General features: G+C 66.9%; 52 protein-coding genes (1 of these 52 cut by a window edge). 20 read left to right on the forward strand and 32 right to left on the reverse strand.

Annotated features, from left to right (window positions below; translation table 11 throughout):
* Together AR540_RS11025 and AR540_RS11030 are read left to right on the forward strand one after the other, a co-directional pair.
* Window positions 1-689 (forward strand): Rhs element Vgr protein (locus tag AR540_RS11025; RefSeq protein ID WP_065242530.1); only part of this gene is annotated, 689 nt, incomplete at its 5' end.
* Window positions 686-1369 (forward strand): DUF2931 family protein, encoded by a 684-nt coding sequence (locus AR540_RS11030; protein ID WP_059228852.1) that lies wholly within the window; start codon window positions 686-688, stop codon window positions 1367-1369. The genes AR540_RS11025 and AR540_RS11030, both read left to right, overlap by 4 nt.
* Window positions 1370-1477: 108 nt before the next feature.
* Here the strand turns inward: AR540_RS11030 and AR540_RS11035 are convergent, their stop codons facing one another.
* Window positions 1478-1912, reverse strand: coding sequence for a hypothetical protein (locus AR540_RS11035; protein ID WP_059228854.1), 435 nt, complete (start codon window positions 1910-1912; stop codon window positions 1478-1480).
* Window positions 1913-2179: 267 nt separating this feature from the next.
* Here AR540_RS11035 and AR540_RS11040 point away from each other — a divergent pair, with 267 nt between their 5' ends.
* The gene (locus AR540_RS11040; protein WP_059228855.1) at window positions 2180-3415 is read left to right on the forward strand and encodes an aldose 1-epimerase family protein; all 1236 of its coding nucleotides are present in this window, start codon (window positions 2180-2182) and stop codon (window positions 3413-3415) included.
* Between the two features lie 339 nt (window positions 3416-3754).
* Here AR540_RS11040 and AR540_RS11045 read toward each other — a convergent pair whose 3' ends face one another.
* Window positions 3755-4156 carry an acyl-CoA thioesterase gene (locus AR540_RS11045; protein ID WP_058761821.1) on the reverse strand — a complete coding sequence of 134 codons (402 nt, stop codon included), beginning with the start codon at window positions 4154-4156 and terminating at the stop codon, window positions 3755-3757.
* A gap of 484 nt (window positions 4157-4640) precedes the next feature.
* On the opposite strand from AR540_RS11045, the gene AR540_RS11050 reads away from it, so the two are divergent.
* The 5 genes from AR540_RS11050 (at window position 4641) to gltP (ending at window position 10503) form a co-directional block, all read left to right on the forward strand.
* Window positions 4641-5954 (forward strand): MFS transporter, encoded by a 1314-nt coding sequence (locus AR540_RS11050; protein ID WP_059228858.1) that lies wholly within the window; start codon window positions 4641-4643, stop codon window positions 5952-5954.
* Window positions 5955-6237: 283 nt separating this feature from the next.
* Complete coding sequence (gene fdhA / locus AR540_RS11055; protein WP_059228860.1) at window positions 6238-7437, forward strand: formaldehyde dehydrogenase, glutathione-independent; 1200 nt, start codon at window positions 6238-6240, stop codon at window positions 7435-7437.
* Window positions 7438-7581: 144 nt separating this feature from the next.
* Window positions 7582-7944, forward strand: coding sequence for a hypothetical protein (locus AR540_RS11060; protein ID WP_236712045.1), 363 nt, complete (start codon window positions 7582-7584; stop codon window positions 7942-7944).
* A gap of 66 nt (window positions 7945-8010) precedes the next feature.
* A complete protein-coding gene (locus tag AR540_RS11065) occupies window positions 8011-8841 on the forward strand; it encodes an aldo/keto reductase (protein WP_059228862.1) in 831 nt (276 codons plus the stop codon).
* A gap of 312 nt (window positions 8842-9153) precedes the next feature.
* Complete coding sequence (gene gltP / locus AR540_RS11070; protein WP_059228864.1) at window positions 9154-10503, forward strand: glutamate/aspartate:proton symporter GltP; 1350 nt, start codon at window positions 9154-9156, stop codon at window positions 10501-10503.
* Window positions 10504-10715: 212 nt separating this feature from the next.
* On the opposite strand, the gene AR540_RS11075 is transcribed toward gltP, so the two are convergent.
* Entirely contained in the window at window positions 10716-11561 is an 846-nt protein-coding gene (locus AR540_RS11075) for an NAD-dependent epimerase/dehydratase family protein (protein ID WP_059228867.1), read from the reverse strand.
* Window positions 11562-11914: 353 nt separating this feature from the next.
* On the opposite strand from AR540_RS11075, the gene AR540_RS11080 reads away from it, so the two are divergent.
* The 3 genes from AR540_RS11080 (at window position 11915) to AR540_RS11090 (ending at window position 16387) form a co-directional block, all read left to right on the forward strand.
* Window positions 11915-12847, forward strand: a complete 933-nt coding sequence (locus AR540_RS11080; RefSeq protein WP_059228868.1) for a hydrogen peroxide-inducible genes activator — start codon at window positions 11915-11917, stop codon at window positions 12845-12847.
* Window positions 12844-14919 (forward strand): ATP-dependent DNA helicase RecG, encoded by a 2076-nt coding sequence (recG, locus tag AR540_RS11085; RefSeq protein ID WP_059228870.1) that lies wholly within the window; start codon window positions 12844-12846, stop codon window positions 14917-14919. Before AR540_RS11080 ends, recG begins: the two co-directional genes overlap by 4 nt.
* 73 nt (window positions 14920-14992) lie before the next feature.
* Entirely contained in the window at window positions 14993-16387 is a 1395-nt protein-coding gene (locus AR540_RS11090) for an HDOD domain-containing protein (RefSeq protein WP_177339222.1), read from the forward strand.
* Between the two features lie 107 nt (window positions 16388-16494).
* Here the strand turns inward: AR540_RS11090 and rpmG are convergent, their stop codons facing one another.
* The gene (rpmG, locus tag AR540_RS11095; protein ID WP_007159904.1) at window positions 16495-16650 is read right to left on the reverse strand and encodes a 50S ribosomal protein L33; all 156 of its coding nucleotides are present in this window, start codon (window positions 16648-16650) and stop codon (window positions 16495-16497) included.
* 11 nt (window positions 16651-16661) lie between these two features.
* Complete coding sequence (gene rpmB / locus AR540_RS11100) at window positions 16662-16898, reverse strand: 50S ribosomal protein L28 (protein ID WP_059228874.1); 237 nt, start codon at window positions 16896-16898, stop codon at window positions 16662-16664.
* 517 nt (window positions 16899-17415) lie between these two features.
* Here rpmB and AR540_RS11105 point away from each other — a divergent pair.
* Window positions 17416-18993, forward strand: coding sequence for an ABC transporter substrate-binding protein (locus AR540_RS11105; protein ID WP_059228875.1), 1578 nt, complete (start codon window positions 17416-17418; stop codon window positions 18991-18993).
* A gap of 199 nt (window positions 18994-19192) precedes the next feature.
* On the opposite strand, the gene AR540_RS11110 is transcribed toward AR540_RS11105, so the two are convergent.
* From AR540_RS11110 to AR540_RS11155, 10 genes are all read right to left on the reverse strand, one after another.
* Complete coding sequence (locus tag AR540_RS11110; protein ID WP_059228877.1) at window positions 19193-19522, reverse strand: Na+/H+ antiporter subunit G; 330 nt, start codon at window positions 19520-19522, stop codon at window positions 19193-19195.
* Window positions 19523-19536: 14 nt separating this feature from the next.
* Complete coding sequence (locus AR540_RS11115) at window positions 19537-19806, reverse strand: K+/H+ antiporter subunit F (RefSeq protein WP_059228879.1); 270 nt, start codon at window positions 19804-19806, stop codon at window positions 19537-19539.
* On the reverse strand, window positions 19791-20294 hold the full coding sequence (locus tag AR540_RS11120; protein ID WP_059228881.1) for a Na+/H+ antiporter subunit E: 504 nt from the start codon (window positions 20292-20294) through the stop codon (window positions 19791-19793). Before AR540_RS11120 ends, AR540_RS11115 begins: the two co-directional genes overlap by 16 nt.
* Window positions 20291-21790 (reverse strand): monovalent cation/H+ antiporter subunit D, encoded by a 1500-nt coding sequence (locus AR540_RS11125; protein WP_059228883.1) that lies wholly within the window; start codon window positions 21788-21790, stop codon window positions 20291-20293. The genes AR540_RS11120 and AR540_RS11125 overlap by 4 nt, the downstream gene beginning before the upstream one ends.
* On the reverse strand, window positions 21787-22116 hold the full coding sequence (locus tag AR540_RS11130; RefSeq protein WP_017642337.1) for a Na+/H+ antiporter subunit C: 330 nt from the start codon (window positions 22114-22116) through the stop codon (window positions 21787-21789). The genes AR540_RS11125 and AR540_RS11130 overlap by 4 nt, the downstream gene beginning before the upstream one ends.
* 1 nt (window position 22117) lies before the next feature.
* Window positions 22118-24925, reverse strand: coding sequence for a monovalent cation/H+ antiporter subunit A (locus AR540_RS11135; RefSeq protein ID WP_059228885.1), 2808 nt, complete (start codon window positions 24923-24925; stop codon window positions 22118-22120).
* Between the two features lie 434 nt (window positions 24926-25359).
* Entirely contained in the window at window positions 25360-26793 is a 1434-nt protein-coding gene (locus AR540_RS11140; RefSeq protein WP_059228887.1) for an efflux transporter outer membrane subunit, read from the reverse strand.
* Complete coding sequence (locus AR540_RS11145; RefSeq protein ID WP_059228889.1) at window positions 26790-29966, reverse strand: efflux RND transporter permease subunit; 3177 nt, start codon at window positions 29964-29966, stop codon at window positions 26790-26792. Before AR540_RS11145 ends, AR540_RS11140 begins: the two co-directional genes overlap by 4 nt.
* 154 nt (window positions 29967-30120) lie before the next feature.
* Window positions 30121-31338, reverse strand: coding sequence for an efflux RND transporter periplasmic adaptor subunit (locus tag AR540_RS11150; protein ID WP_059228892.1), 1218 nt, complete (start codon window positions 31336-31338; stop codon window positions 30121-30123).
* 196 nt (window positions 31339-31534) lie between these two features.
* Window positions 31535-32455, reverse strand: coding sequence for a LysR family transcriptional regulator (locus AR540_RS11155; protein WP_059228894.1), 921 nt, complete (start codon window positions 32453-32455; stop codon window positions 31535-31537).
* A 149-nt stretch (window positions 32456-32604) separates the two neighbouring features.
* Between AR540_RS11155 and AR540_RS11160 the strand changes: the two genes are divergently transcribed.
* The gene (locus tag AR540_RS11160; protein ID WP_059228896.1) at window positions 32605-33621 is read left to right on the forward strand and encodes a zinc-dependent alcohol dehydrogenase family protein; all 1017 of its coding nucleotides are present in this window, start codon (window positions 32605-32607) and stop codon (window positions 33619-33621) included.
* 58 nt (window positions 33622-33679) lie between these two features.
* On the opposite strand, the gene AR540_RS11165 is transcribed toward AR540_RS11160, so the two are convergent.
* Both AR540_RS11165 and AR540_RS11170 read right to left on the reverse strand, forming a co-directional pair.
* The gene (locus AR540_RS11165; protein ID WP_059228898.1) at window positions 33680-34741 is read right to left on the reverse strand and encodes an acyltransferase family protein; all 1062 of its coding nucleotides are present in this window, start codon (window positions 34739-34741) and stop codon (window positions 33680-33682) included.
* A gap of 301 nt (window positions 34742-35042) precedes the next feature.
* On the reverse strand, window positions 35043-35339 hold the full coding sequence (locus tag AR540_RS11170) for a YciI family protein (protein ID WP_059228900.1): 297 nt from the start codon (window positions 35337-35339) through the stop codon (window positions 35043-35045).
* A 198-nt stretch (window positions 35340-35537) separates the two neighbouring features.
* Between AR540_RS11170 and AR540_RS11175 the strand changes: the two genes are divergently transcribed.
* Window positions 35538-36494 (forward strand): sulfonate ABC transporter substrate-binding protein, encoded by a 957-nt coding sequence (locus AR540_RS11175; RefSeq protein ID WP_059228902.1) that lies wholly within the window; start codon window positions 35538-35540, stop codon window positions 36492-36494.
* Here the strand turns inward: AR540_RS11175 and znuB are convergent.
* The 3 genes from znuB to AR540_RS11190 are packed head-to-tail and all read right to left on the reverse strand — an operon-like array spanning window position 36491 to window position 38521.
* Window positions 36491-37276 (reverse strand): zinc ABC transporter permease subunit ZnuB, encoded by a 786-nt coding sequence (gene znuB, locus AR540_RS11180; RefSeq protein WP_059228904.1) that lies wholly within the window; start codon window positions 37274-37276, stop codon window positions 36491-36493. The two genes, AR540_RS11175 and znuB, sit on opposite strands and share 4 nt — an antisense overlap.
* Window positions 37269-38039: a zinc ABC transporter ATP-binding protein ZnuC gene (znuC, locus tag AR540_RS11185; protein WP_059228907.1), complete on the reverse strand. Its 771-nt coding sequence runs from the start codon at window positions 38037-38039 to the stop codon at window positions 37269-37271. Before znuC ends, znuB begins: the two co-directional genes overlap by 8 nt.
* On the reverse strand, window positions 38036-38521 hold the full coding sequence (locus AR540_RS11190) for a Fur family transcriptional regulator (RefSeq protein WP_059228910.1): 486 nt from the start codon (window positions 38519-38521) through the stop codon (window positions 38036-38038). The genes znuC and AR540_RS11190 overlap by 4 nt, the downstream gene beginning before the upstream one ends.
* A gap of 65 nt (window positions 38522-38586) precedes the next feature.
* On the opposite strand from AR540_RS11190, the gene znuA reads away from it, so the two are divergent.
* The 4 genes from znuA (at window position 38587) to AR540_RS11210 (ending at window position 42647) form a co-directional block, all read left to right on the forward strand.
* Window positions 38587-39567 (forward strand): zinc ABC transporter substrate-binding protein ZnuA, encoded by a 981-nt coding sequence (gene znuA / locus AR540_RS11195; protein WP_059228913.1) that lies wholly within the window; start codon window positions 38587-38589, stop codon window positions 39565-39567.
* A 497-nt stretch (window positions 39568-40064) separates the two neighbouring features.
* Window positions 40065-40742: a response regulator transcription factor gene (locus AR540_RS11200; RefSeq protein WP_058761644.1), complete on the forward strand. Its 678-nt coding sequence runs from the start codon at window positions 40065-40067 to the stop codon at window positions 40740-40742.
* Window positions 40739-42133: an ATP-binding protein gene (locus AR540_RS11205; protein ID WP_059228914.1), complete on the forward strand. Its 1395-nt coding sequence runs from the start codon at window positions 40739-40741 to the stop codon at window positions 42131-42133. The genes AR540_RS11200 and AR540_RS11205 overlap by 4 nt, the downstream gene beginning before the upstream one ends.
* A 61-nt stretch (window positions 42134-42194) precedes the next feature.
* Window positions 42195-42647, forward strand: a complete 453-nt coding sequence (locus AR540_RS11210; protein WP_059228916.1) for a YiiD C-terminal domain-containing protein — start codon at window positions 42195-42197, stop codon at window positions 42645-42647.
* Window positions 42648-42911: 264 nt separating this feature from the next.
* Here the strand turns inward: AR540_RS11210 and AR540_RS11215 are convergent, their stop codons facing one another.
* A complete protein-coding gene (locus tag AR540_RS11215; RefSeq protein WP_059228918.1) occupies window positions 42912-44615 on the reverse strand; it encodes a peptidoglycan D,D-transpeptidase FtsI family protein in 1704 nt (567 codons plus the stop codon).
* A gap of 130 nt (window positions 44616-44745) precedes the next feature.
* Between AR540_RS11215 and AR540_RS11220 the strand changes: the two genes are divergently transcribed.
* Window positions 44746-45060, forward strand: coding sequence for a YkgJ family cysteine cluster protein (locus AR540_RS11220; protein ID WP_059229727.1), 315 nt, complete (start codon window positions 44746-44748; stop codon window positions 45058-45060).
* A 299-nt stretch (window positions 45061-45359) separates the two neighbouring features.
* Here AR540_RS11220 and AR540_RS11225 read toward each other — a convergent pair whose 3' ends face one another.
* Together AR540_RS11225 and AR540_RS11230 are read right to left on the reverse strand one after the other, a co-directional pair.
* Window positions 45360-45764 carry a YkgJ family cysteine cluster protein gene (locus AR540_RS11225; RefSeq protein WP_058761639.1) on the reverse strand — a complete coding sequence of 135 codons (405 nt, stop codon included), beginning with the start codon at window positions 45762-45764 and terminating at the stop codon, window positions 45360-45362.
* Between the two features lie 3 nt (window positions 45765-45767).
* The gene (locus AR540_RS11230) at window positions 45768-46340 is read right to left on the reverse strand and encodes a xanthine phosphoribosyltransferase (RefSeq protein ID WP_059228920.1); all 573 of its coding nucleotides are present in this window, start codon (window positions 46338-46340) and stop codon (window positions 45768-45770) included.
* 1607 nt (window positions 46341-47947) lie between these two features.
* Between AR540_RS11230 and AR540_RS26505 the strand changes: the two genes are divergently transcribed.
* Window positions 47948-48583: a methyl-accepting chemotaxis protein gene (locus tag AR540_RS26505; RefSeq protein ID WP_442963784.1), complete on the forward strand. Its 636-nt coding sequence runs from the start codon at window positions 47948-47950 to the stop codon at window positions 48581-48583.
* Window positions 48584-48629: 46 nt separating this feature from the next.
* Here AR540_RS26505 and AR540_RS11240 read toward each other — a convergent pair whose 3' ends face one another.
* From AR540_RS11240 to AR540_RS11280, 9 genes are all read right to left on the reverse strand, one after another.
* On the reverse strand, window positions 48630-48896 hold the full coding sequence (locus AR540_RS11240; protein WP_059228926.1) for a hypothetical protein: 267 nt from the start codon (window positions 48894-48896) through the stop codon (window positions 48630-48632).
* Between the two features lie 89 nt (window positions 48897-48985).
* A complete protein-coding gene (locus tag AR540_RS25725; protein WP_059228928.1) occupies window positions 48986-49198 on the reverse strand; it encodes a hypothetical protein in 213 nt (70 codons plus the stop codon).
* A 29-nt stretch (window positions 49199-49227) separates the two neighbouring features.
* Entirely contained in the window at window positions 49228-50100 is an 873-nt protein-coding gene (locus tag AR540_RS11250) for a curlin (RefSeq protein WP_059228930.1), read from the reverse strand.
* A gap of 73 nt (window positions 50101-50173) precedes the next feature.
* The gene (bioD, locus tag AR540_RS11255) at window positions 50174-50845 is read right to left on the reverse strand and encodes a dethiobiotin synthase (protein ID WP_059228931.1); all 672 of its coding nucleotides are present in this window, start codon (window positions 50843-50845) and stop codon (window positions 50174-50176) included.
* A gap of 5 nt (window positions 50846-50850) precedes the next feature.
* Entirely contained in the window at window positions 50851-51648 is a 798-nt protein-coding gene (gene bioC, locus AR540_RS11260) for a malonyl-ACP O-methyltransferase BioC (RefSeq protein ID WP_059228934.1), read from the reverse strand.
* Entirely contained in the window at window positions 51629-52354 is a 726-nt protein-coding gene (locus AR540_RS11265; RefSeq protein WP_059228936.1) for an alpha/beta fold hydrolase, read from the reverse strand. Before AR540_RS11265 ends, bioC begins: the two co-directional genes overlap by 20 nt.
* A 7-nt stretch (window positions 52355-52361) precedes the next feature.
* Window positions 52362-53537: an 8-amino-7-oxononanoate synthase gene (gene bioF, locus AR540_RS11270; protein WP_059228939.1), complete on the reverse strand. Its 1176-nt coding sequence runs from the start codon at window positions 53535-53537 to the stop codon at window positions 52362-52364.
* 145 nt (window positions 53538-53682) lie between these two features.
* A complete protein-coding gene (bioB, locus tag AR540_RS11275) occupies window positions 53683-54732 on the reverse strand; it encodes a biotin synthase BioB (RefSeq protein ID WP_027600655.1) in 1050 nt (349 codons plus the stop codon).
* 523 nt (window positions 54733-55255) lie between these two features.
* Window positions 55256-55901 carry the 3' portion of a phospholipase D family protein gene (locus tag AR540_RS11280; RefSeq protein WP_059228941.1) on the reverse strand. It continues 905 nt past the right edge of the window, so only the last 646 of its 1551 coding nucleotides appear in the window; its start codon lies off the right edge, out of view — the gene reads right to left on this strand; the stop codon is at window positions 55256-55258.

Consider the following 55901-nt stretch of genomic DNA (forward strand, 5'->3'; position numbering starts at 1 on the left):
AGCAGCGGCGCAATTTCGCCCTCACCCGCGTCGCGCCCCAGCACGAGGAAATCGTCCTGCCCGGCGCCCATGCCGACCTGGGTGGCGGCTATCCGGCCGAGATGACCGAGCGCCTGCTGCTGACCCGACCGCGCGCCTCGCGCGAACGCTATGGCACCGACAGCCATACCGCCTGGAGTTATCGCCAGGCCCAGATCGAGCTGGCGCATATCCAGCAGGAAGCCTGGTTCGATCCGGATCAGGCCAGGCTGACCCTCGATACGTGGCGCATCAGGCTGCCCGCTGCTCGCGGCGACCGGCCGGAATCCGAGGTCTTCGCCGCCGTGCGCTTGGAACGACGGGTGCGGGGCGACTTGTCCCTGGTCTATCTGCGGGTGATGCAGCGCCTGGCCAGCCTCCAAGGGGTGCCGCTGTCGGCCATCGATGACGACGATCCTGAATTACGCCTGCCGGATGAACTCCAGGCGATAGCCACCAAGCTTCAGGTCCATGCTCAGGGTGGCGAGCTAAAGCTCGACCAAGCCGAAACCCGCCTGCTGTTCGGGCACTACGTGCATCTATCCGCCCATTGGCAGGCCCAGATCGGCCGCGGCCTGGGTAACGTGGACGCGGTCTTCGTCCATGCCCCCACGCCCGACGGTCGGCGCTACGTCTATCCAAACCTTCCCCAGGCAGGTTATCCACAATGAGCCGCTGGCTGCTTTGCCTCATCCTGGTGCTGGGACTGACCGGCTGTCAGTCCAGTGCCGCGACCAACCCCAAGCTGCCCTACGCTGCCTGGTACCTGGGCTTCCTGGCACCCAACTACATGGAGGTCTGGCTGGAACGAGCCGACATCAGCGACGTCAACGGCCTCATCTTTCCCAAGGCCATGGGGGGCGTGATCGCCATGGGCCAGCCCGAGAGTCTATCGGCTACCGCCAAAGGTTGGCCCAAGCGAATCGGCTCGGGCAAAGGCCGCTCCATGACCGGCCTGGATCTGCCCTATGTGGTTTCGCTGCGTTGGCAATCCATGGTCGAGCCCCAGACCTACCATGCGGCGTTCCTTATCCCCCAGTGGGCGCGGGAGAAGATGGTCGAACGCCTTCCTGCCAAGTGTCCTAGCGGTCGTACGTTCGATTACCGCGAGTCCCTCACCATCGGCCTAGCGCCGGGTGGCGTCGTCAAGGTATGGATAAAAGGCCCCTGCCTGGACCCCATCGAAGTCCTGACCCTGCAAGCCGAGATCGAGCCCAAGGGGCCTTATGGTGGCAAGTCGGGCGGCAAGTACCGCCCGCTGTCTCCGGTGGTGAAGGCCTATGTCGCCAAGTATGGCGTGCCCTACGGCAGCTGGTGGGCGCCGATCCCCTACACCACGGTGGGACCTTGAGAGATGGACGCCTGGCTGGCTCTTGATCTCCTACAAGGTCGCCGCCGCAGGTAGCCTGGCTCCAGAAACGAGAACGCCCGGCAGTGCCGGGCGTTTTTTGTCTATCGCTCAGCGATGGCGATGATGACGATGCTTGGCATGCTTCCAGCCCTTGCCGGGATGGTCACGGTAGCGGCGGTCGTCGCGACCGTCGTCGCCCAGGTTGTTGCCCAGGGCGCTACCGGCGCCGCCACCCAGGGCCGCGCCGACCAGGCCGCCGGTGCTGCCGCCGACCCGATTGCCGATCACGTTGCCGCCCGCGGCGCCCAGGCCACCGCCGATAGCGGCCTCGGTACGATTGCGACGGTCCGCGCCCAGTACACCACCTGCTGCACCACCGACGCCGGCACCAATGGCGGCACCGGTGCTGCCGCCGACCTGCTGGCCGACCAGGGTACCGAGTACGCCACCCACGGCGCCGCCGAGTCCGGCTTCGGTATTGCCCGCATAGGCCGGGGCAACGCCCGCCAGGGCCAGCAACAAGAACAGGGCTGAAGGTTTCATGGAGTCCACTCCGTGGTAGAGACGAGCCGATCCTCGGTAAAAATCGCTGCCCTGGCAAGCACCGAACGGTCGTTTGAAAGGTAAAGGTTGTCTTTACCCATTCCTTTGATTTCGCTGAAGAAACCCTTACCTCATGGGCCGGTCTCAGCGGCTTTGCGCCCTGGCCAGCGAAGGCTTTTCACAGACGCTGCCAGGACCGTTGCGCTGGTCTAGACTGGGAGCTACCGGTGCGCAAGCGCCGGCCGTTGGCATCGGCAAGGGGACCCCATGATCCAGGCGCGTTTGCTGTTCGGCTGTCTGCTGGCGGGCGTCCTGCCCGCCGCCCAGGCCTGGGAATACACCCTCATCGCCCCCGACAAGCCGGTACAGAACTGGAGCATCAGCAGCGACCGGTTAGGCCTGCGCGATGGACTAGACTTCTCCGTCGGGGTGCATCGCCTGAGTGGCGGACGCCAGGAAGGCAGCGTGTTGATCGAGATCGATACCGGCACCCTGCAACTCACCGTGGTCGCCACCCGCGGCATGAATGTCCTGCGCGCCCAGGCCGGTACTCTACGGCTGGGCTGGGATTCGCCGGTGCGCGAGGTAGTCAATCCAGCCTTCGTCAATTTGGAGAGCCGCGGCGGCCTGGGCTGGCTGGAGGGCTTCAACGAGCTAGTGGCCCGCGCCGGCTTCGAGTGGGTCGGCCATCCGGGCATGGATCGCGGGCAACTGCTGACCCTGCATGGCCGGGCCAGCTACCTGCCGGCGAGCCAGGTGGTGCTGACCATCGACGAGCAGCCGCCCCATCGCATCAGTCTCAAGGGTGTGCTCCACGAGGAGGCCTTCAAGCAGGCCAATTTCCGCATCGATACCGAACTGGTCACCCAGGCCGGCGCCAGCAGCTTCACCCTGCACGACCGCCTGACCAATCAGGGCGATCAGGCTGCCGAGTACCAGGTGCTCTACCACAGCAACTTCGGCCCGCCGTTGCTCGGCGAGGGCAGCCGTTTCGCCGCGCCGGTGCGCGAGGTGTCACCCTTCGATGCGCGGGCACGCCAGGAGCTGGGCGAGTGGCAGACCTATCGTGCGCCCACGCCGGGTTACGGCGAGACGGTCTACAACCTCTATCCCTACAGTGACGACCAGGGGCGCAGCCTGGCGGTGCTGCATGATCGCAGCGCCCACCAGGGCGTGGCCCTGGCCTTCAACGTGCACGAGCTGCCGGTCTTCACCCTGTGGAAGAACACCGATGGCAAGGCGCAGGGCTACGTCACCGGGCTGGAACCGGGCACCAGCTTCTCCTACAACCGCAGCCTGCAGCGCGCCTTGGGGCTGGTGCCGCGTATCGAAGCCGGGGGCACCCGCGACTTCACCCTGGAGTATCGCCTGCTACCCAGCGCCGCGGCGGTCCGGCAGGCGCTCGGCCAGGTCGAGAAGATCCAGCAGGGTCGCCCCATGAGGGTGCAGGAGATGCCGCTGGCCCAGGAGCCCCGGGCCAGCGAAAACGGGGCAGCCAGGTAGCGACTAGGGCTTGTCTGAAAAGTCGCCGAGCGAAGGTCAGGCAAGGCGGAAATCAGCGAGGAAGCGAAGTTTACGAGTGGTAAATGAGCATTCCGACGGGGCCACCCTGACCGGGCTGGCGATCCAGCTGATTTTTAACGCCGCATGACCGAGCGCAGGCATTTTTCAGACAAAGCCTGGTGTGGTGTTTCAGACGTTCGCGCAAGCATTGGCGAGTGATTTTTTTGCTCGGGCCAGGCGCCGCGACGAGCCATAGCAGGGCTATGGCGAGGAGTGGCAACGCCGCCCGGGCAAAAAAAGCGCGGCTAAAATTGTGCAGTCAATTTCTGAAACACCGCACTAGCGCCGCGCCGGCACCGGGCGGGTGCGTCCGCTACCGTCGATGGCGACGAAGACGAACACCGCCTCGGTCACCTTGCGCCACTCGCTGGAAAGCGGATCGTCGCTCCAGACCTCGATGAGGATCTGGATGGAACTGCGGCCGATCTCCAGGGTGTTGGTATAGAAGGAGAGCTGTGCGCCCACGGGCACCGGCGTCATGAAGGCCATGCGGTCGATGGCCACGGTCGCGACGCGGCCAGCGGCCAGCCGGCTGGCCATGGCGCTGCCGGCCAGGTCCATCTGGGCCACCAGCCAACCGCCGTAGATATCGCCGAAACCGTTGGTCTCGCGGGGTAGGGCGGTGATCTGCATGGCCAGGTCGCCTTGGGGGATGGGATCTTCTTGTTCGAGCTCTTCGATCATGACAGGGCCCTCGGGAGCCCGGATAGGTAGGTAACGTTCAGCATCCACACGCAAGAATGCTGCCAATCCCTGCGGCGGGAATCGTTAGGAGGCTAAAGTATAACGCCTGTGGCAGAGCCGCTCGACCGCTTTCGCCGCGAGCGAGGGCGAGATATCTCGGCAGATGACGGCTGAATGCCGGCTGAATCTATAGCGGAAATTCCTTGCAGATTTGCTATCGTGGTGTCCGTGCCCGGCCAGGCAATCCAGAGGGTCGAGCACGTCCGGTGATCAGGTAACGATCGGTCAGACCTGCTGCCGCGCGGCTCCACAAGGGCACGTGCGGTGTGGTGCAGGTCCGGCGCCCATCCGGCAGCCCGCCCGATCCTCACCCCATCCGTCCCAGGCGGAACGTCACTCGGGGCCGCGTCTTGTCCGCTACACCCGGAGGGATGCCAGAGGCCGAACTTCCTTTGCGCTTCTTTTCTGTCCGGGATCTCCGATGAAACTGCAATCCGCCGCCGCGCCCCTCACGTCGCGCCCCCTGGGCCGTAGCGACTACAAGACCCTGTCGCTGTCCGCCCTGGGTGGCGCCCTGGAATTCTACGACTTCGTCATCTTCGTCTTCTTCGCCGCCGTGGTGGGGAAGCTGTTCTTCCCCACCGACATGCCCGAATGGCTGCGGCAGCTGCAGACCTTCGGCATCTTCGCCGCCGGCTACCTGGCGCGTCCCCTGGGCGGTATCGTCATGGCCCACTTCGGCGACCTGCTCGGGCGCAAGAAGATGTTCACCCTGAGCATCTTCATGATGGCCCTGCCCACCCTGGGCATGGGCCTGATGCCCACCTACGCCCAGATCGGCGTGGCCGCGCCCATCCTGCTGCTGGTGCTGCGGATCATCCAGGGCGCGGCCATCGGTGGCGAGGTGCCCGGCGCCTGGGTGTTCGTCTCCGAACACGTCCCCGGCAAGCACGTCGGCTATGCCTGCGGCACCCTCACCGCCGGCCTCACCTTCGGCATCCTGCTCGGCTCGCTGATGGCGACCCTGATCAATACCGTCTTCACCCCGTTGGAAGTGGCCGACTACGCCTGGCGCCTGCCCTTCCTGGTGGGCGGCATCTTCGGCCTGTTCTCGGTCTACCTGCGCCGCTGGCTGCACGAGACGCCGGTGTTCGCCGAGTTGGCGATCCACAAGTCCCTGGCCGAGGAAGTGCCGCTCAAGGCCGTGCTGCGCGACCACCCCGGCAGCGTGGTGCTGTCCATGCTGCTGACCTGGATGCTCACCGCCGGCATCGTCGTGGTCATCCTCATGACCCCGACCCTGCTGCAGACCCAGTACGGCTTCTCCGCCGCCCTGGCGCTCAAGGCCAACAGCCTGGCGATCGTCTTCCTGACCCTCGGCTGCATCCTCTCCGGCGCCCTGTCCGATCGCTTCGGCAGCGGCCCGGTGTTCATCGTCGGCGGGCTGATCCTGGCGGTGGCGAGCTGGGCGCTCTACGCCGGTCTCAAGACCTATCCGGAGTGGCTGTTCCCGCTCTATGCCTTCGCCGGGGCCGCGGTGGGCGTGATCGGGGGGGTACCGCGGGTGATGGTGCTGGCCTTCCCGCCCAAGGTGCGCTTCTCCGGCCTGTCGTTCTCCTACAACGTCGCCTACGCCATCTTCGGCGGCCTGACGCCCATGGTCGTCACCCTGATGCTCAAGCAGCACCCGCTGGGCCCGGCCTGGTACGTCACGGGCCTGGCGCTGCTGGGCGTGGGCATCGGTTTCTACCTGCTCGGCCGCGAGCGTCGCGCTGCCGCCCTGGCCACTGCCTGATCGCGACGCCCAGGCCGCCGGTCGTGGCGGCCTGGGCGACCTCGGCATCGCCAAAAACGTCATCCCCACAGACGTCCCGCCTCGCGAGGACTAGGCTCGAAGCGCTAAGGCTTGCTTGAAAAGTCGCCGAGCGAAGGTGAGGCAAGGCAAAAATCAGCGAGGAAGCGGAGTTTACGAGTGGTAAATGAGCATTCCGAGCTGATTTTTAACGCAGCATCGCCGAGGCGCAGGCACTTTTCGGGCAAAGCCCAGAGCCAGTCCAATAATAAGAGCGAGGTGCAACATGTCCGGTAATCGTGGCGTCGTCTATCTGGGCGCGGGCAAGGTCGAGGTGCAGACCATCCCCTATCCCAAGATGGAAACCCCGCAAGGCAAGCGTATCGACCACGGCGTCATCCTGCGCGTGGTCTCCACCAACATCTGCGGCTCCGACCAGCACATGGTGCGCGGTCGGACCACCGCGCCCGAAGGCCTGGTGCTCGGCCACGAGATCACCGGCGAGGTGATCGAGGCGGGCCGCGACGTCGAAACCCTCAAGGTCGGTGACCTGGTTTCCGTGCCCTTCAACGTCGCCTGCGGGCGCTGCCGGACCTGCAAGGAGCAGGACACCGGCGTCTGCCTGACCGTCAACCCCTCCCGCGCCGGTGGCGCCTACGGCTACGTCGACATGGGCGGCTGGGTCGGCGGCCAGGCCGAATACGTGCTGGTTCCCTACGCCGACTTCAACCTGCTGAAACTGCCGAATCGCGACGCGGCCATGGAGAAGATCCGTGACCTGACCTGCCTGTCCGACATTCTGCCCACCGGCTACCATGGCGCCGTCACCGCCGGCGTCGGTCCGGGTACCAGCGTCTACGTGGCCGGTGCCGGTCCCGTTGGCCTGGCCGCCGCGGCTTCGGCCCGCCTGCTGGGCGCCGCCGTGGTCATCGTCGGCGACGTCAATCCGGTCCGCCTGGCCCATGCCAAGGCCCAGGGCTTCGAGATCGCCGACCTGTCCCAGGACACTCCGCTGCACGAGCAGATCGCCGCGCTGTTGGGTACTCCGGAGGTGGATTGCGCCGTCGACGCCGTTGGCTTCGAGGCCCGCGGTCACGGTCACGAAGGCGCCAAGAGCGAAGCCCCGGCCACGGTGCTGAACTCGCTGATGGGCATCGTTCGCGTGGCCGGCAAGATCGGCATCCCCGGTCTCTACGTCACCGACGATCCGGGCGCCGTCGACGCCGCTGCCAAGCAGGGTGCCCTGAGCATCCGCTTCGGCCTGGGTTGGGCCAAGTCCCACAGCTTCCACACCGGCCAGACCCCGGTGATGAAGTACAACCGCCAGCTGATGCAGGCGATCATGTGGGATCGCATCAAGATCGCCGACATCGTCGGCGTGCAGGTGATCACCCTCGACGAGGCACCGCGCGGCTACAGCGAATTCGATTCGGGTGTCCCGAAGAAATTCGTCATCGATCCGCATCGGCTGTTCAGCGCCGCCTGAGTGACGGACTGAACGTTTCGCCCGGAATGCTGGCTGTTTGGCATTTCTCGGGCGAGGCGTGCAGTCGTTTGCCATGCCGGAGTGTCTACCTCGGCAGCGCCAACCCAGGTGCTGCCTTCTCCCGGTGTGTCGAACGAGGCCCGCATGATCCCGAAAGCCCTTTCCGCCGTCTCCCGTATCGTCCCCGCGCTGCTGGTAACGCTCTTTCTGCTGCTCGGTAGCACCGCTGCCCGTGCCGAAGGAGGCGTGTCCTTTCGCTTCGCCGAAGAAGGGCAGGGCTGGCTGTTGCGTGGTCCGGTGAATGTCCTCAAATGGCCCTTCGTCTACGACCGTAGCCGCGAGCGTGCGCGCAATACCCTGGTGCGTCTGGACGGCGACACCCAGGTACGGGTGATCGAGACCCGCTCCTTCCAGCGCTGGAAGCGCGTCGAGGTGCAGCAGGATGGCCATACCGTGTTGGGCTGGGTGGAAAGCTACAACGTCCCCGAGGCCATGCGGCTGGACTGATCGGGAGCAAAAGGCCATCGGCGCCAGTCACACCTCTGACATCCATCCATTCCAGAGGAGCGACGCATGTCCGCCATCACCCGTCTCCAGCTCAACGACGGCCACCATATTCCGCAATTCGGCCTGGGTGTCTGGCAGACTCCTGCCGAAGAGACCGCCCAGGTGGTCAGGACCGCCCTCGACCTGGGCTATCGCCACATCGATACCGCCGCCATCTACGGCAACGAAGAGGGGGTCGGCAAGGCCATCGCCCAGGCTGGCCTGCCGCGCGACGAGCTGTTCATCACCACCAAGTTGTGGAATGCCGACCAAGGCTACGACAGTGCCTTGCGCGCCTTCGACACCAGCCTGGCCAAGCTGGTCCTGGACCACGTCGACCTCTACCTGATCCACTGGCCGCTGCCGGAGAAAGGCCTGTTCCTCGACAGCTGGAAGGCGCTGATCGAGCTGCGCAACCAGGGCCGGGTGAAGTCCATCGGCGTGTCCAACTTCCGCCAGGCCGACATCGAGACGCTGCTGACCGAGACCGGCGTGGTGCCGGTAGTCAACCAGATCGAATGCCATCCGCTGCTGCAGCAGCAAGAGCTGCGCGACTTCAACACCTACAAGGGCATCGCCACCGAAGCCTGGAGCCCGCTGGCCCAGGGTGGCGAGCTGCTGGGCAACCCGGTGTTGCAGCGCCTGGCGGCCAAGCATGGCAAGACCCCGGCGCAGGTGGTGCTGCGCTGGCACATCCAGCTCGGCAACATCATCTTCCCCAAGTCCAAGACGCCCGCGCGCATCGAAGAGAACATGCAGATCTTCGACTTCGCCCTGGACGACGAGGACCTGCGACAGATCGCCGGGCTCAACGAGGACAAGCGCCTCGGTCCGGACCCGTCCACCTTCAACGGCTGACGTTCGCGGGGGCGCCGCGATGAGCGGCGTCTCTGTATGCCTGGCGCGCAAGGCGCCAGTGCCTGTATGCTGCGCAGCCCTTTCGGGACGCCTCATGCCGGATCGGCATAGGGCAGGCCACAGCGGCATTAGACACGTCCGGTAACGCTCTGGCAAAAGGTGTAGCGCTTTGGCGCTCCTCGTCCTTTTCGAGCGCCGTTTCCGCAGCCTGAACGCAGACCTCCCGCTGGCATCGCATGCGCCTTGCGCATCTCGTACCGGCCCGGTGACGTTCGTCCCGAACTCAAGCAACTAGAACAAAGGTGTCGGTACATGACCAAGCCCAAGCTCAGCCTCGCCTGGCAGATCCTCATCGGCCTCGTGCTGGGGATCGCCGTCGGCGCACTGCTCAACCACTTCAGCGCCGAGAAGGCCTGGTGGATCTCGAACGTCCTGAAGCCGGCGGGTGACATCTTCATCCGGCTGATCAAGATGATCGTGGTGCCCATCGTCATCGCCACCCTGGTGGTCGGCATCGCCGGCGTCGGCGACTCCAAGAAGCTGGGCCGCATCGGGCTGAAGACGATCCTCTATTTCGAGATCGTCACCACCCTGGCCATCGTCGTCGGCCTGTTCTTCGCCGACAGCGTCCAGCCCGGTGCCGGCATCGACATGAGCACCCTGGGCACCACCGACATTTCCCAGTACCAGAAGACCACCGCGGAAGTGCAGCATGACCATGCCTTCATCGCGACCATCCTCAACCTGATCCCGTCCAACGTCTTCGCCGCCGTCGCCCGCGGCGAGATGCTGCCGATCATCTTCTTCGCCGTGATGTTCGGCCTGGGCCTGGGCGCTCTGCCGGAAGCCACCCGCGAGCCGGTGGTGCGCGTGTTCCAGGGCATCTCCGAGGCCATGTTCAAGGTTACCCACATGATCATGAACTACGCCCCCATCGGCGTCTTCGCGCTGATCGCGGTGACCGTGGCCAACTTCGGCTTCGCCTCCCTGCTGCCGCTGGCCAAGCTGGTGGTGCTGGTCTACGTCGCCATCGGCTTCTTCGCCCTCGGCGTACTGGGCCTGGTGGCCAAGCTGTTCGGCTTCTCGATCTTCCGCATCATCCGCATCCTCAAGGACGAGCTGATCCTGGCCTATTCCACCGCCAGCTCGGAAACCGTGCTGCCGCGCATCATCGAGAAGATGGAGGCCTATGGCGCGCCCAAGTCCATCACCAGCTTCGTGGTGCCCACCGGCTATTCCTTCAACCTGGATGGTTCGACCCTCTACCAGAGCATCGCGGCGCTGTTCATCGCCCAGCTCTATGGCATCGACCTGTCGCTGAGCCAGCAGCTGCTACTGGTGCTGACCCTGATGGTCACCTCCAAGGGCATCGCCGGGGTGCCGGGCGTCTCCTTCGTGGTCTTGCTGGCCACCCTTGGCAGTGTCGGCATCCCGCTGGAAGGCCTGGCCTTCATCGCCGGCGTGGATCGCATCATGGACATGGCGCGTACCGCCCTGAACGTGATCGGCAACGCCCTGGCCGCACTGGTCATCGCCAAGTGGGAAGGGCTCTACGACGCCGAGAAGGGCGCCGCCTACTGGGCGGCCCTGCCGCACCTGAAGAGCACCGCCAAGGTCAAGGAACGTCCTCAGGCCACGCGCGGTGAAGCCCTGCGCGACTAAGGGCATCGCCTTTCGCGTCCAGAGCCCGGCCGGTGTGGTGTTTGAGAAGTTCGCGCAAGAATTGGTGAGTGATTTTTTGGTCTGGGCCAGGCGCCGCGACGAGTCATAGCAGAGCTATGGCAAGGAGTGGCAACGCCGCCCAGGCCGAAAAAGCGCCGCCAAAATTGTGCAGTCAACTTCTCAAGCACCACACATCGTCAGGCGCTGTCGTTTCAGCGGTCGAGAATGGCCGCGTAGCCCTCGCGATAGCTGGGATAGCGGGGCGCCCAGCCCAGCGCCCGGGCGCGGGCGTTGCGGCACCTCTTGCTGCCGGCGCGGCGCAGTTCGGCGTCGTCCGACCAGAAGCCGATGTCCAGGCGGGCGCGCAGCCAGTCGACCACCTCGTCCAGCGGCGCCGGATCGTCGTCCACGCCCAGGTAGAGTTCGTCCAGGGCGACGCCTTCGCGATCTCGCTGCAGCAACAGCGCCAGCAGGCCGGCAGCGTCCTCGACATGGATGCGGTTGCCGTACAGCGGCGGCTCGCGAGTGACCCGCGCGCCGGCACGGACCTGGCGCAGCAGCGCCTCGCGTCCGGGGCCGTAGATGCCGGTCAGGCGCACCACCGTGGCGGGGATGCCGCTGCCGAGCGCCAGGTCTTCCGCCTCGCGCAGGAGGCGCCCGGAAAAGCGCTGGGGTTCGGCCGGTGCGGTCTCGTCGATCCAGGCGCCGTCCTGCTGGGCATAGACGCCGCTGCTGGAGACGAACAGCAGCCGCTGCGGACGCTGCCCGCAGGCGCTCAGCCAACCCAGCAGGTGACGCAGGCCGTCGACGTAGGCGGCGCGGTAGCCGGCTTCGTCATGGTCGGTGGCGGCGGTGGCATAGACTATCTGGTCGAGGGGTTCCCGCGGCCAGGCGGCCGGTGGCATGGCGTCGGCGAGATCGCCCGCGACCGGCAGCAGCTCGCCGGGGAGGGCGGCAACGTTGCGTCTGAGGCCGAAGACCTGGTGGCCCTGGGCGACCAGTTGCCGGCCTAGGCGGCTGCCGACATCGCCGCAGCCGGCGATCAGGATGGTGCTCATCGTGTTTCCTTCCTCTGGTTCTGTACGAAAAGTCGCCGAGCGAAGGTCAGGCGAGGCGAAACGACCAACGGGAGTAACAGCCAAAGGCTGGCCCGGAGGGTAAGCGCTAGCGAATCAAAAGGCTGAGGAAGCGGAGTTTACGAACGGTAAATGAGCATTCCGAGGCCTTTTTCAACGAAGCATTACCGAGCGCAGGCACTTTTCGTACAGAACCTGGAAAAGGCCTGGACGAATGGCCAGGGTAGCCCGAGCGCGGCCGGGGTCCAACCGGATAGGCCGGCTGCGTGTCCGTCGCGCTTGGCCGTTGATAGAGACAGCCGCTAAGATTGGCCGGCAACCCATGGAATTTGACTATGACCCTGACTGAACTGCGCTATATCGTCACGCTCGCCCAGGAACAGCACTTTGGCCGAGCCGCCGAGCGTTGCCACGTCAGCCAGCCGACGCTGTCGGTCGGCGTCAAGAAGCTCGAGGACGAGCTGGGCATTCTGATCTTCGAGCGCAGCAAGAGTGCCGTGCGCCTCACCCCCACCGGCGAGGGCATCGTCGCCCAGGCGCAGAAGGTGCTGGAGCAGGCCCAGGGCATTCGCGAGCTGGCCCAGGCCGGCAAGAACCAGCTCAGCGCCCCGCTGAAGATCGGTGCCATCTATACCATCGGGCCCTATCTCTTCCCGCATCTCATCCCGCAACTCAACCGGGTGGCGCCGGAGATGCCGCTGTACATCGAGGAAAACTTCACCCATCTGCTGCGCGACAAGCTGCGCACGGGTGAACTGGACGCCGTCATCCTCGCCCTGCCGTTCAGCGAGCCGGACGTCCTGACCCTGCCACTGTACGACGAGCCTTTCTACGTGATGATGCCGGCGCGGCACCCCTGGACCCAGCTCAAGGCCATCCCGCAGAACCAGCTCAGCGACAAGAGCCTGTTGCTGCTGGGCGAGGGTCACTGCTTCCGCGACCAGGTCCTCGAAGCCTGTCCGACGGTGCGCAAGCACGAGGAGAACAAGAACTCCACGGTGGAATCCTCGTCCCTGGAAACCATTCGCCACATGGTGGCCTCGGGGCTGGGCGTCTCGGTACTGCCGTTCTCGGCGGTGGAAAGTCACCACTATGCGCCGGGGATCATCGAGGTCCGCCCCTTCGAGCGGCCGGTGCCCTATCGCACCGTGGCCATCGCCTGGCGCGCCAGCTTCCCGCGGCCCAAGGCCATCGAGGTGCTGGCCGATTCGGTCCGGCTGTGTTCAGTGGCGCGACCCGAGGCCAAGGGCGTCGTACAGCCGGCATGAGTGAATTGGCCGCGACGCCGGTCACCGCCCTCAAGGGCGTCGGCGCGGCGCTGCAGGAGAAACTGGCACGAGTGGGGCTGGAAACCCTGCAGGACGTGCTCTTCCACCTGCCGCTGCGCTACCAGGATCGCACCCGCATCGTGCCCATCGGTGCCCTGAGGCCCGGCCAGGACGCCGTGGTGGAAGGCATGGTCGCCTCCGCCGAGGTGATCATGGGCCGCCGCCGCAGCCTGCTGGTGCGCCTGCAGGACGGCAGCGGCACCCTGTCGCTGAGATTCTTCCACTTCAGCCAGGCGCAGAAGGACGGCCTCAAGCGCGGCACCCTGCTGCGCTGCTATGGCGAGGTTCGCCCCGGCGCCTCGGGGCTCGAGATCTACCACCCGGAATACCGTGCCCAGGACGAAAGCGCCCCGGCGCCGGTCGAGCAGACCCTGACGCCCATCTACCCGACCACCGAAGGCCTCACCCAGTTGCGCCTGCGCCAGCTCAGCGCCCAGGCGCTGGAGCGCCTGGGGCCGACCTCGCTGCCGGACTGGCTGCCACCGGAGATGGCCGAGCACTACCGCCTGGGCCCCCTGGCCGACGCCCTGCGCTATCTGCACCGACCGCCGCCGGATGCGGACCTGGAAGAGCTGGCCGAAGGTCGCCACTGGGCCCAGGAGCGGTTGGTCTTCGAGGAATTGCTGACCCACCAGCTGTCCCTGCAGCGGCTGCGCGAGACCCTGCGCGCGCAGCGTGCCGTACCCCTGCCGGCCGCCCAACGCCTGCCCGGCCGCTACCTGGCCAACCTCGGCTTCACCCCCACCGGCGCCCAGCAGCGGGTCGGCCGTGAGATCGCCTTCGACCTGGCCCAGTCCGAGCCCATGCTGCGGCTGGTGCAGGGCGACGTGGGCGCGGGCAAGACGGTGGTCGCCGCCCTGGCCGCCTTGCAGGCCATCGAGGCCGGCTACCAGGTGGCGCTGATGGCGCCCACCGAAATCCTCGCAGAACAGCATTTCCTCAACTTCCAACGCTGGTTCGCCGCCCTGGATATCGAGGTGGCCTGGCTGGCCGGCAAGCTCAAGGGCAAGGCCCGCGCCGCCTCCCTGGAGCGCATCGCCGCCGGGGCGCCCATGGTGGTGGGCACCCATGCGCTGTTCCAGGACGAGGTGCGCTTCGCCCGTCTGGCACTGGTGGTGATCGACGAACAGCACCGTTTCGGCGTGCAGCAGCGCCTGGCCCTGCGCCAGAAGGGCGTCGATGGCCGTCTGGCGCCGCACCAGCTGATCATGACCGCCACCCCCATTCCACGCACCCTGGCCATGAGCGCCTATGCCGACCTGGACACCTCGGTGCTCGACGAACTGCCGCCGGGACGGACGCCGGTAAACACCGTCAGCGTGACCGACAGCCGTCGCGAGGAAGTGGTGGAGCGGGTGCGCGCCGCCTGTCACGAAGGGCGCCAGGCCTATTGGGTCTGCACCCTGATCGAGGAGTCAGAGGAACTCACCTGCCAGGCCGCCGAGACCACCTACGAGGAATTGCAACTGGCCCTGGCCGAGTTGCGCGTGGGCCTGATCCATGGCCGCATGAAGCCGGCGGAGAAAGCCGCGGTGATGGCCGAGTTCAAGGCCGGCCACCTGCAACTGCTGGTGGCCACCACGGTGATCGAGGTAGGGGTGGACGTGCCCAACGCCAGCCTGATGATCATCGAGAATCCCGAGCGCCTGGGCCTGGCCCAACTGCACCAGTTGCGCGGCCGGGTCGGGCGGGGCAGTGCGGTCAGCCACTGCGTGCTGCTGTTCCATCCACCGCTGTCGCAGATCGGCCGCGAGCGCCTGGCCATCATGCGCGAGACCAACGACGGCTTCATCATCGCCGAGAAGGACCTGGAGCTGCGCGGTCCCGGCGAGATGCTCGGCACCCGGCAGACCGGGCTGCTGCAGTTCAAGGTGGCCGACCTGATGCGTGACGCCCACTGGCTGCCGGCGGTGCGCGACGCCGCCCAGGAGCTGCTGGCACGCTGGCCGAGCCATGCCGGGCCGCTGCTGGAGCGCTGGTTGCGCCACGGGCAGCAATACGGTCAGGTTTGACAACACCTATACAGACGACGGTACCTGCGGAGCTGAATGGTTATACTCACGGACGTACGTGAGGAAAAATGCCATGACCGATGCAGCGCTCGCTTCGCCCCTTCCGGAAGTCCCCCCTTCTATCCAGCAGTTGCTCACCCAGTTGGGGCTGCCCTACCGTCCACTCCCGGCATCGACTGCCCAGCTGGAGGCGAACCGGGTGCATACGGTACTGCTGAGCGACAGCGTCGGCATGTTGCTGGTGCTGCTGCCCCAGGATCAACTGCTGGATCTGCGGCGCCTGGTGGAGTTCACCGGTCGCCAGCTGGAAGTGGTGGCGCCGGAGCGCCTGATGCGCACGCTGGAGCGCTACGAGCTGGACGTGCTGCCAGGTCTGCCCTCGCTGACCAATTCGCCCTGCCTCTTCGATGAGCGTCTGCTGGACGTACCGCAACTGCTACTGGAGTCCGGCGAGCGTGCGCTGTTGCTGGAGGTGGAGACCGCCGACTATCGCCGGCTGCTGAGCCAGGCGACCGCCGGCCGCTTCGGCATTCCGGTCGCCGGCATCCAGCCGAACCTGCGTCATCCCGAGCGCGACGAGGCGGAAGTCCTGCACGCCGCCACGGCCTTCACCGCGCGCCGCATTCGCCAGCGCCTGGAAGAGACCCTGGAAATCCCGCCGCTGTCGAAGACCGCGGAAAAGGTCATCAAGCTGCGGGTCGACCCCGACGCCACGGTGGACGAGCTGGCCAACGTGGTGGAGACCGATCCGGCGCTGGCGGCCCAGGTGATCAGCTGGGCCGCGTCGCCCTACTACGCTGCCCCCGGCAAGATCCGCTCGGTGGAAGACGCCATCGTGCGGGTACTGGGCTTCGACCTGGTGATCAACCTGGCGCTCGGCCTGGCTCTGGGCAAGACCCTCAGTCTGCCCAGTGACCAGCCGCAGCAGGAAACGCCCTACTGGAAACAGGCCATCTACACCGCTGCCCTGATCGAGGGCCTGGCGCGCGCCATGCCGCGCGCCGAGCGCCCGGAGATGGGCCTGGCCTACCTCGGCGGCCTGCTGCACAACTTCGGCTATCTGGTGCTGGCACATGTCTTCCCGCCGCACTTCTCGCTGATCTGCCGCCATCTGGAGGCCAACCGCCAGCTGGATCACCAGGTGATCGAGCACCATCTGCTGGGTATCACCCGCGAACAGATCGGCGCGGCCCTGATGCGCTGCTGGGAGATGCCCGAGGAGGTGGTGAGCGCCCTGCGTTTCCAGGGCGATCCGGACTACCGCGGCGCCCAGGCCGTCTATCCGAACCTGATCTTCCTCGCCGTGCAGTTGCTGCGCCGCGAGGGCATCGGCAACGACCCGGCGCAGCCGATTCCCGACGACCTCTATGCCCACCTGAACATCGATCCGGCCAAGGCGCGGGAGTGCATGCAGAAGATCCTCGGCGCGGAAGCCGCCCTGCGCGAACTGACCGGCCAGTTCAAGTGAAGACCGCCTGAGCGCCTGGTCCAGACAGGGCCGGACGCTCGGGGCTGGCCGAACGCCGGACAACAAAAAACCCGCCGAGGCGGGTTTTTCGTCAAGGGACAGATCAATTACTTGATCTTGCCTTCCTTGTACATGACATGCTTGCGCACGACCGGATCGAACTTCTTGATCTCGATCTTTTCGGGCTTGGTGCGCTTGTTCTTGTCAGTGGTGTAGAAGTGACCGGTACCGGCACTGGAAATCAAACGGATCAATTCACGCATGACGAATCCCCTTAGAATTTTTCGCCGCGGCTACGCAGCTCGGACAGGACGGTTTCGATACCGCGCTTGTCGATGATACGCATGCCCTTGGCAGAAACGCGCAGACGCACGAAGCGCTTCTCGGATTCTACCCAGAAACGGTGATGCTGCAGATTCGGCAGGAAACGACGACGGGTTTTGTTGTTAGCGTGGGAAATGTTATTCCCAGTAATCGGACCCTTACCGGTTACTTGGCAAACTCTCGACATGGCTCAGCCCTCATAAACCTCATGCCAAACCCGGCATGGGTTGGCCGCTTGTACTGTATTGATTCCTGTTTTGACGGGGAGAGCCGGCCAAAGCCGGGGGCCGGAAGCGGCCATACCCCGAAAAAAGAGCGCTGTTTTATACCAGAAGCGCTCCGTGACCACAAGATAGGGCGACGGATGAAATGCCCGGAAACAGCAGCTTGCGCGACAGGCGCCGGGATGTGGACCGTTCGTCGGTCGGAAGCATTGTGACGGACGGACGGGTGGTCTAGTGTGGTGTTTCAGAGGTTCGCGCAAGAATTGGCGAGTGATTTTTTGGCGGTTCGGCGTTCCGACCTGGCCAGGCGCCGCGACGAGTCATGGCAGGGCTATGGCGAGGAGTGGCAACGCCGGCAGGACAGTCCGCCGCTGCGGCGGAAAAAGCGCCGCCAAAATTGTGCAGCTGACTTCTGAAATACCGCACTAGTTTAGGACTCAGCCGAACGTCTGCCCACCCCAGATTTACAAGGAAACGTCCATGCGCTTCGCTGCCTTGCCTCTGCTCTTCGCGCCCCTGCTGGCCCAGGCTGCCACGCTCAGCGTCTGTACCGAAGCGAGTCCGGACGGTTTCGACGTGGTGCAATACAACTCGCTGACCACCACCAATGCCTCGGCCGACGTGCTGATGAATCGCCTGGTGGAGTATGACGCCAGCGAAGGCAAGCTGGTACCGAGCCTGGCGCAGAGCTGGACGGTGTCGAGCGACGGCCTGACCTACGATTTCGCCCTGCGTCCGGATGTGAAATTCCACCGGACCGACTACTTCACCCCGAGTCGCACCCTGAACGCCGACGACGTGGTGTTCAGCTTCCAGCGCATGCTGGACAAGAACCATCCCTGGCACGCGGTGGCCAAGAGCGGCTATCCCCATGCCCAGTCGATGCAGTGGCCCAAGCTGATCAAGAGCGTGGAGAAGACCGGCGACCTGGGTGTGCGTATCGTGCTCAACACCCCAGACGCCACCTTCCTGCCGACCCTGAGCATGGGCTTCGCGTCCATCTATTCCGCCGAGTACGCCGACCAGCTGTTCAAGGCGGGCAAGACCGCCCAGCTCAACGACGAACCCGTCGGCACCGGCCCCTTCGTCTTCAAGCGCTACCAGAAGGATGCCGTGGTGCGTTACGCGGCCAATCCGGACTACTTCGGCGGCAAGCCCAGGCTCGACGGCCTGATCTATGCCATCACCCCGGATTCGGCGGTTCGCCTGCAGCGGCTCAAGCGTGGCGAGTGCCAGATCGCCCTGTCGCCCAAACCCCAGGACCTACAGAGCGCCCGGGAGGACAAGAACCTGCAGGTCCTGCAGACCCCGGCCTTCATGACCGCCTTCGTCGGCATCAACACCACCCACCCGCCGCTGGACAACATCAAGGTGCGCCAGGCCATCAACCTGGCGTTCGACAAGCAGAACTACCTCAAGGCGGTGTTCCAGGACACCGCGGTGGCTGCCGACAACGTCTATCCGCCCACCACCTGGGGCTATGCCAAGGACGTGCCGGCCTATCCCTACGACCCGGCCAAGGCCAAGGCGCTGCTGGCCCAGGCGGGCCTCAAGGACGGTTTCAAGACCACCATCTGGACGCGGCCCAGCGGCAGCCTGCTCAACCCCAATCCGCAACTGGGGGCCCAGATGCTGCAGGCGGACCTGAAGAAGATCGGCGTCGACGCCCAGATCCAGGTGATCGAATGGGGCGAGCTGATCCGCCGCGCCAAGACCGGCGAGCATGACCTGCTGTTCATGGGCTGGGCCGGTGATAACGGCGATCCGGACAACTACCTGACCCCGCAATTCTCCTGCGCCTCGGTGCAGTCGGGCCTCAACTTCGCCCGCTACTGCGACAAGACCCTCGACAGCGCCATCGCCAAGGGCAAGACCCTCTCCGACCAGATGGCCCGGGCTACGGTCTATCATCAGGCGCAGCGCATCATCCACGACCAGGCGCTGTGGCTGCCGCTGGCGCACCCGACGGTGACGGTGCTGACCAGAAGCGGCGTGCAGGGCTACCAGCCCAGCCCCTTCGGTCGCCAGGACTTCAGCGAGGTCAGCGGTGGCCGCTGATGACGATCGGGCTCGCGCGCCTTTTTCGAAGGCGCGCTAGTGTGGTGTTTCAGAAGTTCGCGCAAGAATTGGCGAGTGATTTTTTGACCTGGGCTAGGCGCCGCGACGAGTCATAGCAGGGCTATGGCGAGGAGTGGCAACAACGCCCAGGCCAAAAAAGCGCCGCCAAAATTGTGTAGATAACTTCTGAAACACCACACTATCGCCAGGGCTGGCCGTCGGTGCGCTCGACCTGCTTGACCTTCTGCTGGATGGCGGCGCGCGCCAGCATATGGGCGCTGACCGGCGCGGTGATGAAGATGAACAGGGCGATCAGCAGTTCGTGCAGGCTGAGGCCCTCGCCCTGGACGCTGAAGAACAGCATCGAGGCGACGATGGTGCTGCCCACGCCCAGGGTGGTGGCCTTGGTCGGGCCGTGCAGGCGCATGAAGAAGTCCGGCAGCCGGTACAGGCCGATGGCGCCGATGAGGGCGAAGCTGCTGCCGATGAGCAGCAGGGCGCAGATCAGGAGTTCGAGCCAGAAGGGCATGGGATAGCACTCCGTTAGTCGATGATTTCGCCATGCAGCATGTGCTTGCCCAGCGCTACGGTGCCGACGAAGCCGGTCACGGCGATGAGCAGCGCCGCTTCGAAGAAGACGTCGGTGGCCAGCCAGATGCCGAACAGGATGATGATCGCCAGGACGTTGATGTAGAGCGTATCCAACGCCAGCACCCGATCCGGGATGTCCGGTCCCTTCACCAGACGATAGACGTTGAGCACGGCGGCCACGCCCATCATCCCCAGGCACAGCAGGGTCACGTAGGTGAGCATTCGAAGATCTCCTTGAGCGGGGCTTCATAGCGCGTCTTGACCTGGCGGATCACCGCGTCCTTGTCCGCGACATCGAGGCCGTGCAGCAGCAGGGTCTTGCGATCGCCGCTGAGGCCGGACGAGACGGTGCCGGGGGTGAGGGATACCACGCAGGCCAGCAGGGTGAGGAGGAATTCGTCCTCGATGTCGATAGGCACCTCGATGAAGGCGGGCCTGAGCGCCTCGGTACGGCCCAGCACCAGGCGCGCGACGTGCAGGTTGGCGACGACGATGTCGTACACCACCATCAGCATGTAGCGCAGCAGGAGAGCCGGGCGGCGCAGCCGGGGCGCGTGCAGCAGGAAATCCTGGCAGAGCAGCGGGATGCCCCAGCCGAGCAGCAAGCCCAGCAGCAACTGGCCGAGACTCAGGCTGTTGTTGAGCAGCAGCCAGGTCAGGGTCAGCAGGACGGTGAGCAGCGGGTGTGGCAGCAGGCGCCAGCGCTTCATGGGCCAACCCCCCGGACGATGTCGAAGTAGGGTGCGACGTCCAGCAGTTGCCGGGCAGTCTCCAAGACGTAGCCATGCAGCGGCGCCGCCAGCGCCATCAGCAGCGGGCTGCCCAGCAGCAGGCCGAGGGTGGCGGCGAGCTGGACGGGATCGAGGCGCACGTCCAGGGCCGCGCCCTTGCCGCGCCAGAACAGCGTGGTCCCGGCGCGGGACAGGGCGATGATCATGCCCAGTCCGCCGAGCAGCACCACCGGCCAGATGATCAGCGCCGGCCAGGCGGTGCCGGTGGCCTGCAGCAGCATCACCTTGCCGAGAAAGCCGGGGAAGGGCGGCAGGCCGGCGACGGATACCGCGCCGAGGAAGAACAGCCCGCCGAGCAGTCGTGCGTGCGCCAGCGGCGGACCACTGTTGAGGGTGTCGCCCTGGGAGCCGCGTTGCTGGGCGATGAGATCCGCCAGCAGGAACAGGGCACCGGCGATCCAGGTGCTGTGGACCAGATAGAAGAGGCTGGCAGCGAGCCCGGCGACGTTGCCCAGGGCCACGCCGGTCAGCAGCATGCCGACCGAGATGACCACCAGATAGCCGAGCAGCGCCTTGAGGTGGTGGGCGGCCAGGGCGCCGAACACCCCGGCGGCGAGGGTGACGGCCGCCAGTGGCCAGAGCCAGGGCAGGACGTAGTGGGCCAGCGGTCCGGCGGCAGCACCGAACACCAGCAGGAAGACGCGGACGATGGCGTAGAGCCCGACCTTGGTCATGATGGCGAACAGGGCGGCGACCGGCGCGCTGGCCGCCGAATAGGCACTGGGCAGCCAGAAGTACAGCGGCAGGATGGCTCCCTTGAGGCCGAACACCACCAGCAGCAGGAAGCCTGCCGCCGCCAGCAGCGGCGCCTGCGCGGGATCGGCGTTGGCGACCCTCAGGCCGAGGTCGGCCAGGTTCAGGGTGCCGAGCAGGCCGTAGAGCAGGCCGATGCCGACGAGGAACAGTGCCGAGCCCACCAGGTTGAGCACCACGTAGTGCAGGCCGGCGCGCACCCGCGCGGGGCCGCCACCGTGCACCAGCAGGGCATAGGAGGCGATCAGCAGGATCTCGAAGAAAACGAAGAGGTTGAACAGGTCGCCGGTGAGGAAGGCGCCGTTGATGCCGAGCAACTGGAACTGGAACAGCGCATGGAAATCCGGACCGCGCGCGTCGTCGCCGCGGCAGGCGTAGAGCGCCGCGCCAGCGGCCAGTACCGCCACGGTGACCAGCATCAGCGCGGCCAGGCGATCCAGCAGCAGAACGATGCCGAAGGGCGCCGGCCAGTCGCCCAGGGCATAGACCTCCAACTGGCCGCTGCTGGCCCGCTGCAGGAGCAGCAGCGCCAGCGGCAGCAGGGTCTCGGTGGCCAGCAGCGACAGCCCACGCGCGGTGCGGGCGGACAGCCGCGGGCGCATGAGCAGGAGAGCGCCCATGAACAGCGGCACGAGGATCGGCAGGATGATCAGGTGTTTCATCGGCGCGGCTCCTCGCCATCCACGTGGTCGGTGCGCAATTCGCCCAGGGCACGCAGCGACAGGGCGACCACGAAGGCGGTCATGGCGAAACCTATGACGATGGCGGTGAGCACCAGCGCCTGCGGCACCGGGTCGGCCTGCTCGGCGGCCTTGCCGATGACCGCCGGCACGCCGGTGCGCAGGCGCCCCATGGCGAACAGGAAGAGATTGACCGCGTAGGAAAGCAGGGTCAGGCCGAGCACCACCGGATAGAGTCGTGCCCGTAGCAGCAGGTAGACGCCGCTGGCGGTGAGCACCCCGAGGGCCGTGCAGAACAGGATTTCCATGCTAGAGCACCTCCTGGCTGGAGCCGTCCGTGTCCTTCTCGTCCCGGCTGACGTGGCCCAGGTTGGAGAGGATCAGGAGGGTGGCGCCGACGACGGCGAGGTAGACCCCGAGATCGAAGATCAGCGCGGTGGCCAGTTCGGTCTTGCCGATCAGCGGGATGGCGAAGTAGTCGAAGGCGGTGGTGAGGAAGGGCCGGCCGAACGCCAGCGAGCCCAGCCCGGTGAGGGCGGCGATCAGCACCCCGAGGCCGCAGAGGGCGTGGTAGCTGATCGGCAGGCGGCGCTGGGTCCAGGTCACGCCATGGGCCACGTACTGCAGGATCAGGGCGATGGCGGTGATCAGGCCGGCGATGAAGCCGCCACCGGGCAGGTTGTGGCCGCGCACGAAGATGAAGGCCGATACCAGCAGCGCCAGCGGCAGCAGCACCCGGGCCACGTTGTTGAGGATCATCGGATGGCTGTCGCGCGACCAGGGCGTACCCTTGGGGTCGACCAGCGGATGCGGCAGGTGCAGGTGCTTGAGCAGGCCATAGACGCCCGCCGCGGCGATGGCCAGCACGGTGATCTCGCCGAGGGTGTCGAAGCCGCGGAAGTCCACCAGGATGACGTTGACCACGTTGTAGCCACCGCCGCCGGACACCGAGTTGGCCAGGAAGAAGTCGCCGATACCGGTATAGGGCCGGGTGAGCGCGGCATAGGCCAGCAGGGCCACCAGCAGCCCCAGGCCGCCGGCCAGCAGGACGTCGCGCAGGCCGCGCAGGCTGCTGGATTCGATGGGGGTGCGATCGGGCATGAAGAACAGCGCCAGCACCAGCAGGATGATGGTCACCACCTCCACCGACAGCTGGGTCAGGGCCAGGTCCGGCGCCGAGTAGCGGGCGAACAGCAGGGAGACGATCAGGCCCACGGTGCTCAGGGTCATCAGCGCCTTGAGTCTATTGCGGTGGAAGAACACCGTCAGCACCGCGGTCAGCATCAGGATGCCCAGCCCCAGGGCGGTGAGCGGATCGAAGGGCGACAGGGCCACTGGGCCTGCGAGGCTGTCCAGCCCGGACAGCGCCGCCACCAGCAGCACCAGGGTGGCCGCCAGCATCAGCGCGATATAGCCCTGCAGCGAGCCGCTTTCCAGGCGCCCGGTGAGCCGCTGGGCGAAGCCGATCAGGCGATTGAGGCTGTGCTCGAAGACCAGCCGGGTGTCGACGTCGGGCAGGCCGGCCTGCCAGCGGAACAGCGGCTGGCGGAAGGCATAGACCAGCACGCCGCCGACCATGGCAACGAGGCTCATCACCAGGGCGGTGTTGAAGCCGTGCCAGATGGCCAGGCTGTAGTCGGGCAGGCTGCCGCCGAGGGCGGCGCTGGCGCCGGCGGCCAGCAGCGGCGCCACGGTGTAGCCCGGCACCACGCCCACCAGCAGGCACAACAGGACCAGGATCTCCACCGGGATCTTCATGTAGCGCGGCGGCTCGTGAGGCGGGTAATGGGGCAGGTCGCGCGGCTCGCCGTTGAAGAAGACGTCGTGGATGAAGCGCAGCGAATAGGCCACCGAGAAGACCCCGTAGAGCACCGCCACCGCCGGCACGATCCAGCTGAAGCTGCCGAACAGGCCGTGGTTGAGGGTCTCGTTGAAGAACATCTCCTTGCTCAGGAAGCCGTTGAGCAGCGGCACCCCGCCCATGGCCGCGGCGGCGACCATGGCCAGCACCGCGGTATGCGGCATGTAGCGCCAGAGTCCCGCCAGGCGGCGCATGTCGCGGCTGCCGGTCTCGTGGTCGATGATGCCGGCGGCCATGAACAGCGAGGCCTTGAAGGTGGCGTGGTTGAGGATATGGAACACCGCTGCCACGGTGGACAGCTGGGTGTCGAGACCGAACAGCAGGGTGATCAGGCCGAGGTGGCTGATGGTGGAGTAGGCCAGCAGGCCCTTGAGGTCGTGCTGGAACAGCGCCAGGATGGCGCCCACCACCAGGGTGGTGAGGCCGGTGAGGGTGACGATGTAGAACCACCACTCGGAATCGGCCAGTGCCGGATAGAGCCGTGCCAGCAGGAAGACCCCGGCCTTGACCATGGTCGCCGAGTGCAGATAGGCCGAGACCGGCGTCGGCGCGGCCATGGCCTGGGGCAGCCAGAAGTGGAAGGGGAATTGCGCGGACTTGGTGAAGACGCCGAGCAGCACCAGGATCAGCGCCAGCGGATAGAGGGCATGGCCGGTGATCAGCGGGCCGGCGGCGAGCACGTCGGTCAACTCGAAGCTGCCGACGATATGGCCGAGCAGCAGGATGCCGGCGAGCAGGGCCAGGCCACCGCCGCCGGTGACGGTCAGGGCCATGCGCGCGCCCTGGCGGGCTTCCTTGCTGTGGCTCCAGAAGCCGATCAGCAGGAAGGACGACAGGCTGGTCAGCTCCCAGAACACCATCAGCAGCAGCAGGTTTTCCGCCAGCACCACGCCCAGCATGGCGCCCATGAACAGCAGCAGGTAGGCGAAGAAGCGCCCGACCTTTTCGTCCTTGCTCAGGTAATAGGTGGCGTAGAGGATCACCAGCAGGCCGATGACCAGGATCATCAGGGCGAACATCAGCCCCAGGCCGTCCAGGCGCAGGCTGAGATTCAGGCCCAGGGCGGGCAGCCAGTCGACCCGGTGCAGCAGCACGGCGCCGTCCAGGACCGCCGGCAGTTGCGTCGCCAGCAGGGCCAGGGCCAGGGCGGGGGCCACGGCGGTGCCCAGGGCGCAGGCGCGCCGGCCGAAGCGATCGGTCGCCAGCGACAGCAGTGTTCCCAGGAAGGGCAACGCGATGATCAGCGCCAATACCATGCCTGCATCCTTTAGCTGAGCCGCCTCACGGCGGTTGGTAGATGGGGCTCCCTAGAGGCCTCGAGTGGCATTCGATCCCCGCGCCGGGAAGCTTGCCAGGACGACAAGGGGCACGCGGATCGATCTCTGAGTTTCGTACAAGAACCGACGGTTTAATAACCTACGGTGATAATAAAAGAGAGACCACAGATTCCTAGGCCTGTCTCCCTTACAAAATATTAGGAAACAGCCGCGAGGCGTCCAGTCTGGGATATATCCGCCGGGCAGCGGCGCTCCAGGTCTCTCTGAGACCTCTGGAGCGGGCTTTTGCTCAGGCCCGCAGGAAGGGCGGGACCCGGTGCCGCGCCAGGCGCGCCGCACCGGATAGCGGGAAGAAAAAACCCGACACGCCAAAGGAGCAAGAGAACACGCGTGTCGGGGGTAAGCGCCGGCGGTTAGCGCGCCGGCGCGGGGGAAGCGTTGCCTTGGGCGAGACGGGCGGGTTGCACGTCCCAGCCGCCACCCAGGGCCTTGTAGAGGGCGACGATGCCGCGATAGAGCTCGATCTCGCCCTGGGCCTGCTGATCTTCCGCGGCCAGGCGTTCGCGCTGGGCGTCGAGCAGCACCAGGAAGTCGGTGCCCCCTTCGCGATAGCGGATCTCGGCCTGGTCGGCGGCGGCGCGGCTGGCCACCGACTGGCGGATCAGCGCCTGCAGGCGCTCCTGGCGACGGCCGTAGTCGCTGAAGGCATTGGCGCTTTCTTCCAGGGCGGTCAGCACCTGCTGCTCATAGTTGGCCAGGGCCTCGTCGGAGCCGGCACGGGCGCCGCGCAAGCGGGCGCGGACGCTGCCTAGGTCGAAGGCCGCCCAGCTGATGCTCGGGCCAAGGCCCCAAGCACGGGCGGCGCTGCTGCCGATCTGCGAACCGCGCCCGGCGGTGAAGCCGAGAAAGCCCGAGAGACTGACCCGCGGGAACAGATCGGCGGTGGCCACCCCGACGTCGGCGGTGGCGGCGGCCAGCCGGCGTTCGGCGGCGGCCACGTCCGGACGGCGGCGCAGCAATTCGCCGGGATCGCCGATGGGCAGGCGCTTGGCGATGGCCGGCAGGGCCTTGGGCGCGAGATCCACGCTCAGGGCATCCGGGCGCTGGCCGAGCAGGGTGGCGATGCGATTGCGGGCGCGGGTGGCCTGGGCCTGGAATTCCGGCAGGCTGGCTTCGGTGGCCGCCAGCCGTGCCTCGCTGCGCTGCACGTCCAGATCGCTGCCCAGGCCTTCGTCCCTGAGGGTCACGGTCAGGCGGCGCGCTTCGCGCTGGTTGCCCAGGTTGTCGCGGGCAATGCGTTCGCGCAGCTGGGCGCCGCGCAGGTCGCCATAGGCATCCACCAGCTCGGCGATCAGGCTGACCTGCAGGCCGGCGAGGTCGGCGGCGGCGGCTTCGGCGCGTGCATCGCTGGCTTCCAGGGTGTGGCGCACGCGTCCGAACAGGTCCAGCTCCCAAGCCATGTCCAGGCCCAGGTCGTAGCGATCGCTGTTGACCCGCTCCTCGGTGAAACCGGGTTGCTGGGCCTTGCCCAGCTGGCTGCTGGCACGGCTGGTGACGGTCGGATAGAGATCGTTGGCATCGTCGTCGCGCAGGGCACGGGCGGCCCGCAGCCGGGCGAAGGCGGCGCGCAACTCGCGGTTGCCGTCCAGGCTGCTTGCCACCAGGGCGTTGAGGGTCGGGTCCTCGAACTGGCGCCACCAGAGCGCCTCGAAGCGGCCCTGGTCGTAGGCGCTGGGCTGCTGGCTGGCCTTGAGCTGGGCGGGTGCCTGCTCAGGCGCCTGGTAGTGCGGGCCGACGGCGCAGGCGGAGACCACCAGCGCCAGCAGCAGGGGAGCGAAAGCCTTCATGCCTGGGCCTCCTGGGCAACGGCGGAGCGGGCCTGGCGACGCTCCACGAAGGCGCGCACCAGAACATAGAAGAGCGGTGTGAGCAGCAAGCCGAAGAAGGTCACCCCGAGCATCCCGGAGAACACCGCGACGCCCATGGCGTGGCGCATCTCGGCGCCGGCGCCGGTGGAGGTCACCAGGGGTACCACCCCCATGATGAAGGCGAAGCTGGTCATCAGGATGGGCCTCAGGCGCAGGCGGCAGGCCTCCAGCACCGCGGCGACGCGGTCCTTGCCGGTGGCCTGCTGGTCCTTGGCGAACTCGACGATGAGGATGGCGTTCTTGCACGCCAGGCCCACCAGCACGATCAGGCCGATCTGGGTGAAGATGTTGTTGTCGCTGCCGGCCAGGATCACCCCGGTGATGGCCGAGAGCAGGGTCATGGGCACGATCAGGATCACCGCCAGCGGCAGGCTCCAGCTCTCGTACTGGGCGGCCAGCACCAGGAAGGCCAGGAGCACGCAGAGCGGGAACACCAGCAGGGCGGTATTGCCGGAGAGGATCTGCTGGTAGGTCAGCTCGGTCCATTCGAAGGTCATGCCGTTGGGCAACTCCTGCTTGAGCAGCCGCTCGATGGCCGCCTGGGCCTGGCCGGAGCTGTAGCCCGGGGCCGGCGCGCCGTTGATCTCGGCGGTCAGGAAGCCGTTGTAGTGCATCACCCGGTCGGGGCCGGCGGTGTCGCTGATCTTGACGAAGGTGGACAGGGGCACCATCTCGCCGCGGTCGTTGCGCACCTTGAGCTGGCCGATCTGCTCGGGCTCCAGGCGGAAGCGCTGGTCGGCCTGGACGTTGACCTGGAAGGTACGGCCGAAGCGGTTGAAGTCGTTGGCGTAGACCGAGCCCAGGTAGGCCTGCAGGGTGTCGAAGATGGCGTCGATGGGCACCCCGTGGGTCTTGGCCTTCTCGCGATCGATGTGGGCATCGATCTGCGGCACGTTGACCTGGTAGCTGGTGAACAGCGACTCCGGCGCCAGCTCCGGCAACTGCCGCGCCTTGGCCAGCACACTCTGGGTCTGGGCGTAGAGTTCCTCGTAACCCAGGTTGCCGCGGTCTTCCACCTGCAGGCGGAAACCGCCGATGCTGCCAAGGCCCTGGACCGGTGGCGGCGGGAAGATGGCGATGATGGATTCCTGGATGGCGGCGAATTCACCGTTCAACTGCGCGGCGATGGCGCCGGCCGACAGCGAGGGATCGCGGCGCTCCTCGAAGGGCTTCAGGGTCACGAAGACGATGCCGCTGTTGGGGCTGTTGGTGAAGCCGTTGATGGACAGGCCGGGGAAGGCCACGGTGCTTTCCACGCCGGGGTGCTTGAGGGCGATGGCCGACATGCGGCGGATGACGTCCTCGCTGCGATCCAGGGTGGCGGCGTCGGGCAACTGGGCGAAGGCCACCAGGTACTGCTTGTCCTGGGGCGGCACGAAGCCGGTCGGCGTCTTCACCAGGCCCAGGCCGGTCAGGCCCAGGAGCACCACATAGAGCACCAGCACGATGGAGCCGCCGCGCAGCACCCGGCGCACGGCGCCGACGTAGCCGTGGCTGGCCTTGTCGAAGAAGCGGTTGAAGGGGGCGAACAGCCAGCCACCGAACAGTCGGTCGAGCAGCCGCGAGAAGCGGTCCTTGGGCGCGTCGTGGCCCTTGAGCAGCACTGCGGCCAGGGCCGGCGACAGGGTCAGGGAGTTGAAGGCCGAGATCACCGTGGAGATGGCGATGGTCAGGGCGAACTGGCGATAGAACTGCCCGGTGAGGCCGGAGATGAAGGCGGTGGGGACGAACACCGCGCAGAGCACCAGGGCGGTGGCGATGATGGGCCCGGTCACCTCGCCCATGGCGCGCCGGGTGGCGGCTACCGGATCGAGGCCGAGGCCGATGTTCCGCTCGACGTTTTCCACCACCACGATGGCGTCGTCCACCACGATGCCGATGGCCAGCACCAGGCCGAACAGCGACAGCGCATTGAGCGAGAAGCCGAAGGCGTGCATCACCGCGAAGGTGCCGATCAGCGATACCGGCACCGCCGCCAGCGGAATGATGGAGGCGCGCCAGGTCTGCAGGAACAGGATCACCACCAGCACCACCAGGATGATGGCTTCGAACAGGGTGTGCACTACGGCCTCGATGGAGCCGCGCACGAAGATGGTCGGGTCGTAGACGATCTCGTAGTCCATGCCCTGGGGGAAGCTCTGCTTGAGCTCGGCCATCTTGGCGCGCACCTGGTTGGACAGGTCGATGGCATTGCTGCCGGGGCGCTGGAAGATCGGGATGGCCACCGCCGGCTGGTTGTTCAGCAGGGAGCGCAAGGCGTACTGGTTGGACCCCAGTTCGATGCGGGCGATGTCGCGCAGCCGGGTGATCTGGCCGTCGCTGCCGGCGCGCACGATGATGTTGGCGAATTCCTCCTCGTCCACCAGGCGGCCCTGGGTGTTGATGGCCAGCTGGAAACTGGTGCTGCCCGGCGCTGGCGGCGCGCCCAGGGCACCGGCGGCGACCTGGCGGTTCTGCTCGCGGATGGCGGCGACCACGTCGCTGGCGGTCAGGCCGCGCGAGGCCACCTTGTCCGGATCGAGCCAGACGCGCAGGGAATAGTCGCCCATGCCGAACAGCTGGACATCGCCCACGCCGTCCAGCCGCGCCAGCTCGTCCTTGACGTTGATCAGGGCGTAGTTGGACAGATAGAGCATGTCGTAGCGCTGATCCGGCGAGGTCAGGTGCACCACCATCGCCAGGTCCGGCGAGGCCTTGTCGGCGGTCACGCCGAGGCGCTGCACCTCTTCCGGCAGCTTGGGCAGGGTGCGGGTGACGCGGTTCTGCACCTGTACCTGGGCGGTATCCAGGTTGGTGCCCAGGGCGAAGGTGATGGTCAGGGTCAGCTTGCCGTCGGCGGTGGACTGGGACGACAGGTAGAGCATGTGCTCCACGCCGTTCATGGCCTGCTCCAGGGGCGCGGCGACGGTCTCGCCGATCACCTTGGGGTTGGCGCCGGGGAAGGTGGCGCGCACCACCACGGTGGGCGGCACCACCTCGGGGTATTCGCTGATCGGCAGTTGGAACAGCGAGATGGCTCCGCCGATCAGGATGATCAGCGAGAGCACGGCGGCGAAGATCGGCCGGCGGATGAAGAACTGGGAGAAGTTCATCGGAGCAGTCCTTGAGCGAAAGGCGTGCAGAGGCGCAGCCATCGCGGTCATGGACCGCTCCTACAGGTACGGACGCCTAGGAGCGGTCCATGACCGCGATACCGCGATGCCTGGACGGGTGAAAGTCTGAAACGGGACGGGGTGAAGCTAGGGGCTAGCGACTACCCACCTTGAGCGGCTGGCTGGGCGCCGGCAGGCTGGCCAGTACCGCGTCGCGCTGGCGCTTGAGGGCGGCCAGGGTGGTGGCATCGGCCATGGGTACCGACTGGGCGTCGACGGTCATGCCCGGGCGCACCCGCTGCAGGCCGTTGACCACGATGCGATCGCCGGCTTCCAGTCCCTTGCGCACGATGCGCAGGCCTTCCAGGCGTGGGCCCAGGTCGACGGTGCGGTAGGCGGCCTTGCTCTGGCCGTCCACCACCAGCACGAATTTCTTGCCCAGGTCGGTGCCCACGGCGGCGTCCTGGATCAGGGTGCCTTCGTAGGTGCCGCTGCCCACCAGCCGCAGCCGGGCATAGAGCCCTGGGGTGAAGCGGCCATCGGCGTTGTCGAACACGGCGCGCCCGTGGATGGTGCCAGTGCGCGGATCGAGCTGGTTGTCCATGAAGTCCATGTGGCCTTCATGGGAGAAGTCGTCCTCGTTGGACAGCGCCATGTAGACCGGGCTGGCGGTGCCGCGCTGACCCTGGCGGGCCAGGGCCTGCTGCTTGAGGAAGACGCGCTCGTCGGCGTCGAAATAGGCATAGACCTTGTCGGTGGAGACCAGGGTGGTGAGGCGGGTGTCACCGGCGTTGACCAGGTTGCCGGCGGTCACCTCGGCGCGACCGACGCGGCCGTCGATGGCGGCGCGGACCTCGGTGAAGCCCAGATTCAGGCGCGCGGCGTCCAGTTGCGCCTGGGCCGCGGCGACGCTGGCCTTGGCTTCCTGGGCGGCGCTGCGGCGGGCCTCGACGATTTCCGCGGAGATGGCGTTGCTGCTGCGCAGGCGTTCGCCGCGGGCGGCTTCGTCGGCGGTGCGGCTGGCGTTGGCGCGGGCCTGTTGCAGCTCGGCCTCGAGGCGCTTGACCTCGGCCTGGAAGGGTCGCGGATCGATCTGCAGCAGCAGGTCGCCGCGCTTGACCTGGGCCCCTTCGTGGAAGAGCACGCGGTCGACGTAGCCGGACACGCGGGGACGCACCACCACGGATTCCGGCGCTTCCAGGCGGCCGGTCACCTCGTCCCACTCCACTACCGGCTGGCGCAGCACCTCGGCGGCGCTCACCTTGGGCGCGGGCGGGGCGGCACTGGCCTGGGGATGGGAATCGCCGCAGGCAGCGAGCAGAAGCGTTGAAGTCAGGGCCAGGGGGCCGAGGGTTTTCGCGAAGAGTTCCATGTTCGAGTCCGCCCGAGGTGGAAAGAGGTCAGGGAGGCGAGTCTGCCGCCGTGCGCGGGCAGCGACGAATCGAAGGGCTCGAACTTATTTATCGATGGCGATGATGGTTTTGTCGTAGGTATCGCCGATGGTGATGGCCTTCACCGGAAAGGGCCGCGGTTGAGCCCTTCCGCCCGAGCAAGGGCAGGGTTTAGCCTCAAAGACTGTCCGGATCGCCGATGAACATCTGGATGCGCGACCTCAGCCAACGCTCGCCGGGGTCGTGATCCTGGGCACCGCTCCAGGCCATCGGCAGCTCATGGCCGCCGTCGTGCAGCTCGGCGGGCGGGTCCTCGTAGCGAAGGCCACCGGTGCTGGCCAGCAGCCGCGCGGTGTAGTCCGGGACCATCACCAACAGGTCGGTTTCCGCCAGCAGCGAGCCCAGGCCGTTGAACTGGGGCACCGCCAGCACCACCCGGCGCTGGCGGCCGAGTTTATCCAGCAATTCGTCGACATAGCCGGTGAGGTCGCCGGCGTAGGACACCAGGGCATGGGGTCGCGCACAGTATTCGTCGAGGGTCAGGCGTCCGGGCTTGCTGTCGGCACGCAGCACCTTGAAGCCGAAGCGGCGCACCGGACGACGCTTGGCGTTGGCCGGCAATTCCTCGGTATAGCCCACCGCCACGGTGATCTCGCCGGAGGCCAGCATGCCGGCGGCGGTCAGGTAGTTCATCCGCCGCACCACCAGGGTGGTCCCCGGCGCCTCGATGCGGATGCGCCGCAGCAAGGGCGGCAGCAGGGCGAATTCCACGTCGTCGGAAAGGCCGACGCGAAATACCCGATCGGCGCTGGCCGGCTCGAAGCTCTGGGTGCGGCTCACCGCGCTGGAGATCTGGTCCAGCGCCGGCGACAGCAGGGCGGCGATCTCCTGGGCCCGTGGCGTGGGTTCCATGCTGCGCCCGGTGCGGACGAACAGCGGATCGTCGAACAGGGTGCGCAGCCGCGCCAGGGCGGCGCTGATCGCCGGCTGGCCGAGGAACAGCTTTTCCGCGGCACGGGTGACGCTGCGTTCGAGCATCAGGGTCTCGAACACGATGAGCAGATTGAGGTCGACGCGACGCAGATCGGTACGGTTCATTCAGGCCCCGGCAGGGAGTGGATCGATACCCCCGATGTCCATTATCGATGGGGATGCATAGAATCCTAAGGGAAGGCTGGTTAGAGTCCTAGTCATAGCAGTCCGCCTCGGCAACCGTTCCGGGGTCGGCATCAACGCGAGGTAGTCCCATGTCCCGCCTGATCCAGTTCACCGAATTCGGCCCGCCGGAGGTGCTCACCTGCATCGACCGGCCCACGCCCGTGGCCGGGCCCGGCGAGGTGCTGGTCAAGGTACAGGCCATCGGCGTGAGCTGGTACGACGTGCTCTGGCGGCAGAACCTGGCCCCCGAGCAGGCCAATCCGCCAGCGGGTCTGGGTTGCGAGCTGGCCGGGGTGGTCACCGCCCTGGGCGAGGGTGTCGCAGAATTCGCCGTGGGCGATCGCGTGGCCAGTTTCCTGGGCCACGACATCAATCGCTATCCGGCCTACGGCGACGAGCTGGTCTACCCGGCCACCTCCCTGGTGCGCTACCCGGAGGTGCTCACTCCGGTCGAGGCCGCGGTGCACTACACGCCGCTGCTGACTGCCTATACCGGCCTGGTACACCAGGCCCGCCTGCAGCCGGGCGAATGGGTGCTGATCACCGACGCCAGCCGCTGTTGCGGACCGGTTTCCATCCAGTTGGCCAAGGCCCTGGGCGCTCGCATCATCGCCAGTACCCATGATGCCGCCGACCGCGATTACTTGCGCGAACTCGGTGCCGACAAGGTCATCGCCGCCGAGGAAGAGGACCTGGTCAGCCGCATCGCCAGCATCACCGACGGCGTAGGCGTGCACGTGGCCCTGGATGCCCTGGGCGGCCCGCAGCTGGCACTGCTCGGCGAGGCCATGGCGCCCCGTGGGCGGCTGCTGCTCTACGGCCTCAACGGCGGCAACCAGACCCCGCTGCCGGCCTGCGCGGCCTTCAAGAAGAAATTCAAGCTCTACATCCACTGTGTGCAGGATTTCACCGGCCAACCGGAGATGGGCCTGGAAGCGGACTGCGCCGCGGTGCGCGAAGCCCTGCAGCACATCGACCAACTGACCCGCGACCGTCTGCTCAAGGCGCAGATCAAACAGGTGTTCCCCTTCGACCAGTACGTCGAGGCCCATCGCTGCATGGAGCAGTGCCCGACCCGGGGTCGGGTGGTCATCAGCGTCGACTGAGCCTGAAGCGCAGAAAAACCCACGCCTTGGCGTGGGTTTTTTGTGGCCCTTCAGCGGCTCAGGCGGCGGCTTTCTTCTGCAACGGTGGGTTGGCGCGGTTGACCCGCGTCTTGGCACCGAAGAAGGCCACGCTGAGGAAGTGCAGCGGGCTGATCCGCTCCAGCACCAGCTTCAGCACCACCGGGAGGAGCAGGCCCATGACCATACTGATGGTGAAGACCACCCAGATGTCGTGCACCTGCAACTTGTTCAGCACGATGCGGGCGCCGGCGGTACCGAAGACGTGGAACAGGTAGATCTCGAAGGAGAAGTAACCCAGCCAGGCCAGCGGCTTGAAATAGAACCGGCGGGCGATCAGCAGGCTGATGGCGGCCAGGCCCAGGGCGGTGCCGACGACGGTCATGTCGTTCTCGTCGAGATCGACCAGCTCGAACAGATAGGCCTGGTCGATACCTACCAGGATAGCCAGGGCCACGGCCATGGTCGTGACGTTGCGGCGAGTGATGAGCTGGTCGCCGAAGCGGTAGAGACCCAGGCCCAGCAGGAAGAAGGGGAACAGCTGCACGGCCTTGTAGAGGCTGAACAGGTCCGGGAAGCTCTCCCAGGCGAAGGAAGCCGCCAGGGCCACGGCGAACACCAGGCCATAGTTGCGCAGGGTCAGCAGCAGGCCGGCCTTCTCCAGCAGGGCGATCACCACGAAGATGCAGAAGATCGACTGCAGGAACCAGAAGTGCGCGTAGCTGAAGAAGTAGATGCTGAAGATATCGGTCAGCTGCGGCTTGTAGTTGGTATTGGGCACGGCCATCTGCATGGCGAAGAACAGCGTCGAGACCACCAGCAGGGGAATGCCGATGCGCTTGAACTTGCCCTGGTAGAAGCGCGACAGGTCGCTGCCGGTATTCACCGGGCGCAGGGCGTAGACGTAGCCGGAGATGGCGGTGAACAGCGGCATCCGGATGTAGACGAGCGAATCGTAGAGGTAGCGCAGCACGGAGTCGTCGGGCACCTTCATGCCGAGGGTGGACGAACTGCCGATGACGTGGCCCGCTACCATCAGAAACAGCGCCAGTCCGCGAATGGTCTCTATTCGCAGATCCTTCTCGGGCGTGGTCTTGGTCATGCTGAGTCCTCTGTACGAGCTAAGGCGAGACAGCGTTGCCTCAATCGAGCGATGGGGAACGGATGTCGGCGCATCGTTCATCTGAGCCCGCTGAGCTTAGGCTAGTTCGCATCCGTCCTTATCGAGGCAAAGGGAAAAGCCGGGGTTTTCTTGCGCTGCATCACTTTTCCATGAAGCGATTCCCGAAAGTGTGAACTGACAACGCCGGCGATTGGCGGTGATTAAGCTGGCATTCTGCCAGTTTTAAGGATTCCTTAAGCCAAAGGGCGGGGGAGGATGGCGGCCAGGGGCCGCCGGACCGTCAGACAAAGGCCTTGCCGTCGAGTACCGCCTTGCGCCAGCGGGTGATGCGCACCTCGGCGGGCAGGCCGACCTGGCTGAAGGGGTCCTGGGCCAGGAAGGCTTCGGCCTCGGCGCGGGTTTCCACGTCGACGATGTAGACGCTACCACTGGCGGTCTCGCCGTCGTCGTTGAGCTTGGCGCCACAGGCCAGCAGGGCGGCGGCATGCTCGCGGAGGAAGTCCAGGTGGGCCGGGCGATGCTGCTGGCGCAGGGCCAGGCTGTCCGGCTTGTCGAAGGTCTCGATCAGAAAAGGCATGGCAGGCTCCGATAGGGGCGGTGGCCCCGGTGGCCGCCGCCCGCGCAGGGTGGCGTGATCGCGGGTACAGCGTCAATCGGACCTTGGACAACTGACCACACCCTGGCGCACGGCATAGCCTTAGGCGAGAAGAGTATTAAACATTTTTGTATAAAGTGGCCAGGCTGTCCTTTTTCAATGGAATAAGGAAAGGCCGCTATGACTTTCGCAACACTCCGTCGCCTGGCAGGTATCGCCTTGATCGCCCTGGCGACCTTCGGCAGCCTGGCCGTGGCCCAGGCCGCCGATCAGCCACTCCGGATCGGCTACCAGAAGGGTGGTGGCCTGCTGGCCGTGCTCAAGGCCCAGGGTACCCTGGAGCAGACCCTGGGCGCCCAGGGCTACCAGGTGAGCTGGCGCGAGTTCCAGGCCGGCCCGCAGCTGCTGGAGGCGCTCAACGCCGGCAGCATCGACGTCGGCTACACCGGCTCGCCGCCGCCGATCTTCGCCCAGGCCGCCGGGATCGATCTGGTCTACCTGGGGGCCGAACCGGCCAGTGAGTCGGTCGAGGCCATCCTGGTGCCGGACGGCTCCCCGATCGGCGACGTGGCGGCACTCAAGGGTAAGAAGGTCGCGGTGCAGAAAGGCTCCAGCGCCAACTTCCTGCTGGTCGCTGCCCTGGAAAAGGCCGGGCTCAGCTTCAAGGATATCCAGCCGGTCTATCTGCCGCCTGCCGATGCCCGCGCCGCCTTCGCCAACGGATCGGTGGACGCCTGGGTGGTCTGGGACCCGTACCTGGCAGCCATCCAGCAGAGCCAGCCGGTACGCGTACTCGCCGACTACAAGGGCCTGCTGCACGCCAACAGCTTCTATGAAGGATCGCGCCGTTTCGCCGATGCCCACCCCGAGGCGATTCGCCTGCTGCTGGCGGAACTGGCCAAGGCCGGGGCCTGGGCCAATACCCACAAGCCGGAGGTGAGCCGCATCCTGGCGCAGCAGATCGGTCTGCCGGAAGCGGTGATCGCCACCTGGCAGGCCCGTGCCGGCTATGGGGTGACGGCACTGACGCCCGAGATCATCGCCATCCAGCAGCAGACCGCCGACATCTTCCACGCCCAGGGGCTGATTCCGCGCAAGGTCGACATCAGCCAGGCGGTCTGGCAGGCACCACGCTAAGCGCGCCGCGGCAGCAGATACCCCAGCAGGAACATTCCCGCGGCGGCCACCACCACCGAGGGGCCGGCCGGAGTGTCCTGGTACCAGGACAGGGTCAGCCCCAGGCACACCGCGACCATGCCCAGCAGACTGGCGCCACAGGCCATCTGCTCCGGGCTGCGGGCATGGCGCTGGGCGGTGGCGGCGGGGATTATCAGCAGCGAGGTGATCAGCAGCACCCCGACGATCTTCATGGCCACGGCGATGACGATGGCCACCAGCAGCATCAGCGCCAGGCGGATCCAGGTCACCGGCAGGCCTTCGACCTGGGCCAGCTCCTCGTGCACGGTGATGGCCAGCAGCGGCCGCCACAGCCAGGCGAGGGCCGCCAGCACCAGGGCGCTGCCGCCGAGGATCCAGCGCAGGTCGGCCGGACCTACCGCCAGCAGGTCGCCGAACAGATAGCTCATCAGGTCGATCCGCACCTCGTGCATGAACGACAGCGCCACCAGCCCCAGCGACAGGGTGCTGTGGGCGAGGATGCCCAGCAGGGTATCGGCGGCCAGCCCCCGGCGGCGCTGCAGCACCACCAGCAGCACGGCCAGCGCCAGGCAGCCGACGGTAACGGTCAGGGTCGGGCTGACATCCAGCAGAAAGCCCAGGGCCACCCCGAGCAGGGCGGCATGGGACAGGGTGTCGCCGAAATAGGCCATGCGCCGCCAGACCACGAAGGAACCGAGGGGACCGGCGACGAGGGCGAGGGCGAGACCGGCGAGCAGGGCATACAGCAGAAAATCAGCCATGCTTGCAGTGGGCTCCATGGACGTGCGGGGTCTTGACCACGCTGCCATGCAGGTCGTGGGCGTGATCGTGGTGATGGTGGTAGACGGCGAGGTTGCGCGCGCTCTGGCCGAACAGCGCCTGATAGGCCGGATCGCCGCTGACCTGCTCGGGATGGCCGGAGCAGCAGACGTGGCGATTCAGGCAGATCACCTGGTCGGTGGCGCCCATCACCAGGTGCAGGTCGTGGGAGACCATCAGCACGCCGCAGCCATGGCGCTCGCGCAACTGGCCGATCAGCCGGTACAGCTCGCTCTGGCCGTTGATATCGACGCCCTGCACGGGTTCGTCGAGCACCAGCAACTCGGGCTGGCGGAGCAGGGCGCGGGCCAGCAGCACCCGCTGCAGCTCGCCGCCGGAGATGCTTTGCAGGGGGCTGTCGATGACCCCCTCGGCACCCACTTCGCCCAGGGCAGCCAGGGCGCTGGCGCGATTCACCCCGGGCACCAGGCGCAGGAAGCGCAGCACCGACAGCGGCAGGGTGGCATCCACCTGCAGCTTCTGCGGCATATAGCCGATGCGCAGCCGCGGGCGGCGCCAGACGCTGCCGCGATCGGGCGTGAGCAGGCCGAGCACGCTGCGCACCAGGGTGGTCTTGCCGGCGCCGTTGGGGCCGATGAGGGTGACGATGCGGCCGGGGTCCAGGGTCAGGCTGACCTGGTCGAGCACCGGCTGCCCGGCGAAGGTCACGCTGACGTCCTGCAGCCGGATCAGCGCCTCGCTCATGCCTGCTTCCGGCAGGCGGCGCACTGACCGACCACTTCCACGGTCTGGCCCTCCACCTGGAAGCCCACGGCACTGGCACCGTCGAGGATGGCCTGGTGCACGGCCGGCTGTTCCAGCTCGATGCTCACCTGGCAGCTACGGCAGATCAGGAACTGGCCCTGGTGGGCCTCGCCGGGATGGTTGCAGCCGACGAAGGCATTGAGCGATGCGATGCGATGCACCAGGCCGTTTTCCACCAGGAAATCCAGCGCCCGGTAGACGGTGGGCGGCGCCGCGCGGCGGCCGTCCTGCTCGCTGAGCACCGCCAGGATGTCGTAGGCACCGAGCGGCTTGTGGCTCTGCCAGACCAGTTCCAGCACCCGCTTGCGCAGGTCGGTGAGGCGCACGCCGGCGCGGCTGCAGAGGTGATCCGCCTCGGCCAGCGCGTGGGCGACGCAGCGGGAATGATCGTGGGGCCGAAAGGCCAGGGGAGCATCGGACATGGAGCAGTACCTTGGAAGCCAGGACGTTATTATATTGCACCTCTCTTAAGAATCGGGATTTTCACGTGCCGCGCCTCCTACCCCTCGTCGCCTCCCTGCTGCTCGCCTGCACCCTGCTGTCCGCCCAGGCCGAGGTGCAGGTGCTGACCAGCATCAAGCCCTTGCAACTGATCGCCGCGGCCATCCAGGACGGTGCCGGCCAGCCTGCCGTGCTGCTGCCGCCGGGCGCCTCGCCGCACCATTACGCCCTGCGCCCCTCGGACCTGCGCCAGGTGCGCGAGGCCAATCTCGTCTATTGGATCGGCCCGGATCTGGAGACCTTCCTGCCAGCCGTGCTCAAGGACCGCCAGGGCCCCAGCCTGGCCGTCCAGGAGCTGCCCGGCCTGCACCTGCGGCGCTTCGGCGAAGAGCATGCGGACGCCCATGACGACGAGCACGAGCACGAGCACGAGCATGCGCATGCGCACGGTGATGAACAGGGCGGCGAACCCGAATACGCCCACGACCATGACCATCGTCCCGGTAGCCTGGATGCCCACCTCTGGCTGAGCCCGGCCAACGCCCGGGTGATCGCCACCCGCCTGGCCGCCGACCTGAGCCAGGCCGACCCGGCCAATGCGCAACGCTACGCGGCCAACCTCAAGACCTTCGAGACCGAACTCGCGGCCAAGGACCAGGCCCTGCGCGCCCAGCTGGCGCCTCTGGCCGGCAAGCCCTACTTCGTCTTCCACGAGGCCTTCGACTATTTCGAGGAGGCCTATGGCCTGGGGCATCGTGGCGTCTTCGCCCTGGGCGCCGACGTCCAGCCCGGCGCCCGTCACGTGGCCGCCATGCGTGAAGAACTCAAGGCCGCCGGCCCGACCTGCGTCTTCACCGAGCCGCCGCTGCAGCCGAAGATCGCCACCACCCTGAGCAGCGGCCTGCCGGTGACCCTGGTGGAGCTCGATCCGCTGGGCGCCCGCATCGCCGCGGACCGGCAGGGCTACACCACCCTGCTGCAGCGCGTGGCCGACACCCTGGGCGGTTGCCTGGGCAAGCTGCCCTGAAGCCCTTGGGCGATGGCCAGGAGCCGTCTTTTCGTCGTCTTAGCGCCACTTCGCCGCCGTTCAGCTAGCGTTCAGGACGAGTTCAGGGAGCGTTCAGGGCCATTGGCCTAATCTGCAACTGTCAGATCAGCAACGCCGAGGTCGCCCGGACATGTTCACCCTAGCGCAGCTCCCGCTAAGGCAGATCGTCCGGACACTTCGACCCGACCTGGCGATGTTCATCCTTGTAACTCCATTGCAGGGTCACCAAGTCAGCTCTGGTTCCCTGTAGCCGTCCCCCAACGGCAGTTTCCGATCCCCATGAAGTGCTCCTTACCTCTCCAACTGGAGAGGTTTTTTTTGCCTGGAATAAAGTGAGCGACCCCGTCCATGCATTCCCCGCTCTCGCCGTCAGCCCGCCTCAGGCGCCATAATCGGTACCCGGGCGCTGCTGCGCGAAGCGTGAGCTACATGCGGTCGCAGCCACAGAGAGTCTCGTTAGCTGTTCAGGAGTCTGCATGAAGATCCTCGTCGTCGAAGACGAAAACCTGCTGCGCCACCACCTCAAGGTGCGTCTGGGTGAAGCCGGTCATGTCGTCAATGCCGTGGCCGATGCGGAAGAAGCGCTCTACAGCGCCCGCGAATTCCACCACGACCTCGCCATCATCGACCTGGGCCTGCCGGGCATGAGCGGGCTCGACCTGATCCGCCAGCTGCGCAACCAGGGTGCCACCCTGCCGATCCTCATCCTCACCGCTCGCGGCAGCTGGCAGGACAAGGTCGAGGGCCTGGGTGCCGGTGCGGACGACTACGTGGTCAAGCCCTTCCAGTTCGAAGAGCTGGAGGCGCGCCTCAATGTGCTGCTGCGTCGCTCGGCGGGTTTCGTCCAGCCGAGCATCCGCGCGGGTTCGCTGAAGCTGGACCTGGGCCGCCAGCAGGCCTTCAACGAGGAGCAGCCGCTGCAGCTCACCGCCTACGAGTACCGCCTGCTGGAATACCTGATGCGCAACCACCAGCAGGTGATCACCAAGGAGCGGCTCATGGAGCAGCTCTACGACGATGATGGCGAGCACGACAGCAACGTCATCGAGGTGCTGGTGGGCCGCCTGCGGCGCAAGCTGGAGGCCAACTGCCAGATGCAACCCATCGAAACGGTCCGGGGCCGCGGCTACCTGTTCACCGAGCGCTGCCAGTGATCCGTTCCTTTCGCGTGCGGTTGCTGCTCAGCGCGGCGCTGCTGGTGATCGTCTGCCTGGCGTTGATCGTGCCGGCGATCCGCAATGCCTTCGATCGCACGGTGGAGAACTTCGTCGCTGCGCGCCTGGAGGCCAACGCCAACACCCTGATCGGCGCGGCCCGGGCCATCGACGGGCGCCTGGCGATGCCGGAGATGATCGCCGAGGAGGTCTTCGACCGGCCCGGTTCGCCGATCCTCGGCTATGTCTACGATCAGAACGGGCGCCTGCTCTGGCGCTCGCGCTCGGCGATCAAGGAGCGACCCAACTACAAGCCCACCTTCGACGGCGGCGGAGTCAAGCTGGTCAAGGCTACCGATGACCAGGGCCAGGGCTTCTTCGTCTTCGACCGCGAGGTGTTGCTGGGCAATCCGCCGGTGGCGGGCTTCAGCGTGGTCACCATGCAGCCGGCCGAGGAATACGAACGGTTGCGCGCCACCTTCCTGCACCAGGTGATCCTCTGGCTGGTGGGGGTGCTCGGCGCCCTGTTGCTGCTGCTGGCGCTGGTCATGCAATGGAGCCTGCGACCCCTGCGTCGCCTCAGCCAGCAACTCGACGCGGTGGAAACCGACCAGCGCGACCTGCTCGACGAGAAGAACGTGCCCAGCGAGATCAGCCGCCTGATCCGCTCGCTCAACCGCCTGCTCGACCACGAACGCCTGCAGCGCGAGCGCTATCGCGACACGCTTGGCGATCTCGCCCACAGCCTGAAGACGCCCCTGGCGGTCTTGCAGGGGGTGACCGAGGAATTGCGCCGACGGCCGCAGCTGGACCAGGAGGTCGGCACCCTGCAGACCCAGATCGAGCGCATGAACCAGCAGGTGATGTACCAGCTGCAGCGGGCCACCCGCCAGGGCGGCGCGGTGCTCAGTCGACCGCTGGAGCTGGCGCCGCTGCTGGAATCGCTGTTCAGCACCCTGGACAAGGTCTACGCCGAGAAGCGCGTCCAGGCCGAGCTGGAGCTGCCGCCCAACCTGCGTGTCCAGGCCGAGGAGGCGGCCATGCTCGAGGTCTTCGGCAACCTGCTGGAGAACGCCTACCGGCTGTGCCTGACCCAGGTACGCGTCAGCGCCCGGCGGCATACCGAGCACTGGATCCTCGACATCGAGGACGACGGCCCGGGTATCCCGGCCGAACGCCGCGAAAGCGTGTTGCGTCGTGGCATGCGCATGGACAGCCGGCATCCCGGGCAAGGCATCGGCCTGGCGGTGGTGCAGGACATTCTCGAGGGCTACCGCAGCAGCCTGACCATCGACGAATCCAGCCTGGGCGGGGCGCGCTTCCGTTTCCGCCTGCCCGCCGCCATTTCCCCGGAGCGGCCTTCCTTGGTGCACAATGGCGCCAGGACGTGACCCGTGGGTCATGACTGGCGTCTGCTCCCGATAGTGAAATTTTGTCTGTAAGGACCCCGGCATGAGCCGCGACTGCCGTCACCTCGAATCCCTGCTGCACCACGATATTCCCATCACCAAGGCCCTGGGCCTGGAAGTCCGCGACTGGAGCGAGCATCGCCTGCAACTGCACGCGCCGCTGGACGCCAACATCAACCACGCCAGCACCATGTTCGGCGGCAGCCTCTACTGCGTGGCCGTGCTGGCCGGTTGGGGCTGGCTGTACCTGCGGCTGCGCGAGGCGGGCATCGAGGAAGGGCACATCCTCATCCAGGAAGGCCAGATCAGCTATCCGCGGCCGATCATCGCCGACGCCCTGGCCTATGGCGAGCCGGCCGAGGAGCGCGCCTGGGAGCGCTTCGAGACCACCTTCCGCCGTCGCGGGCGGGCGCGCATCACCCTGCAGTCACGTATCGTCACCGAGAGTGGCGAGGATGGCGTGCGCTTCAGCGGCCAGTACGTGCTGCATCGCTGAGAGCCTGTCCAAAGTCTGCTGCGCGTCGGCCAAACGGCGTTGAAAGGACCCTGGATCGCCAGTCCACCTGGGCGGCCCCGTCGCCATGCTCATTTACCACTCGTGAACTCGCGCGCGAGTCCGATCCGCTTCCCCAGGTATTTTCGCGGGGTCGCCCAGGCCTCGTCTGACTCTGGCTCATGAGACTTTGAACGGGCCCTGACGACGGGCCTGGTATGAAAAAGGGCGACCCCTGGGGTCGCCCTTTGCGTTTCCGGCACCAGGTCAGCCGTGGGAGTGGGACTCGGCGGATGCCTGCTGGGCGGTATCGGTCTTGGGCAGGTTGTCCGGTGGCACGGCCAGGGCGCGCAGCGCGCCGGACATGATCTCGCTGAAGGTCGGTGCCGAGACCAGGCCGCCGAAGTAACCTTCCTTGGTTGGGCTGTCGAGCATCACCGCCAGCACCAGCTTGGGATCCGCCGCCGGTGCCATGCCGACGAACAGCGAGCGATAGGCGTGCTCCGTATAGCTACCGGCGCCGGCCTTGCGCGCGGTACCGGACTTGCCGGCCACATGGTAGCCGGGCACCCGGGCGCGATATACCCCGCCCTCGTCCTCCACCACATGGTTGAGCATCATGCGGATGCGCCGGGCGATGGTCGGGTCCATGGCCTGCACCCCTTGCTGTTTCTGGTCCTTGAGCAGGGTCAGGGGCGTGAGTTTGCCGTCGTTGGCGATCACCGAGTAGGCCTGGGCCAGCTCGGCGACGTTGACCGCCAGGCTGTAGCCGAAGGACATGCTGGCGGTGGCGATCTGCGACCACTTGGTATGGCCGGGCAGGTAGCCGGCGTTCTCGCCGGGGAAGCCCAGTTCCATGGGATTGCCGAAGCCGACGCGGCTGAGCTGTTCGTAGATGGGCAGCGGGCCGATCTGCAGGGCCACCTTGCTCATGCCGATGTTGGAGGAGTTGAGCAGCACCCCGGTCATGGTCAGCACACCACGCTTGGCCACGTCGTGGATGGTGTGGCCGTCGATGGTCATCCAGCCGGGCGCCACGTCCACGGTGCTGTTCTCGCTGAATCGGCCCGAGGCCAGGGCCACCGACATGCTGAACGGCTTGATCACCGAACCGGGCTCGAAGGCATCGGTCAGGGTACGGTTGCGCATGTTGGGGATCTGCAGCGTTGCCCGGTTGTTGGGGTTGTAGGAGGGGAAGTTGGTCATTGCCAGGATCTGACCGGTCTTGGGATCGACCAGCACGGCGGACCCGGACTGGGCGCCGAACTTCTCCACCGCGTTCTGCAGGGCGCGGTAGGCGATGAACTGCAGGCGCAGGTCGATGGACAGGGCGACGTCCTTGCTCGGTTGCGGCTGGCGCACCACGCGGATGTTCTTGACCACCGAGCCGCGCGGGTTGATCAGCACCTCGCGCACGCCGCTGCGCCCGGCCAGCCAGTCCTCGAAGCCCAGCTCCAGGCCTTCCTGGCCGTGGCCGTCGATGTTGACCATGCCGATCACCTGGGCCACCAGGTCGGAACTGGGGTAGTAGCGCTTGTACTCCTTGATCTGGCGCACGCCGGGCACGCCCAGGGCCATGATGTTCTCGCCGTCGATGGGCGAGAGGGCGCGGGCCAGGTAGAGGAAGTGCTTTTCCGGGTGGCCGAGGATGAGGTTGCGCAGCTCGGCTTCGGGCTTGTGGATGGCCTGGGCCAGCCGACCCAACTGGTCGGCGCTGTCCTGCATCTCCGCCGGGTTGCACCAGATGGTCACCACCTCGGTGGAGACCGCCAGGGGGGCGCCATTGCGGTCGGTGATCATGCCGCGGGTGACCGGGATGGGAATGTGGCGCACCGAGCGGCGGTCGCCCTGGTCACCGAGGAAGTCGGCGTCGAACAGCTTGAGATAGGTGATGCGACCGGCGACCACGCAGGTCAGCAGGACCAGCACGATGACCACGACATAGAAGCGATAGCGGGGTGCGGCCGTCATGGCGGCTCCTGCGCGGGAAGAGGGCTTGGGCATGGTCACAACTGGTTACAACCATTCGGGAGCGCGCATGGTAACTGCTCCGGCCATCGCCCGGAAACCGCTGGGCGACACGGCGCGTTACACTCCGCCCATGAGCGACATCCCCCTGCACGATCTCACCCCTCCCACCGTGACCTGCGACAGCTGCCAGGCGTGGTGCTGCCGCCAGGAAGTGCTGCTGTTCGACGATGCCGGCGTGCCCGCCCGCTACATCGAGGAAGACTGGACCGGTACCCGCATGAGGCGCCTCGACGACGGCTGGTGCGCGGCCCTGGATCGCGAGCAGATGAATTGCAGCATCTACGAGGTGCGGCCCTGGGTCTGCCGGATCTTCGACATGGCCGGGCCGGAGTGTCTGGAGGAGCGGGAGGATATGAAAAGGGCGATGGAGAATGGCGATTTCTAGCGGTTCGCCTGAAAGTCTGGGCCGCCGGATGGTCCTATCGCGGCCCTGGGCCGCTCCTACAGGAAGAGGCACGCCGGTTTAACGTGATCTTGCGTGGCTGATGAAACTGAACGCCTGCTCGGACAGCCCCCTCTCCCCTCGGGAGAGGGTTGGGGTGAGGGCCTCCTCGCCACGAAGTCTCCAATGGAAAAGGCTACGCCGTTTTCCACGCTACGTGAGGTATCCCCACAGCGATAAGACAGTTGCTCCTACAGGCGCGGACGTTGCCGTAGGAGCGGCCAATGGCCGCGATCAGATATTCAGCGCAGCTTCTGCGGCTTGTAGGCGCAGTACCCTGGCCGCGGTCCGACCCTGGGGTGGTTGCGGCAGGTTTCCGGGCGCTGATCGTAAATGGTGCACAGCCGGGTCTTCGGGTGCAGATAGAGGCAGTCGTTGTTGGACAGCCGCACCAGGGTGAACAGCCCGGTCTTGGCGTTGAGGCGCTCGACGATGCCGTCCTTCTTCAGCCGCTTGGCGATGTCCTTGAGCGGCTCGCCCTTCTCGAACTCGTCCACCACGCCCATGCGGATCAGGTCGGACAGCCGCGCCTCCACCGGCAGGGTGCAGCAACTGGAGACGCAGTCCAGGCACATGGCCTTGTCGTAGCGGATCCAGGTTTCGGTGCGATCGAGATCGGCCCCGAGAATGCGCAGTATCTGGGCCATGGCTTACTCGGCGAAGGTGACCTGGCCATCGGCCAGGGAGGCGACACGGGCCAGGGACTCGACCCGATAGCCCTGGGCGTCGAGTTCGGCGCGACCGGCCTGGAAGGATTTCTCGATGACGATGCCCAGGCCCACGACCTGGGCGCCGGCCTGACCGATGATGGAGATCAGCGCCTTGGCCGCCTTACCGTTGGCGAGGAAGTCGTCGATGATCAGCACCCGATCGGCGGACGACAGATGCATGGTCGAGACGGCTATGGTGCTCTCCGTCTGCTTGGTAAAGGAATAGACACTGGCGACCAGTAGATTGTCCGTGAGCGTCAGCGACTGGTGCTTGCGGGCGAAGATCACCGGCACGCCCAGCTCCATTCCGGTCATCACCGCCGGGGCGATGCCCGAGGCTTCGATGGTCACGATCTTGGTGATGCCGGCGTCAGCGAAGCGTCGGGCGAACTCCTGGCCAATGGCTTGCATGAGGGCCGGATCGATCTGGTGATTGAGGAAGGCATCGACCTTGAGCACCTGCTCGGAGAGTACTTGGCCTTCGGTACGGATCTTGGCTTTGAGGCGGTCCACGCGGGCGGTCCTTTGACGGCAAAGCCCGGTCCTGGCAGGCCGGACCGGGTCGAGAGAAACGGGAAGGGCGGCGATTGTGCCCTATCCATCAAGAAAGTCGTTAGTTTGCCGACAAATCGTCCTATGGGCACCCGCAGCGGGCAGCCGGCGATGTTCAGCCGTAATGAACACAGGAGCGGTCGGTCATGGGTGTTTTACTGTCACCAGGGATTCGGGTGTTGAGCCGTTTCGGCTTCGCCCGCAAGTTCGCCGTGCTGTTCGTGCTGTTCCTGTTGCCCATGGGGATCAGCCTCTGGCTGTTGGGCGCGGATTTCCAGGCCAAGCTGGCGACCGTCAGCGGCGAGCGCAGCGGGGTCCGCCTGTTGCAGCGGCTGGATGCGCTGGAGGCGGGGATCATCGCCCAGCGCAATCTGACCGCGCGCTGGAAGGCCATCGACGTCGCGCGCGAACCGACGCCGGCCGTGCAGGCCGCCATCGCGGCCATGGAGAAACGCATCGCCAACCGCCAGGAGCGCCTGGCCGCGCTGCAACGACAGGTTGAGGCGGAAAGCCTGGGCGCCGGCGTGAGCGGGCGGATGGAGGCCCTGCAGCAGGCGCTGAAAGGCCTGGGGGTCGACGACCTGCGCAGTCTGGGCTGGTGGCCGGATGGCTACGACCGCCTGACCAATGCGCTGGTCGCCGTTCAGGCGCTGCGCGAAGAGATCGCTCTCAGCAGCGGCCTGATCCTCGATCCCTGGCTGGAGACCTATCTGCTGATGCAGATCGGCACGACGCAGTCGGTCGATCTGACCGAGCGCCTGGGCCGGTTGGGCAGCATCGGCCAGACCAGCGTGGTGGCGGGGCAATTCAGCCTGCAGAGCCGCCTGCAACTGCGCGACCTGCGCGCGCGCGTCGGTGACTCCCGCGACAGCCTGGTCAAGGTCGGCGCCCTGCTCAGCGACAAGCTACCTGCCGGCATGGCCAGCTGGAGAAGCGACTACCAGCAACTGCTGGGCCAGCTGGATGCCAGCCTCAAGCGCATCGATGAAGGCCTGTATGGCGCCGAGATCACCTTCAAGCCGGAGCAGTTCGAGGCGACCATCGACGGTGTCCTGCAGGGGCTGCAGACCTTCCGGCAGCAGACCCTGGGTAGCCTCGATAGCCGGTTGCAGTACTACGATGCCGAGGCGGTGCGCAATTTCAGCGTCATCGCCACCGGCTTTGGCCTGCTGCTGATCGTCACCTGCTACCTGCTGCTGTGCATGCAAGCAGCCATTCGCGGCAGTGCCCGCGGCATCACCACCCTGGCCGAAGGCCTGCGCGATGGCGATCTGACCCGCACCGCCCGGATCATCGGCCGCGACGAACTGGCCGACATCGGCCAGGCGCTGGATGTGGCCGTGGTCCAGCTGCGCAGCAGCCTGCGGTCGGTCGACCAGGAGAGTCGCCAGGTGGGCGTCGCCTCCGGGCAGTTGGGCCAGCAGGCCGAGTCGGCCCTGGGTGCAGTGGAGGCCCAGCGCCTGCAAATCACCCAGATCGCCACCGCGGCGACCGAATTGGCCGCTACGGCCCAGGGTGTGGCGGAGAGTTGCGAGCAGGCTGCCGGGCGCGCCGAGCAGATGCGCGAGATGGCCCAGGCCAGCCAGCACGACAGCCGGCACACCACCAGCAGCATCCAGCGGCTGAACCAGCGGCTGGGCGACACCGCCGAGGCCATGGCCCAGGTCAATGCCCAGGCCGGGCAGATTCAGCAGGTGGTGGACGTGATTCGCGGCATCGCCGAGCAGACCAACCTCTTGGCGCTCAACGCGGCCATCGAGGCGGCGCGGGCGGGCGATCAGGGGCGCGGCTTCGCGGTGGTGGCCGATGAGGTGCGCTCGCTGTCGCAACGCACCCAGGCCTCCACGGCGCAGATCGCCGGGACCGTCGGCAGCCTGAGCAGCACCGTGGCCCAGGCCGTGTCCCTGATGCAGGAGGCCTGTGGCCAGGCCGCCAGCGACGCCCAGTCGGTCACCGGCCTGGGGCGACGGCTGGAGGAAATCGCCGAATCGGTGCAGGGAGTGTCGGATACCCTGGTGCAGATCGCCACGGCGGCCGAGCAGCAGGCGGCTACTGCCGACGAGGTCAGCGGCAACATCCAGCAGATCGATGCCGCCGCCGCCGATCTGCTCGGCAACGCCCGCACCGTGCAGAACACGGCAGCCGGGCTGGCCGAGGGCAGCCGAACCCTGGTGGCCAACACCACGAAATTCCGTCTGAGCTGAAAGACGAAAGGGGCGCCCAGGCGCCCCTTTCAACCAAGATGTACGATCAGACCTTGGTATCGATCAGGGTCCCGAGGGTTTCCTGAGCGGTCTGCATGACCTTGCTGCCGGCCAGTGCCTGGTACTTGCCGACATCCAGATTGACCAGCTGGCTGGCCAGATCGGCCTCGCTGTTGGTGGTCGCACCCAGGGCTTGTTCCTGGTTGCGCGCGGTCTGGGAGGCGATGGCGGTGCCGGCCTTGTCGACCATACGGCTACCGTTCTGGAAGGCCTGCAGGCCGCCGTAGAGCGAGTTGCTTGATGTCACGTTCATGGACCAGGTCCTCGACGGTGATGTCAAAGGGCTATTGAACCATTTTTGACGCCAACTAACCACCGTTCTCTGTGACCACCTGTGTCCCGCTATTGCTGGATCGTCGCCCGGTTGCCCTGGCCACTCTGGCGCAGGCTAAGGCCGTTGCCCTCGCCCAGCTGGCTGACGGTGGCGTACTGGCCTGCGCCCTGCTGACCGACATCGATCCGGGTATCGCTGACCAAGGCAGCCTGGACGACGTGGCCATCGCCGAGCTGTTCGACGTCGAGTGCGACGTGGTCGCCGAGCCAGGAGACGCTCACCTCGTTGTCGTTACCCAGGGCGCTCAGCGTCAGGCGTGAGTCGTCGCCGCCGACCAGCCCCGGGCGGCGTTGCGATTGCCTTGTTGCTGCAGCTCGAGGCGATTGCCGTCGCCGGTCACGCTCGCCTGGACGGCATTGTCGTCGCCGAGCTGTCGTGCGCTGACGCTCTGGGGTCTTTCTTCGAGGCCGTTCTGCTGCACCGTCGCGCTGTTGCGATTGCCGATCTGGATCAGCTGGACGCCCTGCTGCCGCGAGCCCTGGCGGACTCCGGCGTAGTTGTCGTCGCCCCGCTGCTCGACCACGGCGCGGTTGCCGCCGCCGCCTTGCAACAGATCGATCTCGTTGCGCGCGCCCAGGCTCAGCACGTCCTGAACATGGTCGTCGCCGACCTGCCCGAGCCGCGAGCGACTACCGCTGTCGCGGCCGTCCTGGAACAGATTCAGCTGGTTGCGCGCGCCGTACTGCTCGATGGCCATACGTTGGTCGTCGCCACCCTGGCGCACCAGGGCTTCGTTCTGCAGGCCGTTCTGGACGATCTCCACCCCATTGTGCAGGCCGTGGCCCTGATAGACGTAGGCATGGCTCTGGCTGGCCTCGCGCTGGTCGATGGCGACCTCGCGCGCGCCACCGGCGGCCTGGGTGACGTTGGTGAAATTGCCGACGCCGCCCTGCTCGACGCGAGTGCGGTCCGCCTGGGACTCGCGCTGGGTGAGATAGGCCTGGCTGGCGCGCCCGCTCTGGACCACCTCCAGGGTGCCCTGGCGGGTGCCGGCTTCCTGGGTCAGGACGGCGCCGAGGCGTTCGCCGCGCTGCTCCACGAGGGTCTGGTTGTCCAGCGCCCAGGCATGGCTGGTCAGGCCGAGCAGGCCCAGGCAGGTGAGGAGTTTGGGGATGGGCACCATGGTTATCCGGCAACGACAGACAAGGCAGTCTGCCGCCGCCCTGGCCGAGCGGCCATCGCCCGAAAGACTGATATCAACCGGGCAGGTGCAGGTGCGCGGCGACCGCGGCGGGGGTGGCCTGGGCCAGGTGCGGCACGGTGCCCAGGCAGGGCGCCGGTAGGCGCTCGTGCAGGGTGGCGAGGTTGTCGTCCAGGCGCAGGGTGGCCGGCGCCACCAGGTTGGCCACCCAGCCGGCCAGCGGCAGGCCGTCGGCGCGGATGGCCTCGGCGCTGAGCAGGGCGTGGTTGATGCACCCCAGGCGTACTCCCACCACCAGGATCACTGGCAGGTCCAGTGCGCGGGCGAGATCGGACAGCGATTCGCGCCCGGCCAGGGGCACGCGCCAGCCGCCGGCGCCTTCCACCAGGCTGAAGTCGGCCTGCAGCGCCAGGATCCGCCGCACCGGCGCGGCCAGGGTGGCGACGCTGAGGTCGATTCCCGCCTCGCGCGCCGCCAGGTGCGGGGCGATGGCGGGTTCCAGGGCGATGGGGTTGATGTCGGCGTAGGTGAGCGGCAGCGAGGTCTCGCCGAGCAGGGCCAGGGCGTCGCCGTTGCGCAGGCCCTCGGCGGTGCGTTCGCAACCGGAGGCCACCGGCTTGATCCCGGCGGTACTGAGGCCTTGCAGACGCGCCCGGTGCAGCAGGCCGGCGGCGATGGTGGTCTTGCCGATCTCGGTGTCGGTACCGGTGACGAAGTAGGAGTGCATGGCGGTCATTCCTTGCGCAGCAGGACGTGGATCACCTGGTAGGTGGCGGGCAGGCCGGCGGGTTGCCGCAGGCTTTCGTAAGCCTGGGTGAAGGCCGCCAGGCGCTGGCGACCGGTGAGGCCCTGGGGACGTCCCTGGTTGAGGTTGTGGGCACCGATGGCCTTGAGGTGCTGGGTGAGGGCGCGCAGGTCCGGGAAATGCAGCCGCTCGGGTTCGACCTCCAGGGCCAGCGTCGCCAGGCCGCTGGCCGCGGCGGCCTCGGCGTAGGCGACCTGACGACGGAAGCGATTGACGTGCACCTGGGCGTCCACCTGGGCCCAGCTCTGGCGCAGCTCGTCGAGGGTGCCCTCGACCAGGCTGCTGAAGGCCAGCACCCCGCCCGGTCGCAGGCTGCGTCGGGCCTCGGCGAGCACGGTGGGCAGGTCCGGGCACCACTGCAGCGCCAGACTGGAGAGGATGAGGTCGCAGCAGGCGTCGCGCAGCGGCAGGCGCTCGGCGTCGGCGGTCAGGTAGTGCCGGGCGCCGGCGCCCAGCGCTCGGGCGTGGCGGAGCATGCCGGGTGCCAGGTCCAGGGCCAGGCCCTCGGCCTGCGGATGACTGCGGGCCAGGGCGCGGCTGCAATAGCCGGTACCGCTGCCCAGGTCCAGCCAGCGCTGAGGTTGCAGGTTCGGTAGCCGGGCGAGGAGGCGATCGGCGACCCGGCGTTGCAGCAGGGCGGCGCCGTCGTAGTGTTCGGCGGCGCGGGAAAAGGACAGCGCCACCTGGCGCTTGTCGGGCAATACGTCAGCCATCGCGTCCTGCATAGATGAATTCACGGATACGGGTGGCCACCTCGTCCGGGCGCTCCAGGGGCAGGCCATGGCTGGCGTGCTCCAGCACCTCGATCTGGGCAGCGGGCAAGTCGTCGCGCAGCGCCTGGGCGGCGCTGGCCGGGACCAGGGCGTCGTGGGCGCCGAACAGAAGCAGCTGGGGGCCATTGAAGGCCTGCAGGGCAGCGCGGGTGTCCAGGCGCGCCAGCAGCTCCAGGCCGGCGAGGACCACCTCGGGCTCGACCTCGGGCAGGGTCACCTGCAACTGGCGGGCGAGGGTACGGCTGTCGCGGGCGCCCTGGGCCACCAGCAGGGTGAAGCGCCTGAGGGTCTGGTCGGCATCCAGCGAGCAGGCTTCGAAGAAGTCGGTGAAGACGCTGCGCGCCATGGCGGTCTGCCAGCCGGCCCGGGCGACGAAGCAGGCATTGCTGGCCAGGGTGATCAGGCCGTGCACGCCTTCCGGGCGGCGCAGGGTGAATTCGCTGGCGAGCATGCCGCCCAGCGACCAGCCGGCCAGCCAGACGCCGTCGGCGATGCGGGCTTCCAGGTCGGTGAACCAGGCCTGGGTGTCGGTCAGGGTCGGCAGCGGCTCGATCAGCACGTCGAGGAAGGGGGCCTGCTCGACGAGTTCGTCACGCAGGGGCTCCAGCGGGGCACTGCCCAGGCCCCAGCCGGGCAGCAAGATCAGGGTATCGCGCATCGGTCGGTCACTTATCCGCGTCGGGCGGTAATTCGGCCATGGCCTGGGCCAGAGCGTCGAGCAAGAGGTCCACGTGCGCTTCGCGATGGGCCGCCGTCAGGGTCACCCGCAGGCGGGCGCTGCCGGCCGGTACGGTGGGCGGTCGGATGGCGGTGACCAGAATCCCGCGCCGACGCAGGGCGGCGGAGAGTGCGAGGGCGCGCGCGCTGTCGCCGACCAGGATCGGCTGGATCGGCGTGGCGCTGAGCATAAGGTCCAGGCCGAGGGCCGTCGCGCCCGTGCGGAATCTCTGGATCAAAGTGTGCAGGAGCTCACGGCGCCAGCCCTCTTCGCGGACGAGCTGCAGGGCGGCGAGGGTGGCGCAGGCCACCGCCGGCGGCTGGCTGGTGGTGTAGATGTAGGGCCGGGCGAACTGGATCAGCGTCTCGATCAGCTCCTCGCTGCCGGCGACGAAGGCCCCGGCGGTGCCGCAGGCCTTGCCCAGGGTACCGACCAGCACGGGGACCTGGCACTGGTCCAGGCCGAAGTGCTCGACGATGCCGCCGCCGGTGGCGCCCAGGGTGCCGATGCCGTGGGCGTCGTCCACCAGGGTCCAGGCGCCGTGGCGCTGGGCGACCTGGCAGAGTTCCGGCAAATCGGCGAGGTCGCCGTCCATGCTGAAGACGCCGTCGGTGACCACCAGGGTGTCGCCCTCGGCCTTGGCCAGGCGCGCGGCGAGGCTGGCGGGGTCGTTGTGCAGGTAGCGGGCGAAGCGCGCGCCGCTGAGCAGGCCGGCGTCGAGCAGGGAGGCGTGGTTGAGGCGGTCTTCCAGCACCGTATCGCCACGCCCGACCAGGGCGGTGACCGCCGCCAGGTTGGCCATGTAGCCGGTGGAGAACAGCAGGGCACGCGGCCGCCCGGTGAGTTCGGCCAGGGCTTCTTCGACCGCGTGATGCGGACCGCTGTGGCCGATCACCAGGTGCGAGGCGCCGCCGCCCACGCCCCAGCGCTCGGCGCCCGCGCGCAGGGCGGCGATCACCTGGGGGTGATTGGCCAGGCCCAGGTAGTCGTTGCTGCAGAAGGCCAGCAGGGTTTCGCCATCCACCACCACCTCGGGGCCCTGGGGCGCTTCCAGCAGCGGGCGGCGCCGATAGAGGTGCTCGGCGTGACGCTGGGCCAGGCGGGCGGCGAGGTCGAAGGCCATGGGGTGGTATCTCAGTGGTTCTTAGAGCCCCTCACCCCAGCCCTCTCCCGAGGGGAGAGGGGGAGGTCTGGAGCGCGGGTTGGCTGAAGGGTGTTCCCTCACCCCGGCCCTCTCCCTGGGGGAGGGGGGAAAGAACGGGGGACAGTCAGGCGGTGGCGGCGTCGTAGAAGAGTTCGCCGTTGCGCTGTTCCACCAGGGCCTGCTCGATGGCGGCCTGGTGCACCTCGTCAGCGTGCTCCTCACGGGCTTCGGGCTGGATGCCGAGGCGGGCGAACAGCTGCATGTCCTTGTCGGCCTGGGGGTTGCCGGTGGTCAGCAGCTTCTCGCCATAGAAGATGGAGTTGGCGCCGGCCAGGAAGGCCAGGGACTGCATCTGCTCGTTCATCTGCTCGCGACCGGCGGACAGGCGCACATGGGACTTGGGCATGAGGATGCGCGCCACGGCCAGGGTGCGGATGAAGTCGAAGGGGTCGACGTCCTTCTCTTCGGCCAGCGGTGTGCCCTGGACCTTGACCAGCATGTTGATCGGCACCGACTCGGGATGCTCGGGCAGGTTGGCCAGCTGGATCAAGAGGCCGGCGCGGTCGTCCACCGACTCGCCCATGCCGAGGATACCGCCGGAGCAGATCTTCATCCCGGCTTCGCGGACGTAGGCCAGGGTCTGCAGACGCTCGCCGTAGGTGCGGGTGGTGATGATGTTGCCGTAGAACTCCGGCGAGGTGTCCAGGTTGTGGTTGTAGTAGTCGAGGCCGGCGTCGGCCAGGGCGCGGGTCTGCTCCTGGTCCAGGCGACCGAGGGTCATGCAGGTCTCCAGGCCGAGGGCCTTCACGCCCTGCACCATCTGCAGGACATAGGGCATGTCCTTGGCGGAAGGATGCTTCCAGGCGGCGCCCATGCAGAAACGGGTGGAGCCGATGGCCTTGGCCTCGGCGGCCGCCTCCAGCACCTTCTGCACCTCCATCAGCTTTTCCTTTTCCAGGCCGGTGTTGTAGTGGCCGGACTGGGGGCAGTACTTGCAATCTTCCGGGCAGGCGCCGGTCTTGATCGACAGCAGGGTGGAGACCTGTACGCGATTGGGATCGAAGTGCTGGCGATGCACGCCCTGGGCCTGGAACAGCAGGTCGTTGAAGGGCTGCTGGAACAGGGCGCGGACTTCGGCGAGAGTCCAGTCGTGACGCAGGGCGGTAGCGCTCATGGGAGATCCTCGATGCATTGGACGGCCGGGTGCCGGAGCGGGGCCGCTGAATGCGGTCGACCTTAGCTGAAGTCTTGGTCGACTACTGCTCATAAAATGATCAATTGCCGGATTCTTTGCAGGGAGATTGGCGAGGTGTGGTGCGGATCGGGTTCTTTGGCCGCGCCAAGTTCGGGACGGGTAAGGCGTAGGCTGGAGGCCAATCGGGGCCATGGGCCGCTCCTACAGGGTGTGATGCTTCTGTAGGAGCAACTGTCTTATCGCCTGAGCCACCGGAGACGAACATCCGCTCGAAGCGCCCCCCTCTCCCTTTGGGAGAGGGCTGGGGTGAGGGAACACCCAGTTTCGCACTCCCCGTGGAAAAGGCTGCGCCGTTTTCCACGCTACGGCGATGACCGCGGCCGCCGATGCGGTCGCTCCTACAGACACCGATTCAGCCTGTAGGAGCGGCCCATGGCCGCGATAAGGCAAGCAGACCGTTGCTCCTACAGGTCGCCGATGCCTGCGATAGCCTAACCCTGTGTCAGAGCATCCGCTCCAGCCCCACCGCCTTGACCACCCAGGCGTTGAAGCGGCGCCAGGCGCTGCCGGGCTCATGGTGCAGCACCCGGGGTTGGCCGTCGCGTTCGCTGACCCACTCCAGGCGTACCCGCCCCTGGTCCTCGACGCGCTCGACCGCGTAGGACACGCTGGGGGCCATGCCCTGCAGCATCAGTTGGCGCAGGTGGCCGGTGAGTGCCGGGCTGTCCACCAGGATGCCGACCTCGGTGTTCCACAGTACCGAGCGCGGATCGAAATTGAAGGAGCCGATGAAGGACCAGCGCCCGTCGATGGCCATGGCCTTGCTGTGCAGGCTGGATTCGGACTCGCCGAAGCTGTAGGGCAGGGCGGATCTCTTCTGGTCCGGGCGGGCGCGCAGCTCATAGAGCTTCACGCCCTGTGCCAGCAGGGCGGCGCGATAGGGCGCGTAGCCGGCGTGTACCGCGGGGACGTCGGTGGCTTCCAGGGCGTTGGTCAGCACCCGGACATCGACCCCTCGGGCGGCCAGGCCACCCAGGTAGGCGACTCCCTGGTCCATGGGCACGAAATAGGAGGACACCAGCAGGAGTTCGTGCCGGGCGCCGTCCAGGGTCGGTTGCAGCTGGCGGGTGAGCAGCAGCTGCCAGTCC

This window comes from Pseudomonas sp. EpS/L25, assembly GCF_001512295.1.
In the GTDB taxonomy this organism is placed as follows: Bacteria; Pseudomonadota; Gammaproteobacteria; order Pseudomonadales; family Pseudomonadaceae; genus Chryseomonas.

What these genes read in the sequence shown, in the direction of transcription:
- AR540_RS11030 (WP_059228852.1), top strand. Translation starts at nt 686, where the DNA reads ATGAGCCGCTGGCTGCTTTGCCTCATCCTGGTGCTGGGACTGACCGGC.
- AR540_RS11035 (WP_059228854.1), bottom strand. Translation starts at nt 1,912, where the DNA reads ATGAAACCTTCAGCCCTGTTCTTGTTGCTGGCCCTGGCGGGCGTTGCC.
- AR540_RS11040 (WP_059228855.1), top strand. Translation starts at nt 2,180, where the DNA reads ATGATCCAGGCGCGTTTGCTGTTCGGCTGTCTGCTGGCGGGCGTCCTG.
- AR540_RS11050 (WP_059228858.1), top strand. Translation starts at nt 4,641, where the DNA reads ATGAAACTGCAATCCGCCGCCGCGCCCCTCACGTCGCGCCCCCTGGGC.
- fdhA (WP_059228860.1), top strand. Translation starts at nt 6,238, where the DNA reads ATGTCCGGTAATCGTGGCGTCGTCTATCTGGGCGCGGGCAAGGTCGAG.
- AR540_RS11060 (WP_236712045.1), top strand. Translation starts at nt 7,582, where the DNA reads ATGATCCCGAAAGCCCTTTCCGCCGTCTCCCGTATCGTCCCCGCGCTG.
- AR540_RS11065 (WP_059228862.1), top strand. Translation starts at nt 8,011, where the DNA reads ATGTCCGCCATCACCCGTCTCCAGCTCAACGACGGCCACCATATTCCG.
- gltP (WP_059228864.1), top strand. Translation starts at nt 9,154, where the DNA reads ATGACCAAGCCCAAGCTCAGCCTCGCCTGGCAGATCCTCATCGGCCTC.
- AR540_RS11075 (WP_059228867.1), bottom strand. Translation starts at nt 11,561, where the DNA reads ATGAGCACCATCCTGATCGCCGGCTGCGGCGATGTCGGCAGCCGCCTA.
- AR540_RS11080 (WP_059228868.1), top strand. Translation starts at nt 11,915, where the DNA reads ATGACCCTGACTGAACTGCGCTATATCGTCACGCTCGCCCAGGAACAG.
- recG (WP_059228870.1), top strand. Translation starts at nt 12,844, where the DNA reads ATGAGTGAATTGGCCGCGACGCCGGTCACCGCCCTCAAGGGCGTCGGC.
- AR540_RS11090 (WP_177339222.1), top strand. Translation starts at nt 14,993, where the DNA reads ATGACCGATGCAGCGCTCGCTTCGCCCCTTCCGGAAGTCCCCCCTTCT.
- rpmG (WP_007159904.1), bottom strand. Translation starts at nt 16,650, where the DNA reads ATGCGTGAATTGATCCGTTTGATTTCCAGTGCCGGTACCGGTCACTTC.
- rpmB (WP_059228874.1), bottom strand. Translation starts at nt 16,898, where the DNA reads ATGTCGAGAGTTTGCCAAGTAACCGGTAAGGGTCCGATTACTGGGAAT.
- AR540_RS11105 (WP_059228875.1), top strand. Translation starts at nt 17,416, where the DNA reads ATGCGCTTCGCTGCCTTGCCTCTGCTCTTCGCGCCCCTGCTGGCCCAG.
- AR540_RS11110 (WP_059228877.1), bottom strand. Translation starts at nt 19,522, where the DNA reads ATGCCCTTCTGGCTCGAACTCCTGATCTGCGCCCTGCTGCTCATCGGC.
- AR540_RS11115 (WP_059228879.1), bottom strand. Translation starts at nt 19,806, where the DNA reads ATGCTCACCTACGTGACCCTGCTGTGCCTGGGGATGATGGGCGTGGCC.
- AR540_RS11120 (WP_059228881.1), bottom strand. Translation starts at nt 20,294, where the DNA reads ATGAAGCGCTGGCGCCTGCTGCCACACCCGCTGCTCACCGTCCTGCTG.
- AR540_RS11125 (WP_059228883.1), bottom strand. Translation starts at nt 21,790, where the DNA reads ATGAAACACCTGATCATCCTGCCGATCCTCGTGCCGCTGTTCATGGGC.
- AR540_RS11130 (WP_017642337.1), bottom strand. Translation starts at nt 22,116, where the DNA reads ATGGAAATCCTGTTCTGCACGGCCCTCGGGGTGCTCACCGCCAGCGGC.
- AR540_RS11135 (WP_059228885.1), bottom strand. Translation starts at nt 24,925, where the DNA reads ATGGTATTGGCGCTGATCATCGCGTTGCCCTTCCTGGGAACACTGCTG.
- AR540_RS11140 (WP_059228887.1), bottom strand. Translation starts at nt 26,793, where the DNA reads ATGAAGGCTTTCGCTCCCCTGCTGCTGGCGCTGGTGGTCTCCGCCTGC.
- AR540_RS11145 (WP_059228889.1), bottom strand. Translation starts at nt 29,966, where the DNA reads ATGAACTTCTCCCAGTTCTTCATCCGCCGGCCGATCTTCGCCGCCGTG.
- AR540_RS11150 (WP_059228892.1), bottom strand. Translation starts at nt 31,338, where the DNA reads ATGGAACTCTTCGCGAAAACCCTCGGCCCCCTGGCCCTGACTTCAACG.
- AR540_RS11155 (WP_059228894.1), bottom strand. Translation starts at nt 32,455, where the DNA reads ATGAACCGTACCGATCTGCGTCGCGTCGACCTCAATCTGCTCATCGTG.
- AR540_RS11160 (WP_059228896.1), top strand. Translation starts at nt 32,605, where the DNA reads ATGTCCCGCCTGATCCAGTTCACCGAATTCGGCCCGCCGGAGGTGCTC.
- AR540_RS11165 (WP_059228898.1), bottom strand. Translation starts at nt 34,741, where the DNA reads ATGACCAAGACCACGCCCGAGAAGGATCTGCGAATAGAGACCATTCGC.
- AR540_RS11170 (WP_059228900.1), bottom strand. Translation starts at nt 35,339, where the DNA reads ATGCCTTTTCTGATCGAGACCTTCGACAAGCCGGACAGCCTGGCCCTG.
- AR540_RS11175 (WP_059228902.1), top strand. Translation starts at nt 35,538, where the DNA reads ATGACTTTCGCAACACTCCGTCGCCTGGCAGGTATCGCCTTGATCGCC.
- znuB (WP_059228904.1), bottom strand. Translation starts at nt 37,276, where the DNA reads ATGGCTGATTTTCTGCTGTATGCCCTGCTCGCCGGTCTCGCCCTCGCC.
- znuC (WP_059228907.1), bottom strand. Translation starts at nt 38,039, where the DNA reads ATGAGCGAGGCGCTGATCCGGCTGCAGGACGTCAGCGTGACCTTCGCC.
- AR540_RS11190 (WP_059228910.1), bottom strand. Translation starts at nt 38,521, where the DNA reads ATGTCCGATGCTCCCCTGGCCTTTCGGCCCCACGATCATTCCCGCTGC.
- AR540_RS11200 (WP_058761644.1), top strand. Translation starts at nt 40,065, where the DNA reads ATGAAGATCCTCGTCGTCGAAGACGAAAACCTGCTGCGCCACCACCTC.
- AR540_RS11210 (WP_059228916.1), top strand. Translation starts at nt 42,195, where the DNA reads ATGAGCCGCGACTGCCGTCACCTCGAATCCCTGCTGCACCACGATATT.
- AR540_RS11215 (WP_059228918.1), bottom strand. Translation starts at nt 44,615, where the DNA reads ATGACGGCCGCACCCCGCTATCGCTTCTATGTCGTGGTCATCGTGCTG.
- AR540_RS11220 (WP_059229727.1), top strand. Translation starts at nt 44,746, where the DNA reads ATGAGCGACATCCCCCTGCACGATCTCACCCCTCCCACCGTGACCTGC.
- AR540_RS11225 (WP_058761639.1), bottom strand. Translation starts at nt 45,764, where the DNA reads ATGGCCCAGATACTGCGCATTCTCGGGGCCGATCTCGATCGCACCGAA.
- AR540_RS26505 (WP_442963784.1), top strand. Translation starts at nt 47,948, where the DNA reads ATGGCCCAGGCCAGCCAGCACGACAGCCGGCACACCACCAGCAGCATC.
- AR540_RS11240 (WP_059228926.1), bottom strand. Translation starts at nt 48,896, where the DNA reads ATGAACGTGACATCAAGCAACTCGCTCTACGGCGGCCTGCAGGCCTTC.
- AR540_RS11250 (WP_059228930.1), bottom strand. Translation starts at nt 50,100, where the DNA reads ATGGTGCCCATCCCCAAACTCCTCACCTGCCTGGGCCTGCTCGGCCTG.
- bioD (WP_059228931.1), bottom strand. Translation starts at nt 50,845, where the DNA reads ATGCACTCCTACTTCGTCACCGGTACCGACACCGAGATCGGCAAGACC.
- bioC (WP_059228934.1), bottom strand. Translation starts at nt 51,648, where the DNA reads ATGCAGGACGCGATGGCTGACGTATTGCCCGACAAGCGCCAGGTGGCG.
- AR540_RS11265 (WP_059228936.1), bottom strand. Translation starts at nt 52,354, where the DNA reads ATGCGCGATACCCTGATCTTGCTGCCCGGCTGGGGCCTGGGCAGTGCC.
- bioF (WP_059228939.1), bottom strand. Translation starts at nt 53,537, where the DNA reads ATGGCCTTCGACCTCGCCGCCCGCCTGGCCCAGCGTCACGCCGAGCAC.
- bioB (WP_027600655.1), bottom strand. Translation starts at nt 54,732, where the DNA reads ATGAGCGCTACCGCCCTGCGTCACGACTGGACTCTCGCCGAAGTCCGC.